Below are 57,671 nucleotides of genomic sequence, written 5' to 3'. Positions count from 1 at the left end.
ATCGAATCGTGCGGTTAAGAATTAACCCCTTTTACCGTTACGCCCATTTCTTTCTGTTGCTTTTGGAGCTCTTCGTTCAAAGCCGCATCCAGCTGTTCGATTTTCAATTTCTTCATTTGGGCGACATACTCGTCATATTGCTTGTTGAACGCCGCTTCATCCTTCGCCAGGACCATCTTCGAAATCTGCACTTGCAGGTATTGCTGGACGTCATTATTAATCTGTTGATTAGCAGTTCCCGGCGCATAGAAGTCGCCTGGCACCGTTAATACGGAAGCGTCGTATCTGACAACGCCCGGCGTTCTCGCGAACGCGGTTTTCACTTCGGCGTCTAACAATCCGCCGGCGCCGATCTTATTGGTAGGAGCCGGATCCATATGATTGAAGAAGTCCACATTGGCGAATGGCCAGAAGATATCCACTGCCGTTTTGCTGGCGTCTTTCCGATTTTGGATTCCCGTATCCGTTTCGATAAGAAGGCCTTGGTCATTTTTGTTGTAATCGACGCCTTCCATGCCGTAATGATTGAGGATCAAGCCTTCGGGACTCGTCATATAATCAAGCCATTTCGCCAACTGCTCCGGGTGCTTGGTCGATTTGGAAATAAACGTTTGCATCCAGCCCGTACTCGGGATGGAATAATAATCATAAACGGGTTTTGCGCCTGTATTCGACAGAATCGCGCCGGGAGAAGCGAAGTAATCGTTGTCATAGTAGTGAACATTGGCCATATTGCCGATGAAAGCGAACACCCGTCCGGACACGAGCTGCGCGTCCAGCGCCGAAGTATCCAAGGTCAATTGGCTGGCATCGAGGGCGCCGTTTTGTTTGGCCTTGAACAGGAATTCAAACGCATGCTTCGTTTCCGGAGCCATGAGAACATTCCTGAATTTGCCGTCTTTGTCGATATTCATGGCGCCAAACGTTTTCTGCAGAAATTGGAGCGTGGAGCCGGCATAGTTCTTGCCGTCCACCGAAAGCGGAATGACAGCCTGCCCGTCCACTTTCAGGTTCATGTCCTTCACTTTCTTGAGCGCCGCAAGCAATCCGTCCTCGGTCTTCAGATCGTCCAACGTAAGACCTGCTTGCTTCAAAATCTTCGTATTGACCACAATGCCCTTGTTGTCGCCGTATTTTGCATTGTCTGCGAAATAATCGCTGGAAGGCGGGAATTGCTTCTTCAGCTCGTCACTGGCCATATGACTCGGAATGGCGTACCAACCGCCGTCGCGTTTGATCAGTTCCTTCTTGATATCCTGAGGAAAATCTTTAAGCAAATGCGAATCCGGAGCGTATTTCTTCAGAAATTCTTCCAAGTCCCAGAATTTACCTGATTTCGCCAATTTGACGGACTCTCCATCATAGGGCAAGTCCGTAACGATATCCGGGAAGTCCCCCGACGAAACCATCAGCAGGCTCAATTTCGTTTGGCCGTCCTGCGCCGGGATGTTATAGGTGAACGTGAGCCCCGTCTTCTTCGTGATTTCGCCCATCACCGTTCCCGGCTTCGCATCCCACTGAGGAGGGTTCCAGAATCCGATCGTACTGAACCATGTCACATCCACCGGCGCTGCCGACGCGTCCGACGAAGCCGATGCCGCCGGCGAGCTTGATTGCGTCTCCTTCGAAGGCTCCGCGCTGCTTCCGGATTTGTTGGCGCCGCAGCCCGTTAACGCAACGGTTCCGGCCAAGGCGAGAATAGAAAGCACTTTCAGTTTCATACTTACCGATCACCCCTGTAGTGATATTGTGTCGTTGCTTCTTCAGCATACCCCGATCGGTAGGTCCGCCATATGTTCGGATTTTCGTATTTTGGTGTTCCTTTCAGATCGTGCTTACATTTTTCTATATTTGCTTGGCGTGATGCCGTAATGCTTCTTGAAGAGCTTGTTGAAATGAAAATAATCTTTATACCCCACGCGCTCCACGATCTCCTGGATGGACAGCGATGGATCGTTCAACAATTCTTTGGAAAGCTGAAGACGCTTGCCGGTCACATAGTCCGTATACGTTTTTCCCGTTTCCTTCTTGATCAGGGTGCTTAAATAACCGAGACTGAGGTTGAATTTTCGGGATAGATCGCTCAGCATCATATCCTCCGTAAAGCTGGAATCGATATACCCGACGATCTTCTTCGCCGTTTCATTGGAAATCTGCGGCTCCCTCCCGGCCTGTTGCTCGAAGAACGCCTTGATCCCGTCGAACAACTGATCGATGGAGCCGTAATGACGGACGATTTGATCATAGCTTAAGTAGTCGATATCGGGATTGGCATCGCGGTCGCCGAAGTACTTATAGACAAGCGAAACGACTTGATTGTAAATGGTGGAGATTTGGTCGATGAGCATTCGGCGGGACTTGCATACCTCGCAAAGCTCGTCCAATCCTTGATGAATCATCGCAGGCTTCGTTTCCTTAATCGCCAATTCGATTTGCAGGATCGTTCTGGCAACCATCGCGGCATGATCCGCCGTTTTATATTCGACGATCTGCTCACCCTGCTGAAAAAGAGCGCTGGACAGGGCAATATCCGATTCTTGATAAAGCTTGGCAAGAGGAGCAGAATAAATACCCGTGCTGCTGATGCCGATATGACGGGCATTGGAGAGATTCCCCGATATGAAATTCAATAAACCGACCGGATTCTTGTACTCGTCGTAATTGACCAGAATGGAGATTTTATGTTGTCCGGTTCGAAACCTCATATACCGGATTCCGAATTCCGTTGTATATGGTTCGCCGCTATCCGATACGGTGGAGTGCAAGTAGGAACAGCTGATGAAGCGGTAGTGGGGATACTCGAATTCAATCCCTTTGTTGGCCAGAAAATTGTTGATTTTGATTTTGTTGTCCGGCTCGAACAACTCGAACAGATCGTCCAGAAATAAATCCAATCCTCTGTAAACGTGCTGTTTGTCCATCAACGCGATTTTTAAACGCAGCAACGTTTCGGTCAGCTTGTCCTTCTCGACTTGCTTGAGCAAATAATCGAAGGCGCCGAGACGGACCGCTTTCTGCGCGTATTCGAACTCGGCATAGCCGCTGATCAGAATGACTTTGGTGTCCAGCTGCCTCTCCCTGATCGCTTCCAGCAGCTCGATTCCGTTTAATCCCGGCATGCGAATATCCGAAATGACGACCTTCGGCTGTTTCTCTTCGATCTTCTCCAACGCCGTTATGCCATTGTGAGCCTCGCCAATCACGGTATAGCCGAGACTCTCCCAATCGACCAATTGTTTCAAGCCGTAAGCAACCCAAGGCTCGTCATCAACGATCAATACCGTATTCATGCTGTCTCATCCTCTTTATTTTGCGAATGATGGTGCATGGGGAAGGAAACGATCACCGTCGTGCCTTCGTGCAAAACGCTTTGTATCGTCATGGAAGCCGCGTCGCCGTAAACCAGCTTGAGTCTGCGGAAAATATTGAACAAGCCGATTCCTTGATCGCCTTCGTTGGCGGATCCTTCCGACGAATCCCATTGTCTGAGGCGATGGACGAGTGAATTGTACCGCTCTTCTTCCATCCCATACCCGTTATCCTGAATGATGTATTGAATTTGGTCCCTCTCGTCCTTACGAACCGTGATCCTTACGAGGCCGTTGTCGATTTTTTTCTCCAAGCCGTGAAACACGGCATTTTCGACGATCGGCTGCAGCAGCATTTTAAGCGTTTTCAGCTCCATCCATTCTTCTTCGCCTTTCATCTCGATCTTGATTCTTCCCATAAAACGAAACCCGACGATTTTGGCGTATTCGCCGACATGGGCGATCTCGTCCCGAATGGTGACGAAATCGTTTCCTTTCACCGAATACCGGAACATTTTGGACAAGGATTCCGAGATCGCGGCAATGTCCTCGACCTTGTAATAGAAAGCCATGGCGCGTATGCATTCCAGCGTGTTGTATAGAAAATGGGGATTGATCTGATTGCGAAACGCCGATATTTCCATTTGCTTCTTCGCGATTTCGATTTCGTACTTTTGCTTTTGCGTTTGCTGAATCTCAATGCCGAGGGAATCGATCTCATCCAGCATCCGGTTCAGATTGGCGCCGAGAACGCCGATTTCATTATGATAGACCACGTTGAACCGGCGATCGCGCTCCATCTTCGGATAAGACCTCATAAAATCCATAATCTCCTTTACCGGTTTCAAAATCCGGGTGGAGAAAATAAACAAGAATAAGATCAGCATGCCGAACATGATCACATACGTCGCGATATTCAGTCTTTTGACGGTATCCAAATCCTGCAGCAGTTCGCTCTTCGGAATGATGCTGACCAGCTTCCATCCCGTTCGGGGTAGCGTGGCCGTCTGGACAATATAATGAGTATCTTTCTTCCAATCCTCAAGACGGGAGGCGTCAATATTGAGCGCCGTGCCTTCGTTGACGATGATATGATTCTGCTGATCGAGCAGCATAAGCGTGGAATTTTTCGTTATTTTCCCGCCTTCGAGAATTTTGCCGAAATTCCGGACATCCATGACAAAAACGGCGGTGCCTCTGTAATCTTTGAATATGGAGCTCTTCAGATTATAAATGGGAACGGTTATGGTGTAGTTGGTGGTGGCGGTCTTTGCTTCCGGATCCCTCAACAATCCCGAATACACCGTCGATTCGACCGGAAGCTGAACCGATCGGCCTGTCCCTATTCCGATGCTTTCGACCATCTTGCCTTCCCGGTCGAACAATTGGATGCCTCTTATATTATCTTTTAACGTAACTGTGTTGTTGAACACGGATATGATTTCATTGTCCATCAGAATTTTTTCCAATGGATCCTGCAAACTCATGAAGGTTTGAACCGTCGGGCTGTAGAGCAGCGAATTCGAAATCCCCTCCATATCCGAATAGAAGCTCGCCGTTTTCTCCTGAACCTGCAGGAATACTTTACTGACGGACTCCGTGACCTTCTTCTCGATAATCCTCCCGGCAATCCGGTTCGAAATGACGAAGGAAATCAGAAGGACGATAAGCATAATCAGGATCAAAGCAATTATTTGCTTATTCAGGCCCAGCCTGCGAAATTGGTTCATACGTTTCATTCCCCATCCTGAAATGATGTCCTAATGATAGCTCGCTTCCTTCGCAAGAATCAATGCGTGGATACAATTGGAGCCGAAGCGGACTTATTCTTTCCGTATGAGCAAAAGAAAGACTGTCGGCAAATGCCGACAGTCTTGGCGACTGCTGGAGAACTTGGCGCCGCTCGGCGCCGGATCGGTTAGCCTGGCCCGGTAAAGGCCTCTACAGCTGTATCCGCTGCATCAGCCCATCCTCTCCGAAGGTGAGCGGGTCTATGCAGACTTCGCGATGATAGCCTTTTCCCTCCGTAAACCGGGTCAGCGGCGTGACAAACCGGTGATAAGCCATCCAATACTGATCGGTTCCGGGCTCCTGGAGAATCGAATGATGGCCGGTGCCCAGCATCTCTTTATCCTTATTTTTGACAAGAACCGGGTAACGATAGGTGACCGGCCCGTATAGATGCTCCGCCGTTCCGTAGTTCACGTGGTAATCTTCGCTGCCGGTGTCGTCGCAGGACCACGTGAAGTGATAAATCCCGCCGCGCTTCAGAACGGTAACCGCCTCACGGAAGTCGTGCAGGCCGACAAGATTCTTCATCGTATCCTCCATGACGGACACCATATCTTCGCCGAGCTGTACGATTGCGGCGTGCGCATTGCCGAACAGCAGGTAAGCCGTGCCGTCATCTTCATAATAGACAGACGGGTCGATCGTTTGGCCCATGGCGATGCCAAGACGCTTCATCTGTTCCATCGTAAGAAGCGGCTGCGGCTGCGCGCGGAACGGGCCTGCCGGAGTCTCGGCGACCGCGACCCCTATGGCGCTGACCCCGCTTTCCATTTTGCCGCAGAAATAGAAGAAGTATTTGCCGTTTTTGCTCGCAATGGCCGGAGCCCATGCGCTGCCGACGGCCCAGGGTACATCTTCCGTCGCAAGATCCAGGATCACGCCTTCGTCTTTCCAAATGCGCATGTCATCGGATGAAAACACATGAAATTGCGTGCCCGACCAGCCCGTGAAACCATCCGTCGTCGGATAAAGGTAATAGCGATCGCCGAATTTCGCTAGGTCCGGGTCCGCGAATTGCCCGGGCAGCGCCTGATGGCCGTCGCCGAACGCCGCCAGAAGGCGGCCGCATTCTGCAGCGGTAATGGGGAGAACTCCGCCGTGGCGTTTCTTCGTTTTCCCCAAATCAAACGATCCTTCCGGCAATACCCGGAACTCGCCGCTTTCAAGGTCGGAGGTCACCAAGGGGAGGTAGCCCTTTCCTTCCGCAAAGCGGTCCACAATCAGGCACCACTCCTCGCGGTCGTTGAACTTATACATTTGCGGGCCTTCCACGCCTAACAATTGCTCCAGAACCGGAGCGTGCAGGTTGGTGAAGGCGTCCTTTTCCAGCGATGTGCCTTTTTCGACCCGGATATTCTTCGTCGTTTCATCCTTGGAGTAACGGAAGTAGGTATCGCCCCGGGCAATGATCGTCGTGTCAATGATGTGGTTTTCTCGTTCGATATACTTTTCAGCTGCCGTAAAGCTGCGGAAATCTTTGGTACGGGCGCTGTAAATTTTATGTTTCCGCTCGGTTTCTTGAGGCTCTTGCGTCGCGGAAGCCCAGAACACCAGAAACTCGTCCGCGGCTTCGTCATAAACGGCCTCCGGCGCCCAGACGCAGCCGGCGCCCGGCACGCCGAGCGTGACCGCCCACGGTTCAGACCAATGCACAAGATCGGCGGATTCCCATAGGATCACGTCGCGGCTTCCGGCATGTACCGCATTGTCCCAGCCCTTCCCGTTTGCGATGCGGAGATCCGTAGCGATGAGGTAAAACTTGTCCTCCTTGGGCGATCGCACGAGAAACGGATCCCGTACGCCCTTCTCCCCCAGTTCGGAACGCAGGACAGGCAATCCCCCGTTCAGATCCTTCCAATGCAGGCCGTCCTCGCTGTAGGAGAAATAGACCTGCTCGCCGTCAGGCTGTTCCCCGATAAAATGCGCCAATAGATACCCGGAGTATTCGTCATTCCGTACCGGCAAAACAATGCCCTCCTTGCTCCTGCTGCGATCAAGAGCGTAACGAAAGTATTTTGGACCATTTTCCCATTGTATCATATATCGTAACGAGCGATTCGCTATCAACAAAGCAAGAGATTGCGCATCGCAATCTCTTGGCTTTGACTCGCCGCTGCGGCGGCGGCTGCCATCCATGACGTCCATTCACGCAGAAGCGATTGGCAGCTTTACGCCATCTCTCAAAAATACAGGAATCCTTTCCAGAGGGGCTTCGACCATTATGGAAGCTCCGCCATCAAACCGTTCTCCCGTATAAGCGTCTTTCCAAAATGCTCCGGACGGCAAGTATACGGTTCGGCTTCTGGCGCCTTGCTGCAAAACGGGGGCTACTAACAGATCCGGCCCAAACATGAACTGGTCTTCTACATCCCACGCCTTGGAATCCTGCGGAAAATCATAAAACAGTGGCCGCATCGGCGGCGTGCCCTTCTCATGGGCTTCCTTCATCCGTTCCGCAATATAAGGACGAAGCCGTTCTCTCAGATGCAGGTGGCTAACCATAATCTCATACGCCTCATCGCCGTAGCTCCAGACTTCGTTGGCGGCGCCGCTGCCGCATATGCCTCCTCCGGCAGGCCCGATGCCGGGAGTATGCGGCACACGATCTCCATGCAAACGGAATACCGGGCAGAAGACGCCGTATTGGAACCAGCGGATGATGAGTTCCCTGAAGGAGGGATCATCCGGGTTGCCCCCGTGAAAACCGCCAATATCTGTCGTCCACCAAGGAATTCCGGCAATCGCCATATTCAGTCCGGCGCGCACCTGGTAACCGAATACTTCAAAGGTCGAAGCAATATCCCCAGACCAGACAAGTGCTCCATAACGCTGACTGCCCGCCCAGGCGCAGCGGACCAGATTGATGATATTGGACTGGCCTTCCGCGGCCATGCCGTCATAGAACGTCTGGCTGTACTTGGACGGGTAAATGTTCCCGACTTGCAGGCTTGAGCCGATATGATAACGGTAAATATCATGATCGTAGACCGAGAGCTCCGGTTCGGCCTCATCCAGCCAGAACACCTTAATGCCGTAATCGTAGTAATTCTTTTTGATAATATTCCACAAATATTTCCTGGCATTCGGGTTGGTGGCATCGAAGATGGCGTTTTGGCCGAGAAACTGAAACTGGGTTCGAACCCCTCGATCGTTGCGGAGGAGGTACCCCTTCTCCAGCATTTCGCCGAAGTTTTCGCTTTCCGTCTGAACCGTAGGCCACACGGACACCATAAGCTCAATGCCCATTTCCTTGAGTTCCTCAACCATCCCCTTCGGATCCGGCCAATATTCAGGGTCAAACTTCCAATCCCCTTGGTTCGTCCAATGGAAGAAATCGATGACAATGACGGAGATCGGCAGGTTCCTTCTCTTATACTCCCGCGCAACTTCGAGAAGCTCTTCCTGCGTACGGTAACGTAATTTGCACTGCCAGAAGCCCATGGCATAATCCGGCATCATCGGAACCTTGCCGGTTGCTGCAGCATACGATTCTTCGATCTCTGCCGGCGTATCGCCCGCGGTTATCCAGTAATCCAATTGCTTGGTGGAAGGAGCACTCCACTCCGTTACGTTCAAGTTGAAGTTAGCACGGCCTACGGCCGGATTATGCCATAAGAAGCCATAGCCGAGATTGGACAGCACAAACGGAACACTCGCCTGGGAGTTTCGATGCGTCAATTCGAGTTGACAGCCCTTCAGGTTCAGAAAGGGTTGTTGATATTGCCCCATCCCATAAAGCTTCTCCGTGGGATTGGACTCTAGACGGAGTGTGAGATGAAAATCACTTCCTCCTTGATGCCCCCTGAGTTCCCGCCCCCCATATTTGAGCTGATAGGTATTTTTGCTTTCACGCAACAATACTTCATCCTTCTGATTGTAAAACGTCATTTGGCCATCGCGAGTAATCTCGGCCTTGATCTTGCCATTCGTAATCGTGGCACGATCCGCCTCAATCACGATTTCCGGTTCCGTCCGAACGGCGGGTAGAAGCGCCCATTCGTCATCCGTTATCGAGGCATAGGAAGCACGTACACGCAAGGAATTTTCTCCCCAGGGTTCGATCCAGACCTTCTCATGGTCATATTCCCGAATGAGTCGATTTTCATCAATACGAAACATTTTGTCCCCCCATAGCCCCTAATCTGTACCCTGAAAATCTTGCATACGTTTCATAAAACGCGCTTTACAAGTCAATTATAATTATGTTATTGAACGAGTATCTACCTCGAAAAATAGGATGTTTTCGTTCAATATTACGATTCTAGGGGGATCATCGGTAATGGAGGCTTCGACTCATTGGTTACCCAGCAAGGAACATACGGATATTCCCGATCTGACCTTTCCAATCAATATGTTCCACCTATGCGGATCCCATTCCAGGATTATTCCCCCGCACTGGCACGATCATCTGGAATGGATTGCGATTGTGAACGGGAGTTTCCGTGTCCAAGTGGATACCCGCTTCGAGGATTTGTACGAGGGTGATGTCGCTTTCATCAATACCCGACAGATGCATTCCGCGTTTCCGATCGGCGAAGACAGCCAATTGTACGCTGTCGTTTTTAATGAGGCCTTGCTGCGGAATAGCTCTCTGGACAATACGGAAATGAAATATATCAAGCCGTTGCTTAACCAAGAGATTCAACCGCCATGCTTCTATCGGGCTGAACAAACCGTTACGGCTCGAATTCACGCCATTATCGAAAGGATGATCAATTATCACAGAGAGAAAAAATTCGGCTATGAACTTCTAGTCAAGGCTTCTCTATTTGAATCGCTGGGACATGCCCTTCAGTGTACTCCGATTTCCCAGCATCCTTCTAAAAACAACAGGCGCGAAGGGGTCATTCAACCCTTGCTCCTGCATCTTAGCCAACATTTCAATGAACCCATGAGTGTTGAGCATGCCGCGCAGATTTGTTGCATCAGTCCGAATTATTTCTGTTATTTGTTCAAAAAAACCACTGGAAAAACCTTGGTCGAATACATGAATATGCTACGAGTGAACGAGGCCGAACAACTCCTTCGGACCCGGCGTTACCAAATCCAGCAGATCGCACAAATGATTGGATACTCCAATATGACCTACTTCGGGAAGATGTTTAAGAAGTTCAAAAATCAAACTCCCAGGGAATACATGAATTCTCTGGATGGATTCGGAATTCAATCAGCGGACGAATGAACGCGCAAGTGAATCTGGCCACAGGGACACGGAATTCTTTGGATAGGCCTAGATCGGCGGCGGTATAGCGAAAAGGAAAACTTGATTTACGCTGTGACACGGAAACCGGTACCTGAGTGTCTGCAGGTACCGGTTTCGTTATTTTCTAATAGGCCTGCGTAACGCACTCCCGACCTCTCGCGCTCAACGAAATGACTGCCTGTCCCTATCTTGCGCGTGGCGGCATTGTCGGGAGAGTCGGAAGCGTTATGGGGGCGGTAGCATTCGTACCCTCTCCGGTAAGATCCTGACCTGCTCCCTCGGTGGTCCGCGACGTTTCGGAAGGGGAAATGTTTCTGACGTTTCCAATAATGACCGTTCCTTCGTTTCTTACAATGATGATTCGTCCAATATAACAAGACATGAAACGATCAGCATCCTTTATCATCTCTGGTTGTCGGTACATGCTTTATTATACGTGGACTTGTTCGAGGTGGTCTTGGCTTTTCCAATGGTTCTCGGAGCCCTTTTGCTTCCTATCCGCTTCTCACACGAATCCTTGAAGCATCGAGCGGTATTGGTTTGGAGTCATTCCGGTTTTCCTGCGGAACAGCCTGCAGAAGTAATTCACATCCGGAATCCCGGAATATTCGGCTACCTCCCGGATGGACAAGCGGTCCTGGGCTAGAAGCTGCCGGGCTTTCTCCACTTTCAGATGATGGAAGTATTGCAGAGGACTCATGCCCGTGAATCGTTTCATGCAACGGGCCAGGTAATCGAACCGGAAATGCAACTCCTTCTCCATCCCGGCAGCGTCGAACGGCAGCGTAAGCCGTTCTTTCAAATAGCCGATCACCATTTCACTGACCGCATAGGCTCGCGAACGGACATATTGCCGGGTCGTATTCTGCAGCCGGATCAATAGTTCGCCCAGCAGAACTTGCAGCCGCAGCGCATTATGAATCGACAACTCCCGGTGAACCTGTACCATCTCATCCAAGATCGGGAGAAGCGGGCGCAAATCCAGATGAGCGAATTTGGGCAGATACATGAACTGTTCCGTGGGTGACAGATCAGCGTCCGTACCGCGAAGCAGCGGTTGAGGCCAGTTGATTTTATCGTGGGGAAGACGTCTCTCCGGTGCGGCATGGACGAAATGCACCCAATAAAGCTCAGTGTCGACGGCGGTTTCCCTATGGCCGACATGGGTCAGTCCGGGTTCGAGCAGCAACACCCCTCCGTCGCCAAGATCGTATGCCGCATCCTCTTCCGTCATATGGAGGCTTCCGCGGGCGACGAACTGGAGATCGAACACTTGAAACCGCCGCTCAAAATGGATCGTCCCCGGCCTCCACCATGAATGGCCGACAGTGACCAACTGCGGCAGCGGAGGTATTTTCAGCTCCACACATTCCATCTCCTATTTCCTTCCTCTTTACCGAATCCTTCTGAAGATGACATTAGTCGATATTGTACTATAGATGGTCGTCTTCTTCAGTATTTATCCGGATTTTGTTGCGGTAGAGTGGAAGAAAACGAATGGTTGATGGGAGGAGCTTCGCATGCGTTTTCGCCAAGTACATCTCGATTTTCATACATCCGAGGCGATCGAAGGTATCGGCAAACATTTCTCCAAAGCGCAATTTCAGGAGATGCTGCTCCGCGGGTGCGTCGATTCCATTACGGTGTTTTCCAAATGCCATCATGGGTGGGCCTATCACCCGTCGGAAGCGAATGAACGACATCCGGAGCTTGATTTCGATCTGCTAGGCGCTATGATCGAAGCGGCACACGAAATCGGGGTCAAGACGCCGGTATACCTCTCCGCCGGTTTGGATGAGAAGATGGCCCGCCGCCATCCCGAATGGTTGATTCGCGGCAAGTCCGAGCGAACGCAATGGGCCGTTGACTTCATGCAGCCCGGCTATCACGAATTTTGCATGAATACGCCCTACCTCGATTATTTGCTGGAGCAAATCCGGGAGGTCGTGACGAGGTATGACGCCGACGGAATATTCCTCGACATCGTCGGCGTGCGCGAATGCTATTGCCAGCACTGTGTTTCGGCGATTCGCGCCGAAGGTGCCGACCCGCGCGATCGGGAGGCGATGAAGCGGATGTGGGAGCGAACGTACCGGAATTACGCGGATCGCGCCAATCAAACGGTTCATGAAGTCAAGGCAGGACTTCCCGTCTTCCATAACGGAGGCCACATTCGGCGGGGCCGGCGCGATTTGGCGGCGTTGAACACGCATTTTGAACTGGAATCTCTGCCGACGGGAGGCTGGGGTTACGATCACTTTCCGCTATCCGTACGTTATGCTCAAGCTCTGGGTTTGGCATATTTGGGGATGACGGGGAAATTCCATACATCATGGGGGGAATTCGGCGGTTACAAGCATCCGAATGCGCTTCGGTACGAGACGGCGCTTTGCCTCGCGAACGGAGCGCGGTGCTCGATCGGCGACCAGCTGCATCCGGAGGGGCTGATGGATGAAGCCACCTACGATTTGATCGGGAAAGCCTATCAGGAAGTGAAAGGAAAGGAAAAGTGGTGCACGGATACGCGCAACATAGCCGATGTTGCCTTGTTGTCCTTGGAAGCGGCAGGTGTGCATCCGTCAGGTGAATCTCACGAAGATCGAACCGCGGATCCGGATGCCGGAGCGGTGCGGTTTCTGCTGGAAGGCAAGTTTTTATTTGACGTCATTGATTGCGAAGCGGACTTCGATGCGTATCGGGTGATCCTATTGCCGGATCGGGTGTTCGTAGATGATGGGTTGAAGCGGAAGCTATCGGAATTCCTGCAACGCGGAGGCAAAGTGCTTGCAACCGGCAGCTCCGGCATGACGGCGGATCGAAAGACGTTTGCGCTGGACCTCGGTGTCCGCCCACTTGGCCCCAACCCTTACCGCCCTTCGTACATACGGCCGAATTTCCCGCTGCAAGCACTTGGATCCGCTTCATTCATCATGTACGGCGAAGGGCAGATGGTCGAACTGACGGACAGCGGATCGGAGCTTGCGTCACAGGAAAATCCTTATTTCAACCGCGATATCTTCACCTTCTGCTCCCACCAGCATGCGCCCAGCACCAATGTCCGATCGGCGGTCGGCATGGCGGAAGGACCGGACGGGATCTATATCGCATGGAACGTATTCGAGGATTACGCGGACAAGGGCAGCTTGATCTTGAAAGAAATGGTCGTATGGGCGCTGAACCGGCTTCTTCCCGGCAAAACGCTCGATACCGATTTGCCTGCGCAGGGTGTTACGACGATCCAATCGCAGGAAGAGCAGAACCGCTGGATCCACCATCTCCTGTATGCATCGCCGATCAGGCGCGGGAAAGGCGTCGAAGTCATCGAGGATATATTGCCGATTCGCGGCACGAAAGCCGCCATCCGTGTTCCCCGGCCGGTACGGCGAGTGTATATGGCTCCGCAGTTAATCGAAATTCCGTTTGTGCAAGAAGGCGGTATCGTGCGGTACGAGCTGCCGGAATGGGAATGTCATCAGATGGCGGTCATCCAATTTTGATTGACACGATAAACGTGAGGCGGGCGGCAAAGAAGACTCCACACACCACTGACAAGTGGAGTTGGAGTCTTCGACTTTTTACTTCTATTCCTCACTTTCGGGGCACTGCTGTTCAATCCACGATCTCTAATACGATCTTGTAAACATAGATGCCCTTTCCGATTTTATATTCATCGTGAATGTTTTTGATCCAACCGTTGTCTCCGCCAAGACCCGCATGTTTATAATCGATATGAAGGAAAACGGAATCGGATGAGCCAAGCTCGTCTTCATAGGCAGCCTTGTCATACTGTCCGATGCTGTGGTGATGGATATCAAAATGGAAGTGACCCGCCGAGGTAACTTTTACCTTGCGATCATCCGCGGACACAACTAAATAGCGGACATCCTCCTTGCCCCCGCATTCACACGGCACGATGTAGGGAACATGTTGAGCCTGAACGGAGCTTTCGTAGATCCCGACGAAGGCAGACATTTTACGGTCCGCATAGTTTTCCCATGGCCCGCGGCCATACCATTGGATATGGTTCCAGGCAGCAGGGAAGGTAAAACTTAGACCGATTCTCGGAAGGGTATCGACATGGGCATTATTCACGACCGCGTTGGTAATTTCAATGCCTTTACCGCCAATCTTATATTCGGTTCGCGTTTCGATGCACCCATGATACAAAGCATGAACCTGAATGAAAACAGAAGCAGTCGCTGCATAAACCCGGATATGCTTGATCTCTTTCCGATTGGAGTCCAGCCCGAGGCTTCTCCAATCATCCGCATAGTTCAGCGTCTCGCCGGGAATACCGGCGTCTATTCCCGTTGGCGGGCGATAGAAGTTGTTAGTCCCGCCTGTAAAGTAGTCCCGGTTATTGTAACGCACGGAAATGAATTCTGCCGTTTCTTTCGAGAAGACCACGTTCGTATTTTCATGATAAATAAGAATTCGATCTGCGGTTTCTTCATAGGTTAGGCTTCCACTTTCAATTTCTCCGGTATGGATTGCGTGAAGGGAATCATTCAATTCGATCTGGCAGGCATAAATACTGGTTCCCTTGTTTGCATAATACGTATCCTCGTCCAGATAAGCATAGAAATTCAAGTACGCTTCTCCCGAGACCCTGGATGGATCGTAGGGTGGCTGAACATGGTCCATAGATCCAGCCGGCGTGTTCAATTTGGGTAATGTACCCTTTTGGACAACCTTCCCGTCGCAAACAAGCTCCCAACCGATTTCCAGGTGGCTCAAGTCTCGATGCGTATAGTGATTATATATTCGATAACTCTTGTTACTCGGAATATCATAGGGTCGTTCAAAGTAATCGATCTGAACGGGAGATTGAACATGTTTGATTTCATAGGCAGCCGGTTTCGGCGTTAAATCCGGAAATACAACGCCGTTCAGGCACATATCGGGCGCGGAATCCACGATCTCTTCTTGGAACGCGCCGCCATAAACATATTTTTTGTTCCCGGATTCATCGTACCTCACAAGCGCTTTATCCTGGAAGTCCCAAATGAAACCGCCCTGAAACCGCGGGAATTGATGAATAAGGTCCCAGAACTCCTTGAAATTCCCGTTGCTGTTGCTTTTCGAATACGCATATTCGCACATAATAAACGGCCGCAGGTCTTCGGAGTTGGCCATGCATTCCAGGATCCAATCCTTCCCAGGATACATGGGTGCCAGGATATCGGAAATGTGGGCCGGAGGATTCAAGGACTCGTACTGGACAAATCTTGTTCGATCATACTCCTTCATCCAACCGTACATGGCGGCATGGTTCGCTCCGTACCCGGATTCATTGCCCAGGGACCACAGAATGATCGAGGGATGATTCTTATCTCTGAGCACCATCCGAGCCGCACGTTCCATATAAGCATGCGTCCATTCCGGAGATGCGCTGAGCTGACCGCCGATGCCATGGGTCTCAATATTGGCCTCGTCCACGACATAAATGCCCAGCTCATCGCAGAGGTCGTACCATTCGACTGCATGCGGATAGTGACTCGTTCTTACCGCATTGATATTCAGCGATTTCATGATTTTGATCTGCTCGCGCATATACTCCGTCGACACCACGCGCCCCGTTTCGGGACAAAACGCATGAAGATTCGTTCCGCGGACGATGAGACGTTTTCCGTTTATTTTCAATATGCCATTCTTATCCATACTGACTTCGCGGAAGCCCACATGTGCGCTCTCGATGTCAACGACATTGCCGTCAGGGTCGATCATTTCCAATACCAACCGATAAAGGTAAGGAATTTCGTCGCTCCACAATTTGGGATTGTGAATGGTTTGTTTGACCTTCGCCACATAGTTCTCTTGCAGGTAGGATCTGCAATCCGCAAATTTCGGCGTTTCAAATTGCGTAACCAATTTGTGTTCATGATCGTAAAGAGACAGCCGCACGTGAGCTTCCCCGTAGCCGCTCGTTCGATTATTAGGATGGACCGTCACGGCCAATTCGGCATTGTCGTATTGACCCGCAAAGAGCGTTTCGATTTTATAATCATGAATGCGCATTCGCGGCTTGGCATAAATCAGAACGTCTCTGTAGATCCCCGAGAGATGCCAGTAGTCCTGATCCTCCAGATAAGTGCCGGCTCCGAATCGCATCACCTGGACGGCTAAACGGTTCTGCCCCTTTTGGATGTAATCCGTTATCTCGAAAGAAGCGTTAAGCTTGCTGTCCGACGAATAACCGACGAACTTCCCGTTCAGCCACAAATAAAAGCAAGATTCCACGCCGGCAAAATCGATCAATAGATCCCGGCCGGTAAAGTGTTCGGGGATTTCGAACAAGTGGACATAACATCCGGTGAGGTTATCTTCCGGCACATGAGGCGGATTCCATACAAATTCATCTTTCTTCAATTGAATTTCATGACGGGAGTCCGCCCACTTCCGCACAAAGGGATACTTGATATTGGTGTATATGGGTTTTCCGTATCCGTGCAGCTCCCAGTTGGAAGGAACCGGGATATCCTCCCACTGGGACGTGTCAAATTCCGGATGATAGAACCCATCGGTTACCACATCCGGAGACGGAAACAATTGAAATTTCCACAAGCCGTTTAAGCATTTTACGTATTTCGACTTTCTGCGATCTCCGCTTAGCGCCTGTTCCACGGTTTCGTATACGCCATACGGCTCATGCATGGGGTAACGGTTCTTCTGCGCCACATGCGGATTTTCCCAGTCTCTGTTCAGCTTCATACGTTTGCATTCATCCTCTCGCCAATTGTTCTAATTGGTTGTACCCTATAATCGATACCCCTATAATATAAGGACAAGTCTTCATTTGAAATGTTAAGGCTGGGATTTCATTTATCCATTTTGGTAGGTGCGCAACAGAATGAATTACGACGGGATAAAGGAAAACGATGTCGTATACCGGTGTATCGGCGACGATTTCAACCAAGGCATCATGTCATGCGGCTTTATGAGAAAAAGAACGGCGGATCGTTCCCAATATGACTTTATGATCGGATATTACAGCTGTTTTGTGATCCTGCAAGGCAGTGGACGATTTATCTCGAAGGACGGCACCGTGATTCCGATGCAAGCGGGGGATCTGGTTCAGCGTTTGCCCGAACGTATGCACTCCACCGAAATCGAGCCCGATGGGGAATGGATCGAGTTTTATATTAGCGTAGGCTATCCTGTCTATCATTACCTCAAAACGCTTGGAATGATCAACTCTGATCAAGAGGTGCGGGCGACGCGGCTTACGAGCGATTTGGTACTTGATTTTGCTGCCTTGCTAAACACGCTTAAAGGCGCTGCGGATGATAGGCTCCCCTACGTGCTGATGAGAGCGCAAGAGCTCATGATCCGATTACACGGCAGCGTTCCTTATACGCAGAAAGAGGACAATGAACATAAAATAGCGAAGGCTTGCCAACTCATCGGCGGCTCCAACGATATCCATTATGATAGGAAGGAAGCTGCAGCAGCCATCAATATGGGCTATGAGAATTTCAGGAAGCTGTTTAAAGCCTCGACCGGGGTTTCCCCTCAGCGGTACCACATTGAACAATTGATGAAACAGGCCAAAATGATGCTCCTCTCCGGACTTCCTATCAAACAAGTAGCCCTTAGTCTTGGTTATGGGGATATTTATTCCTTTACGAAACAATTTTCGAAATCGGAAGGAATGCCTCCAGGGCGTTATATCCGTTGCCGTTGAGGGCAGATTAGAGTTCCAAATGCAAACAACCGACCCTGATGAGGATCGGTTGTTTGCATTCGGAGACGAAGGGGATCGAACCCATACCTCATCGTTGCAAGCCATGCGTTTCTGCAGCCAATGCGCGTTTGCCTGCTTCCAACGTCCGGATGATGCGATCCGTATCATACACGCAGCCTTTCCAGATTCCGCCGCTGGCCGATTGAAGCGCTGCCCACAGCCGCGTGTCGTCCGGAAGCTCGGGATCTTCCGCGAGACCGGGATGCAGGGATCGGGCGGCAAGAATGGCTGTTCCGGATTCAGGGGAATCCGGCCGTTCGCCGCAACCGACCATATGAACCGATCCTTCCAACTTCCGCGTGTCGATCCGGATCTCGATCCAGTCGCCATCGCGAAGCCGTCCGATGGGACCGTCCGCCAGCGCCTCCGGACCTATGTGCCCGATGCATGCGCCGGTAGAAACGCCGGAGAACCGTGCATCGGTCAGCAACGATACCTCCTTCCCGAAGGAGAGGTACCTTAGCGCCGAGGTGAGTTGGTACGTCTCCTCCATGCCGGCGCCGGAAGGCCCGCGGCCGATCAACACCAACACATCGCCGGCAGAGATGCCTCCGGTCTTGATCGCTCGTATCGCCGCGCGTTCGGTCGTGAACACCTTCGCTCGGCCGACGTGCCGGAAGATGCCGTCCGGACCGATCACCGACGGATCGATGGCCGTCGATTTGATGACCGAGCCTTCCGGCGCGATATTGCCGGACGGGAACGTAAGGGTAGGTGCAAGGCCTGCGGCGCGTGCACGTTCCGGACGATAGATGACGGAGTCCGGATCGATGCCTTCCTGCTCTCTGAGGCGTGTCCTCATGCGCTGGCGTCTCTCCGACGTCTCCCACCAATCCAGCGTTTCGTCCAGCTTCAAACCGACGACCGTAAGCGCCCGCACATCCAGCAACCCTAATCGCCTCAAGTGCAACATGACTTCCGGAACGCCGCCTGCGAGAAACACGCGGACGGTCGTATGCGGAATCGGTCCATTCGGTAATACGCTAACGAGTCGCGGCACCTCACGATTGATCGTTGACCAATCGGATACGTCGGGAACGGCGAGTCCTGCGGAGTGGGCAAGGGCCGGGATATGCAGGAGCAGATTCGTCGAACCGCCGAAAGCGGCGTGTACCGCCATCGCATTGCGGATGGATGCATCCGTCAGCAGATCGCCCATCGTCAGGCCAAGTTCGGCGAGCGACATGGCGGCACGGGCGGACTGCCGCGCCATATTCGTCCAGACCGGCTGGCCCGACGGCGCAAGCGCGGCGTGCGGGACGGTCAGGCCGAGCGCCTCCGCCACGACCTGGGAAGTTCCCGCGGTGCCGAGGAATTGGCACCCGCCTCCCGGCGACGCGCAGGCGCGGCAGCCCAGATCGGCAGCCTCCTCCAGTGAAAGCTCGCCGTTCGCGTAGCGGGCGCCGATCGTCTGGATCTTGCCGGCATCCTCGCCATTCGTCGGAGGCAGCGTCACCCCGCCCGGCACGATGACGCCCGGCAGCTTCGTCATGCCCGCTAGCGCAAGCATCATGGCCGGCAGTCCTTTGTCGCAAGTCGCAACGCCCAGAACGACCGAGCGTGTCGGCAGCGAGCGGATCAGCCGTCGCATGACCATCGCCGCGTCGTTACGATAAGGAAGCGAATCGAACATACCCGTCGTTCCCTGCGAACGTCCATCGCATGGGTCGCTGACGTATCCCGCGAACGGAATATGGCCTGCCGTGTTGATTTCATCCGCCGCCGCTTTCATCAACAGACCGACTTCCCAATGACCGGTATGATAACCGAGCGCCGCCGGCGTGCCGTCTTCATTCCGGATACCGCCAAGCGTTCCCAGAATGAGCACCTGCCTTCCCGTCAGCCGGTCCGCCCGCCAGCCCATTCCGACGTTTTGCGACCAGCCGAACAGATCCCCGCTCGGCGCATTCAGCAGCAGCTCCGGCGTGAGCGGCAGCGTGCCCGTCGGACCGGGTGCATGCGTCACCACATGGAAATACGCATCGTCATGGTTCCCCATGATGTGATGGATTCTATCGCTCACCCGCGTTCCTCCCCCTCCGGATTAAGGCTTCACGAAAACCGTCTTCACCGACGTGTAGAATTCGATCGCCGCCGTGCCCTGCTCCCGCGAATGCGAGCTGGACTGTTTCATGCCCCCGAACGGCGCTTGAAGCTCCACGCCGGCCGTCTCCGCATTAACCCGAACGAGACCTGCTTCGGACTCCTTGATGAATGTCAGGGCGTTTCCGATATTGCGCGTATACAATGAGGCGCTGAGTCCGAATTCCGTATCGTTCGCCGCGGCGATCGCTTCCTTGAGATCGCGCACTTCGATAAGCGCTAGCACGGGGCCGAAAATTTCTTCCCTTGCAATCGACATTTCCGGCGTTACTCCTTCGAACACGGCCGGCGTTACATAGAAGCCTTCCCTAAGCGCCGGATCGTCGGGACGTTCGCCGCCGACCAACAGGACGGCGCCCTCTTCTTTGCCTTTGCGTATAAAATTCATTACCGTATCATATTGGTTCTCGTTCGCGCACGGTCCCAACCATGTCTTGGCATCCAGACCGTCGCCGACGACGAGGTTGCTCACTTTGGCCAGCAGCTTCTCTTTGAACGCGTCATAGACCTCGCTGACGACGATGGCCCGGCTCGTCGCCGTACATTTCTGGCCCGTGGAACGAAGTCCGCCGCTCACCGCCGCCTCCGCGGCCAACTCCAAGTCGGCATCCGCCGCCACGATGATCGGATTTTTCCCGCCCATTTCCAGCTGATATTTGGCGCCTCGCGCCAGAGCGGCCTGACCGACCCGCTTGCCGACGCCGTTGGAACCGGTGAACGTTATGCCATGGATGCCCGGATGCTCGGCGATGCCCTGTCCGACGACCGCTCCGCTGCCGACCACCATATTGACGGTTCCGGCCGGGAAGCCGGCATCATGGAAACATTGCATGACGAGAGAAGCCGTGACGGCCGTTTCGGTTGCCGGCTTCCAGACGACGGCATTGCCATAGATAAGCGCGGGCGCCATCTTCCAGACCGGAATGGCTACCGGGAAATTCCACGGCGAGATGACGCCTACGACCCCGAGCGGCACGCGAGTGGTGAACATCAGCGCATCCGCATCCGTTGACGGAATGACGTCGCCTGTCTTCCTCATTCCTTCACCCGCGTAATAGCGCAGAATGGCAGCGCCTCTCGCCGTCTCTCCCTTCGCTTCCCCGATCGTCTTTCCCATTTCCCGGGTCATCGTCCGGCCGATCTCCTCGATCCGGTTCTCCAGCAGGTCGGCCGCCTTGAAAAGGAACGCACCGCGCTGCGCTCCCGTCAGCATGTTCCATGCGCGTCTTGCTTCATCGGCCGCAGCAACGGCTCGGTTCAAATCGTCGATCCCGGAGACGGGAACCTCTCCGACCGTCTCGCCATGCCTTGCCGGATTCAGACTCGGCACCCGTTTGCCCGAAGCCGGAGGCGTCCAGCTTCCTCCGATATAATTGTCAACGATGAAGACGGATTGCGTGTCCATGAATGTATCCTCCTTCTTTCTTATAGCGCAACCGAGGCCGTGTCCAATTCGTGCACGTTTACCGCCGTATTCACGAGCGTTCCGATCGTTTCGACCTCGATCTCGATCCGATCGCCGGACTTGAGCGTGAACTGATTCGGCGGCACCAGACACGTGCCCGTCAGCAGAACGGTTCCGTCGAACAGCTCGTTGTCGCGTTTCAGAAAAACGATCAGCTCATCCAATTTTCGCTTCAACATCCCCGTGTTCGCCGTCTCATCGAACATCTTGACGCCGCCGCGGTATATCCGGCATGAAACGGCAAGCGCATAGGGGTCCGCTACCGTATCCGCCAGCCGTATGAACGGTCCGATCGCGCACGAACGCTTCCAAATTTTCGCTTGCGGCAAATAGAGCGGATTTTCGCCCTCGATATCCCGGCAGCTCATATCGTTTCCGGCCGTGTAGCCGATGATCGTTCCGTCGCGATCCAGAACGAGGCCGAGCTCCGCTTCGGGCACTTGCCAGGCAGAGTCGCTTCGCAGGCACACCTGCTCGCCCGGACCGACCGTACGTGCAGCGGTCGATTTCAGGAACAGCTCCGGCCGCTCCGCCTCATACACCTTATCGTAGAATGTATCCGCGTTCAGCCGCCCACTCGTGGCCTCGTAATTTCTCGCCTGCCGGCTCCGCTCATAGGTTACGCCTGCCGCCCATACTTCAGGTGCATCAACCGGCATCGCCAGATCCAGCGATTCCGCTTGCCTCGATAAAGGCACAGATTCGGCGATCCGTTCCGCTACAAATTCCGAGAGCATGACGCCTTGTGCGCGGGCTGCTTTCCATAACGTAATGAGGTCCGGCTCATCCAGTTTGAAAGCAGATCCATCGTCCGCCATGACCCCTAAGATTAGCCCCCCGCTATCCCGATACCTGAATATGCGCATACTGCTTCGCCTCCACTGTAGTTTTATATTATAAAACCGCGTTCTCGTTTTGTGCCGAGAATAAACACATGACACGAGGTCATGCGTCCGGTTTTATCGACATTACCCCCGATAGCCAAGCCCCCGGGAAATACGGTCTGCAACGTCGCGAATGAGCCTCACGAAACGCTCCTGCTCTTCTTCGCTCACGGTGAACGCCATCGTCGAAATGCTGACGGCCGCGGCGATCTGCCCGCCGTGATCGTAAACCGGCGCCGCCGCACATCGCACGCCCGGCTCATTCTCTTCCTTATCGTAGGCGACGCCCGACTCCCGCACGCGTTCCAATTCCTCCCGGAACGCTTTCTCGTTCGTAATCGTATTCGGCGTATGGAGGGTATAGACGTAGTTCTTCAAGGTTTTTGCCAGATCCTCGGGCGGAGCCATTGCCGCCAGCACCTTGCCTACTGCGCTGCTGTGCAGGGGCACGCGTTTTCCGATCCTCGAGTACCGGATCGCCGCCCTGCTCCCCTCCACCTTATCGATGTATACTCCCTCCCCTCCGTCCCGGATCACCAGATGCACCGTCTGCCCCGTCTGATCGGACAATTGCTGCAAATACGGCTTGGCGACTTCCCGAATATCGAAGCCTTGAAGGATCGACTGGCCCTTCTCCAACAAACGCATGCCGAGCCGGTAAAGTCCATTCTCGTCCTGTTCGATGTACCTGTGCATTTGAAGCGTCTTCAAAAGAGAGTGGACCGTGCTCTTATGCAAGCCGATTCGGCTGCTGATCTCGGTGATTTTCAACTCCCGGTTATGCTCGTCGAACAGATCCAAAATCCGGAGCGCCCGGTCCAAGGCTTGAATGATCGGCATGTGAAGCTGCAATCCCCTTAGTTCTATAATGTAAAACTATGTTCTGTAATATAATTTTACCAATACGATCCTTTTTCGTCCACCGAATCGGGAAGAAAACAAATGCATCTTCATGAAAAGACCCTCCTAATCCGCGAAACTGCTGGAAAATGCCAGTCGACTAAAGTTGTAGGCGCCGTGATTCCACACCCCGAAATCGTGTACGCCGCCCGGCACGAGAACCCGGTAAAAGTGGCCAAGCTTGTCTCCCGCTGCATCCGCGAGCCCTTCGATCGACTTGGTATACGGGCCGATGGAGACCTCGTCCCGATCGCCGCAGGTCATATACAGCAAATGGAGCTTGTGCCCGGCAGACGCCAGGCTTGCGCCCAGAACCGGACCTTCGCTCGACGTTGGGGCATTGGAGAAAACGCCAACATAGGCAAACAAATCGAGCATGCCCGGCGCGAGCACGGTCGTATCCAACCCGTTCCTCCAGCCGTGCTTGTTTTCCGTGTAAGCGACCGAATCGCATCGGTAGCCGCCGAGAATCAAGTTCAGGCACTGCATGCCTCCCATGGACAAACCGGCGATCGCCCGGTGCAAGCGGTTGTAAGCGATCCCCTCGGCCGAAGTGTCCGTAATGTCCGCGTACGTACGGTATGTCGATTCGATGAAGGGGATCAGATCGTATCTGAGCTCATAATCGAAATAATAGAAGCCGAGCATGTTGGTTCCTTCGGAATTGAAAGATCTGTCCATATGATCAGGCGCGGATCGCCCGTTGGGGAAAACGGCGATGAGCGGATCGATCTCGCCCTCGGCGATCAAGTTGTCCAGAATATTGCAAAGGACAAAATTCCCGCCGATTTGCCCGTTGCCCCGCAACCACTCGGCCGGGTCTCCGCCCACTCCGTGAAGCAGATACAGTACGTTATATCGATTGCCCTCCGCGTTTTCTTCATAGCCGGAGGGAAGATAGATGTTGCACTTCTTGGCGATCGGGTCTCCGCTGACCGTTTGTCTTCCCGCCTCTGCAGATTCAATATGCCGATCCGTCACGAGCAGCCGTGACACGTTAATGTAGTTCCGGACCGGGTACTCGATTTCGGTTAACGTCCCCTGAAGCTCCTTCTTGACCGCCCTCATGTACTCGGCAGGAACGGCCGTCGCGTGCAGGTTCTCCATATTCCATCCTCGCTTTCCCTAATTGGATTCCAATGCGAACGACGCCAGACATAGCCCCGTGCATAGAGATAATACCAAGAGGGAAGATACGGATTCAAACCTTGCTTTTTCATTTTCGCAATTCCTCCTTGTACGGTTGACGCCTTTCAATCTTCCACCGGCGACTTGCTCTCCCGATACTCGCTGGGCGTGACTCCCGTATATTTCTTGAACACTTTCGTAAAGTAATGCTTATTCTCGTAGCCAACCTGCTGCCCGATGGCGCTGACGAGGAGATGGCGCTGCGCCCGGAGCAGCTTCCGCGCCTCCCGGATCCGCAGCGCGTTCAGGTAATGGACGAAGGTATCGCCGGTTTCCTTCTTAAATAGACTGCTGATGTAATTCGGATGAAGATCCATCTTGTCGGCGAGATGATCCAGGGAAAGCACGCTGTTGTAATTGGCCTCCATGTAGGCGAGAATCCGCTTGGCGTGTTTCGAGTAATCCGTATCGCCTTCGGAAGGGAGTTCCGCGCTCACCCGTTCGAGCAGCCGCGCGATTTCCTCCTTATCGATCGGCTTCAGAAGGTAGTCCACGACTCCCGCACGCAACGCCCTTCGCGCGTATTCGAAATCGTCGTAGCCGGTCAATATGATAAAGCGGTCGCATAACCCGTCCTGTCTCGCTTCTTCGATCAAATCGAACCCGTTTTTCTCCGGCATGTTGAGGTCCGTAATCATCACGTCGGGCCAATATTCCTTCATGATTTCCAGGGCCTCATAGGCGTTGCCCGCATCGCGGAACCGGGCTCCGACGGGAGCGACTTCGCTCACCACCTTGACCAGCCCGCTCAGGATGAGCGGCTCATCGTCCACGATCAATATTTTCATCGCCGGGTTCCCCTCCTTTCGCAATAATGACGCACAGAGCCGTCCCTTGGCCGGGGTTGCTTGCGATTTCCAGCCGCGATGCTCCGCCGTAGAACGAACGGATGCGCTCGTTCACGTTAACCAGCCCGACTCCGCCCTCCTGCTCCTCTTCGCCCGCCTCGTCTCGTCTCGCTAGCCGGGCTTGAATGGCCTGCAGCTTCTCCGGAGGGATTCCGCTTCCATTATCGGAGACGGTAACCCTGATTTCCTCCGCCGTCTCTGTCGCCGAGAGACGGATATGGACGGTCCGCAGAACGGTGGACGCACCATGAGCGATGCAGTTCTCAAGCAGCGGCTGCAACAGGAAACGCGGGCATCGCACGTTCCCGGCATCCAAGGCGACGTCGATTTCATAGGTCAACCGGCTCTGCAGCCTCATCTTGTGGATGTTGAGGAAGAAGGTGACCATTTCGATTTCCTTGGCCAGAACCGTCTCGTCCTTCTGAGGCGATAGACTGTAGCGCATCAGTTTCCCGAACCAGAAGGAAATATCGGCGACTTCCTTATCGTCATGAGATTCCGCGAGCATTCGGATCGTTTCGAGCGTGTTATAGAGAAAGTGCGGTTTAATCTGGGCTTGCAGCACTTTGTAAGCGGCTTCTTTATGGCGCAGCTCGGCGCGGTGGACGTTGTTGATCAGTTCGTCCATGCGCCGGATCATCGAATTGTACGTTTGGGTAAGGAACCCGATTTCGTCCCTGCCATCCAACTTGTCTTGCTTGATGACGAGCGGTTTCAAATTATCGTCGCGCAAGGTGCGCATATGCCGGGCAAGCCGGAGGATGCGTTTCGAAATCGTGGACACCAATGCGTAATAAGCGAACGATAAACCGGCCAACAGCAAGACGATTGTCGTGACCATTACGATTTCTCTCCGCTTGATCGCGTGGAAGACGTCGCCGACCTGCCCGGTGACGATCACGCGAACGCCGAGCTCCTCCAGATTCTGTTGGTTCACGATCGTTTTGCGGTTAATGAAGAACGTGTTGTTCTTCGATTGCAGCATGCGCAGCGTCCCATCATCCAGATGAGCAGCCGTCTTGCCGCCAAACAAAGGCTTCCCTTGCTCGGACAACAGAAAGGCTTCCCAGTTCTCTTCCACGCCTGCGGCCTCGTAAAAATGGCGGATCAGACTGCTGCGGACCCGGATTTCGAGCAAGCCGATTTTTTCCGTGATCTGGGTATTGTAGAGGTATTGGTAATAGATCAGGTCCGGATCCGAAACCTCCGGATCGGCGCGTACCCACACGCCTCGGCCCGGCTTGATGGATCGGACCGCTTCTACCCTTCGCGAATCCAGCTTGGACAGGTCCAGGATATGATCCGAGATCGGCAGAACGCGGTCCTTCATCTTGTAGATGACGACGGATTCGATCTCCGGACTGGCGAACAACGATTGCGAAAATAGCGGACTGATGTAACGAATGAACGCATAGACGCTGTCCGCATCGGACTGGTAGACGCCGTCCAGATAATCGGTTAAGTACGGATTATATTGCAGCATCCGGTGCACCGATTGGATGCGGGCGAGCTCCGTTTTCATATTCGCGTAAGCCTGTTCGAGGATTTTCTGCCGGCTTTCCACGAACTGCTGGGTGAGGTTGCCGTAAGTTTGCGTATAGTAGTGATAACCGAATGCGATGACCGGGATAAAGATGAGGACCGCGTATCCCAGAATCATTTTGCGCATGATGCTCATGGCAGCCCTTCCCTTCGAGTTCCGTATCCCGTTACCGTTCCATGAGCAAGCAAAGTCCGGTAAGGACCGCGCAGCGCCCCTACCGGATTTTCGACTTTATTGAAATAAATCCTTCTTCTTCTGGTACGTTTCGTTCGCCCAGTCGACCAGTTTCTGCAAGCCCAACTTCTCGGCGTTCTTGAGCATGTTGTTATAATTCGCGACGGCTTCCTCTTCGGATTTCGCCAAGTAGATTTTGACCTTCTCGTTTTTCACCATTTCGTCGATCTTCGTCTTGAGCGTCTTTTCCGGGGAATCCGGCTGGGTCTGGATCAAGCCGAGCGCCGGCTTGTAGACCGTGAAGGCTTTCCGCTCCATCAAAGCCTGCGTTTTCTGCGTGCCGGGAACGTAGGACAGCATGCCTTCCGTTACGCCGTCATTGTACAGGTACCACCACTTGATGCCGTTGCCGTTCACGAAATCGGAATCGCTCGGATCGTATTTCAAGTTCGGATACCCCTCGTCGTTCCACGTCCAATGCACCCCCTCGACGCCGAACATGGTCAGTTTCTTGCCTTCTTCGCTCGCCAGGTACTGGATGAATTTGATCGACGCTTCCGGATCTTTATTGTTTTTCGTGATGAACGTGCCGGCAAAGCCGAGCCCCGAGCTGACGGATACCGTTTTGTCCGACAGGGCGCTGGGCAGCAATTTGAACGTGAACGATCCGCCGTTGTTTTTGACTTTGATGTTGTCCGAGTCCGCTACGCTTACCGTATGGCTGTGCGCGAACGCTTTGCCGCTCGTCGCGTACTGGTCGTCGATCTGATCGTTCGTGTATGCGAAATTTTCCGCCAGAATGAAGCCGCTGCGGTAAAGGCTGTTCATGAATTTGAAGTACTCGAGCGTCTCCGGCTGCCGGAGGACGTAATCCACTTTGCCGTCCCGTTCGTACCAGCCGTCCAAGAGGCCTTCAACGCCGGATTGCTGCAGGAAATATTGCTCCATCCAGTCCTTGTCCATCGTAAGCGGGATCATGTCGGGATACTTCTCCTTGACCCTGCCCAGAACCTTCACGAAATCGTCCAGCGTCCGGAGCGGCGGGTTGCCGAGTTCCTTCAGGATATCCTCCCGCACCGCGATGCCGGGATTTCCGTCGTTGCCTAAAGAGTATTTATTTTGGGCCATTTCCTCCTGCGTCGCGAAGGCATTCCGAACCGTGTAGAAGTTGCCGTCGTCCATCGTGTGGATGGCGATTCTCGTCTTGTCGATTTTAAAATCCGGAGCATAATTGGCGATCAGTTCGTTCCAGGGGTAGGAAAGCTTCGAATCCGACAGACGGTCGACGTTGGCATACGTGAACACGAGGTCCGGGAGGTCTCCGGAAGCGATCATGAGCGGAAGCTGCTTATCGTCCGTCGCGATGGTCACTTTCAGCTTGACGCCCGTTTTCTCGGTGATCTTGTCCGCAACCGGGCCTTTCCACTCCTTAACCGGATACCATGGCGCGTCGATAAACAAGGACAGTTCTACCGGATCTTTGCCGTGGGAAGCCGGTTCGCTGCCGGCAGCCGATGGCGATGCTTCGGGTGTCCCTTGGTTGCCGCCGCCATTGCTCTTGCTGCATGCGGATAACAACGCCAATACGAGCACGACAACCAGCGATGAATACAGCCTTTTGAGGACTAATCGGTTCAATCTAACCCCTCCGTCGATTGATTTGTATATTAAAGCAACTTGCGCTTTAATATCATGATGATTTTTCAACCCTTGATGGAGCCCAGCATGATTCCTTGGATGAAGTACTTCTGCAGGAACGGGTAAACGCAAACGATCGGCGCGACGGAAATCACCATCGCCGCAACTTGCAGCGAATAGCTCGTGACGCCCGCCGACGCGCTGTTCGCGACGGCGACGGCATCGAGCGGCATGTTGCTCTTGTTGATGACCTCCATCATTCGGAACGCGAGCGTCCGCAAGCCGTCCGATTGCACGAAGTAAGCGGAGTCCAGCCAGGAGTTCCATTGGCCGACGCCCATGAACAGCGCCATGGTGGCGAGCAGCGGCATCGAGACGGGAAGGATGATCCGGCAGAAAATGACGAATTCGTTCGCCCCGTCGAGATGCGCCGACTCCTTCAGTTCTCCGGGGATTTCGCGGAAGAACGAAAGGGCGATCAGCAGAAAAAACGTGCTGAGCATGGAAGGGATAATATAGACGCCGAACGTATTGAGCAGACCGAGCGCACGCAGCACCACGTAGTAAGGAATGAGCCCTCCCGAGAAGTACATCGCGAAAATGATGATCGTGAAATACAATTTGCGAAGCAACAGATCCCGATGCGAGAGTCCGTAAGCCACGAGACAAGTAAGCAGGACGCCCAGCACGGTTCCCGTTACCGTTCGGAGCACCGTCACCAGGAACGCTTGATACCAGTTCGGATCGTTCAGGAACTGGGCGTAGTTCTCGAACGTGACATGGCGCGGCCATACATAGATGCCGCCAAGAAGCGAATCGGTCCCCTTGTTGAGCGAGAGGATCAGAACGTAATAGAACGGATAAAGCATCGACAGCATGATGACGAACAATACGAGGTGAACCGCGGTATCCATGATCCGGTCTTTCCGTCTTTGGCTGAACGGCAACGCCGAACCCTCCTTTTTCTAGAATAAGCTGGAACCCGACGCCCTCTTGGCGATGAAATTGCTGGAGAAGATCAAGATGACGGAGATGACGGATTGAATCAAGTCGATGGCCGCCGCATAGGAGAACCGCCCGTCCTTCAAGCCGACCTTGAACGCGTAAGTCTGCACGATCTCCGAGGTCGGATTGTTAATGGTGTTGCCGAACAGGAAAGCTTGTTCGAAATTCGAGCCGACGAGCCCTCCGCCGAGAATGCTCCCGATCGTCAGAATAAGGACCACGACGATCGTTCCTTTCATCCCGGGGAACGTGATATGGCGAATGCGCGCCAGTCTTCCTGCCCCGTCCATTTCCGCCGCTTCATAAAGGGAAGGGTTGATGCCCGCGATGGCGGCCAGGAAAATAATCGTCCACCAGCCCATTTCCTTCCATACGGCGCTTCCGACGGACAGCCCCCAGAAATAGTTCGGACTCGTCAGGATGGCCAGCGGTTTGTCGATGATTCCGAGCCCCATCAGCGCCTTGTTCACGACTCCGATGTCAACGGAGAAGAAGGAGAAGGAGATTCCGACCACGACGACCCACGAGATGAAGTGCGGCAAGTAGCTGACCGTCTGGACGAACCGTTTGAACCGCAAGTTTTTCGCTTCGTTCAGCAAGATCGCCAGCAGAATCGGAGCCGGAAACGTAAACAACACTTTAAGAAAGCTCAACATGAGCGTGTTTCGGACGATGGTTCCGAACTGGTAGTCGTTCACGAATTCCTTGAAATGATCCAATCCGACCCATTCGCTGGTGAAAATCCCTTGAATACCGGTGGAAATCGAATAATCCTTGAACGCCATCAAAATCCCGAACATCGGCGAATAGGAGAAGATGAGCAAAAAAACGATGCCGAGCCCGACGAAGAGGTGGAGCAGCTTCTGCTTTTTGAACCGCTTCCAAAAGAGTGCTTGGCGTCCGTTTGTTGACCTGACATTCGCGGGTGCCGTATTCCATTCCATGCGCGTGCCTCCCTTATTTCCAGTCTACATGGTGAGGCCCTTTGCCCATAAGCCAACAATCCTTAGAAAGCGTTGTCATTTTTTAAGGTCGCGAAAAGCAAGAGCCTGCAACCGGGTAACGGAGGCAGGCCCTTTGCGAGTGATCGATGTTGAGTATCGGTTTTATTTGCTCGCCATCGCCTCGGCGCGCATTTTCACGATTTTTTGGGCTTTGGCCGTATCCGCGGCAACGACATCGTTCCAGCCGAGTCCGACCACGTCGGTCTTCATCTTGGCCCACAGCGAATCGAATTCCGCTTGGTCTTTGGCGAATACCATCTTCCAGGACGCGTTCTTCACATAGTCCGAGATTTGGCTGCGCTCGTTTTTAATGTCGGACGAATCGCTTCCGAGGCTGGTATTGATATTCGGCACGATATCGATCATGTTGTTCTTCAAGTAGTAGTCCGTGGCGTTCTTTGCGCCGAATGTATTCTGCCAATCCATAGTCAGGGCGGTCTTGTTCGCTTCTATTGTCGAGCTCCAGTAATTGCTGTTGTAGAATTCTCCCGTATCCGGGTCGACGACGAAATCGCTCATGATCATGCTGTTGATTTTGCTCTGTCCGTCCTGGTATCCTCCTCCTCCGTACTGATCCGGAACCGGCGTATTTTTCTGGAAGGCAGTCTGTCCGACTTCGGTCAGCTTAAACTTGCCTTCGGGCGTCCTTTCGTAGTTAAAACCTTCGAATCCGTTCGTATAGTAACGAAGGCCTTCCGGAGATACGTACCAATCCAGGAATTCCATGATCCGATCCGGATCTTTGGCTTTCGAACCGATGGCGAACACCCTTCCGTTCCCGTAATAAGCGTCGCTGGTCTGAATGAGATGCGTGTCCGCGATCGGAACCGCGACATTGCCGTCGCCATTCTTCCCTCTCTCGATGGTATTGTAAAAACCTCTCTGCCAGGAATACCACAAGAGAAGAACTTGCTTGTTGGTCAGCTTCTCGGCCACCTTGTTCCAATCCTGCGAAGCGGAGTCGGGGTCGACCAGCCCCATCTGATTGGCGGTAAACAGGAATTGCAGTATCTTCTTGTACATGCTGTTGTCGTCAATGATCGGAACGATATCGCCCTTCGCGTTCAACTGAATCGTCGTTGTGCCGTCAGGCTTCTCGTAGCCGTACCAGTTGCTGAGCCAGCGAACGTTTTCCATGGCGCCGGTGCCGCCGTCCCAATCCTTCCATAAGGTGATCGGAACGATTGTTTTGCCGTCCGGCGTCTTGGGATACTTCTGCTGCATTTGCTTCAATACGTTCAGAAGATCGTTCAGATTGTTCAGCTTGGGAGCTCCGACTCCCTTGTAATAATCCCATGGCATAAGCGGGCTGGAGTAAGGCGTATCCTCGGAGTAAGTCGTTGGCGAAGTATCCGCCTCGAAGGTCGGCATCGCATAGATCTTGCCATCCGGATTCACCTTGTCAAATCCCGCATTGAAAGGCTTGAAATGATTGTCTACGTATTGGGACAAGTATTTCGTATTTTTGACCTTATCCGTGATATCCATGATCAGTCCGGCCGGAATCAATTCCTCCAATTGGCTGTTATCGATGATCAAGAGGTCTCCCAGATCCCCGGCTGCCGTCCTTGTCTTGTATAGCTGGTCGCCGGCCACCTGCGGCGCAAGAATGTTGAGCGTAATGTTGAACTTGTCCTTAAGAAGCTTTCCATACCACCCTGTCTGCTCTCCCTGGTAATTGGCCGCGTTGTCGTAAACGGTAATGGTCAGCGGTTTGCTGTGGTCGATCGCCGAATCGCCTTGGGATGCCGCTGGGCTGGATCCTGATGGAGCCGACGAAGCTTCCTTGTTTGGAGATGAGCTTTGACATCCGGTCAGCGCCGCCGACACCAGAAAGAGGCAGGCAAACAACAGACATGTCGCTCTCTTTACCGCAAGATTACGCTTACTCATTCGCAATCCCCCATAGAATGTTTTTTATTATAATGGTGCAGATCAACCTTTTACCGCACCGATCATAATCCCTTTTACAAAGAATCTTTGGAAAATCGGATAAACCAACAGGATGGGAGCCACCACGATGATCGTAACCGTCATGCGGATGGATGTGGTGGTTTGCTTGGTTGCCAAACTGGCCATGGCGGTTGAACCGGCATTTTGCAGATTTACCATCGTGGATAACGAACTTGCCTGATTCATGTAGTTGTACAGAATGAACTGTAAGCTGAACAGCTTGCTGTCCGTCACCAGAAGCAACGTATCCTGAAAGGAGTTCCATTGATCCACTGCCGCGAATATGGCAACCGTGGCCAATATGGGCTTGCTTATGGGCAAGATGATCCGGAAAAACAGGGTCAAGAGCCCGGCCCCATCGATGCTTGCCGCCTGCTGCAATTCCTTCGGCGTCGATTCCACGAAAGTTTTTACCAAAATGATAAAAAACGGGGCCACGATGGCCGGCAGAACATAGGCTAGAAAATTGTTGGTCAGGTGCAGCGTTCTCATGGTGAGATACCAGGGAATGATCCCGGCATTGAAAAACATCGTGAGGATCGTAAAGCGATACCAAAATCTTCTGCCCCACATGTCTTCCTGGGTAAACATGAATCCAAGGAATGCGGAAGCCCCTACCGTCAGCAACGTTCCCAACAAAGTTCTTTCCAGCGAAATCAGGGTGGCGTTCCACAGCCCCGGTATTTTGAACACATCCAAGTAATTCTGGAAATGGATGTGCCGCGGGTAGAAGATAATCTCTCCTCGCGCGCTGATGTCGTTGGCGCTTATCGTGTTGATGATGATGTAGTAAAACGGATATACGCACATCAGTGCGAACAAGGCAAACAGGGTATAGGTCAGAACGGAAATGGTTTTGTCGGTCGTGCCGAACGTCATACGATGCTCTCTCCTCGTATTAATTTAGACAGCCCGTTTACGGAAAAGAGAAGCACGACGCTGATCAAGCTCTTCAGCATGCTGATCGCCACGGAGACCGAGTAGCTGCCGCCCCCCATGGCCAAGTTGTAGACGTACAGGTCCAGAACCTGGATGGAATCTTTGTTAAACGCATTTTGGAACACGAAATATTGCTCCATGCCGTTATTCAGGAAGCTCGCGATCTGCAGCATCACCAGAACGAAATAGGTCGGCAGCAAGCTGGGCAAGGTGACATGCCGAATCGCCTGCATTCTAGTCGCACCGTCTACGCGGGCCGCCTCATAGAGAGATTCGTCGATTCCCGTAATCGCGGCGATATACAAGATGGCCGCCCACCCCAGCGTCTTCCAGGTCTGCCACATCCACATCGTGATCCAGACATGTTCGGAGTTTTGAAGGAACAACACCGGAGAATCGATCAGCCCCAACTGCTTGAGAAGGCCGTTCACCATGCCTTCGCTGGAGAACATGGAGAAGGCCAGCGAATAGACCAATACCCAACTGATAAAGTTCGGCAAGGTGGTGACCGTCTGCACGATCCTCCGGAAACGCATGGCTTTGATCTCGCTCAGAAAGACCGCGAAAATCATGGGAAGCCAAGAGAATAACAGATACAAGCCGCTGATCCCGAACGTGTTCTTGATCACCTGAAGCAGTTGATTGACCTTGACCGGGTTCTCGACCAAGGAACGAAACCACTTGAGACCGACAAACGGCGAATGGGACAAAGGCGTCGGCGGCATGTAGTCGAAAAAGGCATAAACCCATCCGTAAAGCGGGTAATAAGCGAAGGTCGCGAGCAACACCATGAATGGAAGGATGTAGAGAAATTTCCTGATTGACACTCTTCTTCTGCCGTATGCTTGAGTATGCACCCAGACACCTGCCTTCCGATCATTCAACGAATTGAAGCGCTTCCATAAATCGACTGTCGTATTCCAGTCTACTTGTTATGACCTCACGCCCATAAGCCAACATTTTTAAGAAACCGTTGTCATTTTTAAAGATCCGGCGTTCATGGCCTGCACCCGGTTTATTCTGATCACAAAAACGGCAGCCTTGGCGGAATGCGCCCCGGACTGCCGCTTTCGTGATTATTATGGCCGATTTTCGGTCAACCTTTGACGCATCGTATGATTTAATAAGGCTGCCGATCCATTGACCGGCAGCCTCGTTATTTGAGCCATTGCATAATAACTAACGGGCCCTCAATCATTTGCCGCATACTTTGCACGATACGTTATCCATTCCACCAGACCACGGAGTAAGCCGACAGAAATCAAAACCGGGAAAAAAAACTGCTCAAATTTTAGATCCAAATCGGGAATCTTCGAGTATTCCAAAATGATATTTCCTACAAAAATGACAATCAAAAATAACGGTGTAGTGAAGAAAACGATCATTTTGATTTGATCTGTGACGGCTTGTTCAATCTGGGAATCTGTTTGCCATCTATATTGTAAGTGATTGCTCTTGATACTTTCTTTCGCTTTGACTATATACCATGGGCAGTAGAGAACTGTGAAAAAAGAAGGCAGTAAGTAAATGGCGTAGATGATCTCATCCGGAAGTCCAGTATTCTCCCACAGCATACCGCCCATAATGACCCCAATCATCAATGTTGCAATTGGAGAAACAAAGCCTAATAAAATTCCGGTTAGCCACACATGGCCGATAGCAATCCGGATGAAGAAATAAAGGAAAATATAGAGCAGAAGCATCAGGACAAAATTTTCGATTCGAGCTTCGAACAATGATGTATTCGGAAGGATAAGGAGTAGAAGAATAATGAGGAAGGTTGACGCTGCAAATACAATATTTTTCTTCAATTGCATAATACCTTTCTGAATGAAGGAATATTTAACAATAAGGAACGCAGCGCTTGAAAGTAATGTAAATTTCAGTTAAGTTTTCTTTTAAACGTCACGACCAGCCCATTCACCTTCGACAATAGCTCGCCCTTCGAGCTTCAAGCCAATCTCCTGGAAGAAAGAGATTGCGTCGTCAAGGGATTCTACAACGATGCCAACATTGTCCATTCTTAGTAATTTGTTTTTTGCCATTGTGTTATCTCCTCGCGTACAAATTTATTACCTGACCATCGTCATATTTATTCTATCAAGAACTACGAATTACTTCCATGCACCACGAATCAATGCAAAGCACGTTTGAGTCATAAGCTTCCCTGAACCCCCAGTCGAACGTCGAACTGCGGGTTTTCTAATACGAATAATAAAATTCCGTGAGCCAATTGCGCTCACGGAATTTGGATGTTCACGAAGCTCATTTCTTGTTAAAATTACTTCTTCAAAGCCGCACCGACCGTTTTTTCGTAATTCTCGACTTGCCACTTCAGCACATCGTCGTAACCCAGGCCTTTGGCTTTCGAAATCATTTGCTCTTTTAATTTGGCAAACTCATCATCCGTCTTCGCGAACATCATCTTCCAGGAGAATTCCTTGATGACTTTGCCCATTTCAGCTTTCTTCTGCTTGATATCGGCCGGTTCCGCCACCGGAGCTTCTTCGCTAAAGTACGCAGGCTGTACGGCCACTATGTTGTTTTTGACAACGTAGTCTTTCATCGTCATTGCTCCCATAGCTTCCCGCCAGCTCTTCGTGACCGGGTCCGGATCGTGGTTCAGATAGGAGGACCACATGCTGTAATCGTATGGTTCACCGGTTTCCGGATTGATCATTGACTTGTTGATCGTTGCGTTGTTGGCTTGGAAACCTCCGTCCGTGAACTTCCCGCCGCCGTATTCGGCAGGCATATCGACGGAGTTGGTAACTGCTTTGTATCCGAATTCGGTCAAGGCAGGCTTGCCATCCACGATATCCCAGATCACACCCTTCGGACCTGCGGCGGCGATCTGAGCGCCCTCCGGCGAGTACAGCCAGTTCAAGAATTGCATCACGCGCTCCGGATATTTGGTCTTCGACCCAATGGACCATAAATATTGGCTGCCATAAGGGTTATATCCGCTGGAAGTCATTTTCTCTTCGGTGAACGGTACGAACGCGAAGCCTTTGCCTTGGCTCGTATTCTCTGTGGTGTTGTAGCTATCGGTAAGCCAAGGGAATTGGGCGAAGAGAACTTGTCCGTCCTTGTACTTATTGATCACATCGGGAAACTTCTGCGTCAAGGAGTCCGGATCCAGCAGCCCCATCTTATTCGCTTCGAAGAAGAATTTCAAGCCTCTCAGGTAGTAGCCGTCGTCGTCGAGCAGGCCGATCCATTTCGCTTCATCGGCCTTCGTCATCATGATATCGGCAGTATTGAAGCCGTCCCCTTCGTTATACCCATAAAACTGAGCCGTGACCTTCGCGTTCACAGACATAACGCCATCCCAGTCCGACCACAGCGAGAACCCGTAAGTAGGCTTGCCGGAATCACTCTTCGGACTAAGCTCCTGCATTTTTTTGACGATGGGAAGATAGTCTTCAAACGTCTTGATTTCCGGACTTCCCAGCTTCTGGTACAGGTCCCAGCGAAGCATCGGACCGAACGTCGTTCTGGCGCCATCGCTCGGGCCGTCGCCGCTGCCTACACTATTACCGACGCCGTAAATCGCCGTGCCGCCGCCGAACTGCTTGCTGTTGGCTTCGAGCGACTTGCCGGCATTCTCCAGAAGGTCCTTGCCGTATTTGTCAAGCAGACCGTCCTTCTTCCAATCCAGCAACAAGCCGGCTTTGATGGCATCCTTATAATCATCTCCGCCGATAGCGACCGCGATGTCGCCCAAATCGCCAGAGGCCAGCAGCGTAGAAGCTTTTTGCTGTCCGCCGGAGATAATGTTCAATTTGATATTAAATTTATCTTTAACCACTTTCGCGAACCAACCGGTTTGCTCACCGGTATAGTTGGCCAGGTTCGAGAAAACATCCAGCGTGATTTCCGGTTGCTTCGAAGGATCGTCCGTTCCTTCCGACGCCGCGCTGCTCGCCGTGCTGCTCGGTGAATTACTCGCCGTGCTGCCTCCCTTGGAGCTGCTGCATGCGGACATAAATACAAGCAAGGCGATCATCGCGACAGCAGAAGCTGTCCATTTTTTTCTTCTTGTCATGTTTTTGTTACCCTCCTTGTCATCATCCAACAAAAAAACCTTCATATCCTCTGCCGCCAAGAAAAGTATGCTGACGCCCACTTGGCAATTTTAAGCGTACAGCGGCCCGCCTCACCTCCTTAGAGAGCTCCGGGGTCAACCCTTCACGGCCCCGATCATCATACCTTTGACATAGTATCGTTGGAAGAAAGGGTAGACGAGCAAGATCGGGATGACGACAACCATCGAGACCGTCGTCCGAATCGAAGTGGCCGTCTGTATAGTGGCCAAGTTCACACTTCCTCCCCCGGCTTGTAACAGGGATGCCAGCGATGTCGCAGTTTGAAAATAGCGGTACAGAATAAATTGCAGCGTAAACAACTTCGAATCCGTGATCAGGAACACGGTGTCCTGAATCGAGTTCCATTGACCGATGGCAGAGAAGATGGCAATCGTGGCCAGAACCGGCGTGATCAAAGGCATCACAATTTTCCAGAAGATGGTCATATGGCCAGCTCCGTCGATTTGCGCCGATTCCTGCAGGGAGATCGGCGTCGACTCGATGAACGTCTTGACCAAGATGATGAAGAACGGCGAAACGATTCCGGGTACGATATAAGCCAGGAAATTGTTAACCATGCCGAGCTTAAGCATGATCAGGAACCAAGGAATCAAGCCGGCATTAAAATACATCGTGGCGATCAGGAATCGGTACCAGAATTTGCGTCCCCACATGGTGGGCTTCGAGAACAGGTACCCTAGAAAACCCGATGCGGCCACAGTCAACACCGTGCCGATCACAGTGCGTCCTATGGAAACGATCGTGGCATCGGCCAGTCCTGGGATTTTGAACACCTGTATATAGTTGGTCAAATGAAAGCCCTTCGGGAAGTACATGACAAGTCCTCTGCTGCTCAAGTCGTTATTGCTGATGGTATTGATGAACAAATAATAGAACGGAAAGAAACAGGCCAAAGTAAACAAAGCAAATATCGTATAGTTACATACGTCAAACATCGAAATCTTACTATTCTTCCCCATGTCGGCTCCTCTTCCTACTAAGACTTAAATGACGCCTTCGCCGCGAACCAACTTCGACATGCTGTTAGCTGCAAACAGCAAGATCAAACTGACAATCGATTTCAGAATGCTGACCGCTGTCGCGAACCCGAAGTTGTTGTTTTCTATTCCGATGTTGTATACGTATAGATCAAGCACTTCGATATGCTCCATGTTGATCGCGTTCTTGAACACAAAATATTGCTCAAATCCGCTATTGATGAAATTCGCGATCCCCAATACAAGCAGCACGAAGAATGTCGGTATAATCCCGGGAACCGTCACGTGCCACATCAGTCGGTAGCGGTTTGCTCCGTCCACTCTTGCCGCCTCATACAATTCCGGGTCGATCCCGGTAATCGCGGCAATGTACAAGATCGCCCCCCAACCGAGTCCCTTCCATACGCCCCACAAAGTCATGGACAACCATGTATGGTTGTCCGATCCCAGCACATTCAGCGGCTGATCAATTACATTCATGTTTATCAGCAAATTGTTCAGAAAACCGTTGTCAACAGAAAACAACATGAAGGCGAAGGAGTACACCAGCACCCAACTGATAAAGTTCGGCAGCGTTGTAAGCGTCTGTACGATTTTCTTGAACGGCGCGTTCTTTATTTCCGTAAGGAAAATCGCGAAGATGACCGGAAGAACCGAAGTCAGAAGGCCAAGCGTGCTGATCGCGAACGTGTTTCGCATGACCCTGAAGACTTCCTCCCTCTGGAACTCGTTTGACACCAACGAAGTAAACCAGCGAAAGCCTACAAACTCGTTCTGGGACAGCGGAAGAGCCGGCCTGTAATCGTAAAAAGCATAAATCCAGCCGTACAACGGCAAATAAGAAAACACAAAGACGAGCAGCAGAAAAGGTAATGCCATAAGGAATAATTGATACTTGTCTCCGAGATGAAACCGCTTCTTCGACACTGGGGTGTAAACGTGATGGTGTGGATTCGCTTTCATCTTACTCCCCCACCCTGCAATATCGACATCTCTATAACCACTCCTACGGGTATTTTGTATTGATTATAACGAAATCGTTTTCATGGAAATACCGCTTAAATGTTACTCATAAACTACTTAAAATGATACATTGGTCATCACTTAGCAGACGTTTCTTCCCGCCGCGCGGCGACGAAATGGCTCAAATACAAACGACCCTTCTCGGATGACGTCGCTGCTTACGCAGCTTCACATCCGGGAAGGGTCGTCTTTTGGGTTAACAATTATTGAAAAATAAAGCCTGGAAAAATGATACAAGTCGTTTTCCAAACCGGGTAGTTCGATTCAATAAAGGGAATCAGATCGTCCAGCAAATCGGATTCGAACGTCTCGAACGCTTTGACTTTGTTTTATCATGGATTTCCGATCAACCACAGCCCAGAAAGCCGGCTTTGGCTGCAATTGCCGGTCGAACAAGAGCGGCGCGTCCGTGCGATTCGGCACAGGGAAATGATTCAGCCATGTATGGTCGTCCGCGATGCCCCAGAACACGACGCCGCCGAGGAGGTTCTTGTTCGCCTTGAAGGCGCCGAACAGCTCGCGGTACCGGTCGGCTTGCGTCTGCAGGATGCTCGCCGGGATGTTGTCTCCGTAATCGCTGCGGTCATTCCAGGCGTAGATGCTCATATCCAGCTCGGTCACCAGATTGTCCAGACCGAGCTGGCTGAACTTCTTCATCGAATCTATGATATTGACAACGGAGGGTCCGTAGATGCCGATATGCGTCTGATGCCCGACGCCGTCGATCGGCACGCCCTTGTCCAGCATCGCCTTCACCAGTGCGTATAGACGGTCGCGTTTTCTCGGATCGTCCGTGCTATAGTCGTTGATGTACAGCTTGACGTCCGGCCCTCCCGCTTCGCGCGCGGCGCGGAATGCGGTCTCGATATAATCGGTCCCGGCAATCTTGTACCAATCGCTGGCCCGCATGCCGTCCGGATCGCCGGGTTCGACGACCTCGTTCACGACGTCCCACGACCGGATATCGTCCTTGTACCTGCCGACGATCGTGCGAACATGCGTTTCGAGCCGCTCCAATAGCAGCTTCTTATTGGCCTCCCGCTTCTTCGGATCGGTCTCTTCCGCCATCGGCCGGCCCTCGGGGTCCTTGAAGAACCAAGCCCCTACCTGACTATGCCAGACAAGGGTGTGGAAGCGCACCTTCATGCCGTTCGCTTTGGCGAATTGGACAATCTTGTCGGCGTTCCTCCATTCGTACCGGTCTTCGGCCGGATGAACCGCATCCGGCTTCATGGCGTTCTCCGCGACCAGCCAGTTCACATGCTTCTTCAGCAGCTCGGCCGTCAAGCCGCTTGCCTGGTACGGCTCGATGGCCGCCCCGATCGGAAAGTCATCCTTATAGGTTTCCGCCAAAGACGGAATATCCGTCTGCACCGATGGCTGCGGCGCTTTTTCCGTTGCCTCGGCCGCACGATCCGGAGAAGATTGCCCGGTCGATTGCCCGGTCGATTGCCCGGTTGGTTGCCCGCTCGGTTCCGGTCCGCTCGGCAGCGAACACGCTGCGCACGCCAAGAAGATCCCGCACAAGACGACAGTCGGCCTTATCCTCCGCATCACCCGACAATCCCCGTCCGTTCAATGCTTTCCACGAAGTAACGCTGAACGAAGATATAGATAATGATAAGCGGCAGAATCGCCAGCAGAATGCCCGTATCCTGCACCATGCTCATATAGAACGGATCCGCCCTGGAGTTCACGCCGTCCGTCAGCAGAATGGCCAGATTGTACGGCAGGGACGACAATTGAATCGACATCACTTTGCTGGAGGTCAGGTAAGTCGTCGTGTAGAAGCTGTCGTTCCACTGCCAAACGAAGGAGAAGAGCAGCACGGTAATGATCGCGGGCAGCGCGTTAGGCAGCATGATCCGCGTAAACGTCTTGCCGACGCCGGCGCCGTCGATATAAGCGGCTTCCTCCACCTCCTTCGGAATTCCCCTGAAAAATTGCCGGAAGATAAAAATATACAGTCCCGCCTTCAGCGAGATGGCCGTCATGGACGTCAGAATAAATGGCCAATACGAGTTCAGCAAATTGACCGACTTCCCCGTAAGCAGCGGCACTAGGCCCATTAAGGTGAAGTCCTTCAAATTCAAATACACGGGAATGAGAATCGTCGTGGGAGGAACCAGAATGGTCAGCACCACGCCTCCGAACAGCAGGCCGCTTCCCCTGAATTTCAACCGGGCGAATCCGTACCCCGCCAAAGCGCATGACATCGCGGTCAGGATCGTCGTCATCGCGGACAAGGCAAACGTGTTGCCCAGCGTCTCCCAATAGCTCATGATTTCGATAGCCTTCCGGAAATTATCCAGCGAAAAATGCTCGGGTATCCAAACGACGATCGGCGAGTACAGATCGGTTCTGTCTTTGATCGCGGTCGCGATTTTCCGGAGAATCGGGTACAGGATCACGAAGGACAATCCCGCAATCAGAACGAGCCGCGCGAACGACCACAACCGCCTCTTCCAGACTTCGATCGATAGCCATCGGGATATCAGCAATCCATCCGCCTCCCTTTAATCATGGTAGAAGACCTTCCTCGAAATCACGAAGGTACTGATCAGCAGGATCACGGAAACCGCCAGGAAATAAATCCAGGCCATCGCCGAGCTCAGCCCGAAGTTGAACGATTTGAATCCCGTATCCCGGATCAGCTCCGTCATGGCATTCGTCGAGAACGCGTCGATGATCGAGTAGACGACGTTGACCAGAATGAGCGGGCTGACCATCGGAAAGGTGATCTTCCAGAACGCTTCGTATCCGGTTGCCCCCTCCATCTTCGAAGCCTCGTACAGCTGCGGAGATATCGTCTGGATACCAGCCAGGAAAATCAGAATCTGCACGCCCGATTGGCTGACGATCTGGTAGATCCGGTCGACGGCGCCCGTAAGATAATCGACGACCGTTTCGCTGACGCCGGCTTCCATCATCATCCCGGCCAATTCGTAGCTGGTGAACGTATTCATGATATTGGCGCCTGCGTTCGCCTCGTTGATCGCCTGCACCAGGCTGGTGCTGTCCAGTCTCATGATGATGCCGGATGCCAGAATGACCGGCAGGAAGAAGATCGCCCGCGCGGCGGTTCTTCCGATGAATTTCTGATTCAGCAGTACGGCCAGAAACAAGCTGAAAATGACGATAAGCGGCACGTTGACGACCATGTTCGCGATCGATTCGAACAACGTGCGGTTGAAGCTGGTGTTGATCGTGAGCGCTTCCGCGTAATGACTCCACCCGACGAATCGGACGGTCACGCCTTGCGCGCTGGCATCCACCGAGCTGAAGCTGTACCGCAAGGATGTCAGCAAGGGCACGAAGAAAAAGAAAAGGAAACCGAGCAGCCACGGCAATACGCATACAAAGCCCCATAAAGCTTTCTTCTCCGCATAAGTCCGCGGTCTCAGGCCGAATTGGAGATGCGATTTCATGAAGCTTCACCGCCCGTTGCATAACTTTCGGCTTCAATCCGCTTACCGTCAACCTGTATCGGAAAACGGTTATAATTCACGATGATATACGCTCCGTTCCCGTAGACCGTTCTGAACGCGCCTTCTCTCAGCTTCTCATGCGCCACGATCGGCTCGTTCCGAACGTTGCGCAGCACTCCGTTCACTTCCCGGTAAACGTCCGCGGCCTGGTCCAGCCATTGCGCGTAATGGACGGCATACAGGTCGTTGAAATCGGAATCTTTCACCCTATGGTTCGGCTCATAGATCCACGCGAAGTACACGCCCGATCCGTACTCCAGACATTTCAACACATATTGCCTGACATCGGTGTAGGCGGATAGATTGTACGGCGCTCCCGTGTAGTCGATGAACCCGCGCACGACCATCTGATAGAAAGGAATTTCTTCATCCTCGAGCTTGAACCTGCTGCCCGACATCGGCGCATTCGTAATGTCCGTCAGATAAGGAAGCGCATAAGCATTGCCCCCGTTTCCCATGATCTTCAAGCCTTCGTCCTGCATCTTCCGGAGCGCTTCGATGGAAATCCTCTCCGACTCCGTCCGGTCGATCTGCTTGCGCTTCCGGAAATCGCTGTTTAATTGATCGGCGAGATCACGAAGCGATATGGCTTCGGACCGGTAACGCCCAAGCCCCTTCAACAAGGCGTCCGCATAGCCGCTCACGAGCCTGGGCGATGCGACGTAGGAAGGCGACCGGCTTCTGTCGCGCCGATTCAAGGCCAGGTCTAGCGGGTACAGCTCGGCCGGTACGCTTCTGAGGGTGCGGGAAGCGTCTTTCGACTCCTTGAAGCCCTTCCCGGTATGGACCGTCAGAATGGAAGCGTCCGGATAAAAACCGATTCCTTTGTCCCGCGCGAACGAGACGAAATCGATCAGCCCTCTGCTGCCGCCGATCGCCTCGTCGACCGAGACGCGGTTGGGAACCCGGTGGTTAAGACCGCCGTTGAACCAGCCGGCATATTGAAGCCTGATGTTGCGGATATCGCGCTGCAGCGCTTGCGTGACGATCGTTTGCGCCTGGTCGAACGTCGTAAGGGGCTCGAGCGCCCGATAGGGGATGCCGATCGCGCGTTTCTTTTTATCGATGCTTCCGATCAGCTGCAGATAGAACGGGACGTCCTGCTCCCGGCCTCGATCCGCATTCGGCCCGGGAAGGCCGCCGCGGTCGATCAAATATTGCCGGTAAAACTTCGCCATTCCCGCATGCGAAGCGTCCGTACCGGTCAGAAAGGCGTAACGGACCGTAAAGTCCGTCTTCATCGGATCTTCCTGGAACTTCGGCACGGACCTCTGCTGTCCGTTCGCATCCAAGGTGACCTGATCTTTCCGGATCACATAGAAGCTGGGGTAGACGTAGTTATAGCTGTTCAGTCTGCCGCCGACATCCGCATGAATGACCGCGGCCGGCGCGCCCTCTTCAATGATGCCGAGAAAGGCCGCGCCTTCCCGTATGCTTCCGAATACCGGAAGCCTGACCGTCTCTTCCCTCGCGGCGTCTTCGGTTCGCTCGATCGTCAGATCCGATCCGTAGACGGGCTGCTGGTAAGCCGGGTACTCGGTTTTGCCGTTATGATAGTGAATCAGCGCCCCGGATCCGTCCGGAACGAACAAGGAGCCCTTCGTCCCCTTCCCTTCCGCGCCGAAGTAGCTCAGGAGCGAGATGCTGTACACGGGATAGTCCGACGGATAATGGATACCGGACGCCGGAACCGTGGCGACGAGACTGCCGGCATCCAAGGTGTATTCGATCGATGCCAGGAAGATGCGGGGCTCGGGTTTCGTCTGGTCCAGGTGAAGTTCGGCCATATCCTTCTTCCGATCTTCTTCCGTATAGCCGGCATCCTCCAGCGCTTTGATCGCCCGCTCGAGCTGAAGTCCTTGCAGCGCGCTGTCGTTTCGCTCGTATACCGATTGTTCCGCATCCTCCTTATAAGCGATCGTTAACGCGCGTTTTCCTGTGTTATCGAGTTTGCCCGATAGTTCTTCGAAACGGGCTTTGCTCAGCTTCACGGGCAGATCGTCCGCCGATTTCTCTGCTTTGCCGAATTGATAGGTCACCCTGACGCCGCTTGGAATGGGCTCCGCCTTGATCTGCTTGTGTACGACGCTGTCCGTATAAGAATCGATCGAATTGAGCTGTCCGAAATGGTTGTAGAAATCGATCTTGAGCTGCGCCGACAATAAGTCTTTGTTCACCCCTGCGGCGAGCGGATCCGAATCGCGGTCGGGCGGGTTGCTGTACCATATTTCCCCGCTTTGTTTGTGCAGCACGGCAATCGCGCCTGTCTGATCGTCCGCGAACAGGCGCAGCCGTTCGTTCTCGGCGACCCCTTTCATGCCTTCCACGCGCGGGTCGGAGAAGGAAGCGCGGATCGGCTTTCCCGGCGTGAAAGCGACGGCGGCCTCCGCAGCCCCTTGCGATGGATTGCCCGAACGGGAATCCGAGCAACCTGCGGCCGCGATCCCGGCCAGAAGGATCGCCGCGAGCAGGACGTGACGGGCCTTCCTCATTTCGATGCCTCCTTCCTTAGCGCCTCAAGTCGATTTCTTGGTATAGGGTCGCGACGAAGGCGACGATTTGCTGGACAAGACTGAAGAACAACAAGCCCAGGAAGGCGAGAAAACCCATTGCGACGACAGTCAGCAGCATCGTCCAGACCGTCTTGAGCGGCGTAAATTGGTGCACCGTCATATTGCCGACGAAGAGCAGATACAAGCTCCATAGGACGGCGGCATGGCTGGAAAACCGATAAAATGCAGCCTCCTGCATCGAAATGACGTTGCTCAGCCATATCCACGGGAAATTCACGAGGACGAGCGGGATCATCGCAAAACAGGTGGACGCGAAAATCTCGGCGAATTTTCCTTCCCCGTCCATCAGCGTCGTGAGCGACCAATTCGCGACGCACCAGAACAGCACCGGGACGAATACATACACGATTTCCATGATGCTGTTGATAGAGTCCGGATTTACGATCCGGACGGCAAACCCGCTGTACTCGTTCTGCAAGATGTTGGTGACGGCCAGGAAGAACAGAATGACGAAGGAGAGGGCCAAGCTGCTCCTCCGGCTTCGGTCGTATTTCAACTCCCAATAGCCGTTATAGGGATGCACGATGAGATAGAATGGAAACTTAAACTGCTCTCTGCTGAGTGGCGGCAACCTTCTTTCCCCTCCTCATTCTCCGGTATTTTCTCCACAGGAAAGCGCAGGCGGCCAGCACGACAATCCCGGTCAAGATCGCGGGAAAACGTTCCCGCAGCACTTGCTTGCGGTAGAGCAGGAATGCCTTCGAATAATTCCGCTGGTCCATGCTGAGCTTGAAATATTTCATCGCCTCGGCATATTCGCCTTTCCGAAGCAGCGCTTTCCCGATCCCCGCATAGGCGAATTCCATATTCGCGTTGTCGTTGACCGTCTTCCGGAACAGCCGATCGGCCTTTTCATCATCGCCTCGATCATAGCTTCTGACCGCTTCGTTGATCGTCCGGCCGTAATCCGTCGTTCGGAATACCGTCACTTCCCCCAATGCCTTATCCAAGACCAGGAAATCGTCACCCAGCCGCTCAATCGCTGCCGGCGTATCGAACTTGCCTAATTGATGGCCGAGACCGCCGAACACGTACAGGAGATAGCCATCGCCGTTGTACGTGAAGACCCGGCCCTTGCTTGCGTCCAGGATGGAATACATCTCGCTGTCCCCGACGTCGATGTCGACCAGCCGGGTTGGACCGCCAGTGATGGTGAAGCGAATATCGCCTTCCGGAGGAAAATATCCGTTTCTCCTCAGAATATCGTTGCCTCGCGCGTTGAGCTTTTTCACGCTGTCCCGCGATTCGCCGTTGGTGGCGTAAATAAATCCCTCGGCATCGATATCCAGGTTCGTGAACTCCGTCGGCGTGAACATGACCATCTGGCTTCGCTGAGCCCGAGTCGACAGCATCTTCCAGAAATAATCGATCGGATGGAAGGAAACGCGGTTGGCGCCGATGAAAGACGTGAACGCCCCGTCCGCGCTGAATTCCATGAAGCCGTCGAACACGCCGGCGGCCATGACGTAAATCCGCCGTGCCTTGTCTACGACAACCCGGACCGGCTGGAACTGGAAGTTCGCTTGCAGCAGCTCGGACTGCGGCGAATCGACGACCTGGACCAGCTTGCCGTCCGGATCCAGATGGACGACCCGCAGGTTCCCCGTATCGGCAACATACAGATGCTTGTCATCCGTGACGAACAGCCCTTGCGGATTGTTGAAGGTTTCGGGCTGCCCATCCCGGTCGAAGGAATCGATGATCCGGACGGGCTTGAACTCCTGATCCAGAACGACGACGCGATGATGGCCGGTATCCAGCACGTAGATCTGTCGATCCGCCGTTACGTGCATGTCGCTCGGCGCCTTGAACGCCCCGACGCCGAGACGTTCGCCGTTCCATATCGTCTCCGCGAGATACGCCGCGGGCGAAGCGACCGTCTCCCCCCAGTAAGAATACTGGTAGGACGTATCCCCCGCATCCGCCCGGACAGCCGAACCTCCTGCACCCATGCCCAGCAAGCAGACGGCCGCCGTGATGACGTACATCCCCGCTCTTCGTAACCTGTTCAGCATCGCGCACGCATCCCTTCTAATCTTTCATCCCGGAAGTCGCCATCGTCTGGATGACGCTGCTCTGGGAGATGATGAAGAGCGTGATGGGAACGACCATCAGGATGAGCGCCACCGCCGCTCCGACGCCGGCGCGGGCGATCCCCCCCAGCGTGATCTGGCCGAGCGCGTAGTGAAGCGTCTTTAAATTCTCGCTGTAAATGAAGCTGCCCCCGTCGCTCCCCCACAGGAACGGAAATTGCAAGATCATGAGCGTCAGCCAGGCCGGCTTCACGTTAGGCATGACGATCGTCCAGTATATCCGGTATTCGCTGGCTCCGTCGATTTTGGCGGCCTCCAGCAAGGCGTCCGGAATTTGCTCCATGAACTGCTTCATGAGGAAAAGTCCCAACGGGAAAGCGAGAGACGGCACGATGATGGAAGTCAGCGTGTTGATCCAACCGAGCCAGGACATCACCATGTAATTCGGGATCGCCGTGACGTGCCCGGAGAACATGAGAGACAGGACGACGATGGAGAAGAGCGTTCTGGAGCCCGGGAATCGGTATTTCGCCAGCGGGTAAGCCGCGGCGGACGCCAGCAGGATATGTCCCGCCGTCCCGACGATCGTAATGAGCAGCGTATTCGCGATATACCGGGACAGCGGTACCCACGAATTTCCCATCAAGGATACGAGATCGTAGAAATTGTCCCACGTCGGGTTGTTGACGAAAAAGCGGGGCGGGAAAACGAATAATTCGTCCAGCGGCTTGAACGCGTTGTTCACCGCATAGAGGAGCGGCAGCGCGCTGAAAGCGCCGAATACGGCAAGCAGGACGAACAGAAAAAGACTGGTCGCGAAGGAACGGTTAAGCTTCCTGGACAGGCGAAACACCGCGATCGTTCTCATGCGCCGTCACTCGCCTACCTTTCTCAGCAGTTTCTGCGTCAGCAAGTTGGTTCCGATCATGATGAGGAACAGCACCGTTGCGATGGAGGACGCATAGCCCATTTCGAATCGAATCGTACCGTAGTCCATCAGATGGGTTACGATCGTGTGCGCCGCGTAGTTGACGCTGGGAAATCCCGCGAGCGCGATCGATACGTCCGCCACCGCGAACGAAGCGGTAATTTGCATGACGGCGCCGAACAGAAGCTGCGGTCTCATGGAGGGGAGCGTGATGAACCAGAGCTCCTGCCACCTGTTCTTGATCCCGTCCACCGCGCCGGCTTCGACGAGCGACCTGTCGATCGTCTGAAGACCCGCGATGAAGGCCAGGAAGCTCGTTCCGAGGCTGAGCCACAGCTGAACGATGATGACGATGGTCAGAATGTATTTCTCGTTCGTAAGCCATTGAACCGGTTCGAGCAGAAACCCGAATTGGATCAGAAACCCGTTCAAATAACCATACCGGTCCCCGGAGAAGATGATCAGCCAAATAAAATACACGTTCCCGGAAATGGAAGGCGCATAGAACACCAGCGTCATGAAGGCGCGGACTTTCGGCGGCAGCTCGTTGATGATCCAGGCGAACAGAAAACAGGCGAAATAGCTGATCGGCCCGGTAATGACCGCGAACAGGAACGTATTCTTCAGAGCGATCATGAAGACGTCGTCGTTCAGAAACAGACGGGTGTAGTTCTGCCATCCTACGAAACGCGGAAACTCCAGCATGTTGAAATAAGTGAAGCTCAGAAAAAGCGAGAAGACGACCGGAATGACGGTAAACAGAAAAAATATAACCATGAAGGGACCCATCAGCACGTAGTAGTGCTTGCTTTTTTGGACCGCTTGGAACGCAAGCGCCCACCGCGATGCCCGGTTCGCGCGGAGAAGGGGCGCCGCGGCCGGACGGGTCGTATCGGCTTGCATCGGTTTCCACCCCCGAACTAGTACGGCAAATTGAATTCTCTCCGCTTGATGGAGATTTCGTCGTTGATGTACAAGATAGAGTCCGACAAGGCTTCGCGAGGATTTTCGGACCCGTTGACGACTTTGCGGAAGGCGTTGTCCAGGTGCCTGCCGGTAAAGTATCCGCCCGGCACTTGCGGGATCCCCTTGACCCATTGCCACTGGCTCTCCAGGTTGCGATAATCTTTGATCGGCCAAGGCAATTCCCGGAGCGCTTCGGTATTGGCCGTCGGATAACGCGCCGCCTCGCCCAACAGCCCTTCCATCTCGCGTCCGTACGCCATTTGGGTTTCCTTGTCCGTCCACCATTTCATGAATGCCCACGCCGACGCTTTGTCCTTCGCATGCCGGAGCATCATGACCGCGGTCGTATGGCTGGCGACTTCATGATTGACGCTGCCGTTTGTCGTCTCCGTGCCGGGCACGAGGGTAAAGTCCCACAAGCCTTTGATTTCCGGCGCCAGCACCGTCAGCATGTTATAAGTCGTGTAATCCGCGATGCCGACCGGCATCTCTCCCGTACGGAACCGGTTGGGGAAATCCGCGATTAACGGAAACTTGTAGTTGGTGTAGAATTGCGTCCATTTCTTGAACGATTCCATCGAGATATCCGAGTTGAGGGCGCTTCTCGTGCCGCCGTCCCGATAGAAGCCGCCGCCGTTCTGGTAGAGCAGCATCGAGAACGTCGCGTTCGGAACGAGCGTCGCGTTGTTCGTCGGATTCTCGATCGGCAGCCAGAACTCCATGTTGTGCTTCTGAAGCACGGAAATCATCTTGTACACGTCCTGCCACGTTCGGGGCGGCGTCAATCCGAGCTCCTCGAGAATATCTTTGCGATAGAACAGCATCGGGAACGTTTGCTGCTCCGGCAGGGCATACAAGCCTCCGTTGTATCGATAGGGCACCAAAGCACTGTCCCGGAATCGCGATGCGACGTCCCGATAATCGGGAAAGACCGACAAATCGGCCGCGGCATTCCTCATCGCATAGTTGACGGGGACATCTTCGCCGATCTGCAAGGCGACGTCCGGCCCCTCTCCGGCCAGCGTTGCCGGGAGCAGGATGTTGCCGGGCACGAGCCGGAGCCGGACCGAAATATTCGTCTCCGGCGTAAAGGAGTCGTCGATCAAGTTTTTCAACACTTGCGCCTGATCCCGTCCGGTCGTAATCCAGACGGTAATCGAACGGCTGCCTTTCCCCGTATTGCCGATGCTGTCGTAATCTTCCGTATAAGAAGCGGCCAGCGCGCCAAGCTCGTGCTTGACTTTGTCCAGTACGGTCGCGTTGGCCTTGGGGAGCTCCGTGCCCGGCGAGGATACGACGAGATAATCCAGCGTGAGCGGCTGTTCCCGAACGGTGAGCATCCATGTCCCGAGTCCGCCGACATTGATCTTGAAAGAACCGAGGCGCCTGGCGACGGTTTCCGGTTTATCCGCCATTTCTTCGAGCTGCTCGACCATCGTATACAGAACGGAGACTTTATCGCTGCGTTCGCCCGTCGATCGTTCCAAGTAATCGGCAACGCTTTGAATCGTCTGCGCCTGCGTCCGGAACGCCTCGACCATGCCCGGGATCCGTTTCTCCAGCTGGTAATCCCGGTACGGATCCGGCGTATTCGACGTGATCATCAGGATTTTTCTGTACATTTCGTTGAGCTCCAGCACGCTGGACTCGATCGTCCGAAGGAGCGGCGCGATCTCTCCGAGCGTAACCGTCAGGCGAATTCGGTGCTTGCCCTGGGTCAGATGGAACAAGTAAGGCTCCTCGCCGCCCAATACGTCCATCTGCCAATCCGCGTTGTATGGGAACCGGATCCGCTTCATTTCCTCGAACGGATATTCTCCGTCGATCATGAGACTCCGGGTGGCGTAAATGCCCCGAAGCTGGTCCTGCTTCCGTTTCAACGCGATCCGATACAGTCCTTCCTCCGCCACGTCGATTTCCCATTCGATCCACTGGCCGGGCAGCTTCCAGTTCAAACCTCCGATCGCGTTCATGCGGATCTTCGAGACATCGTACGGAACGACCGAAGGACTGGAACGGTCGGACAGCGGGTACAGCATCGGCGAAGACTTCAGCGCCGCATCCTCCGCTTGGACGAGCAGATATTGATTTCGGGCGGGACCGATTCCTTCAGCCCTGTATTCCTTGCTTGCTTCTTCATAGGTCTTCACCGGTTTTTCCTGATACAGCTCGATATAATCGATGGCCATCGGTTCCCGCAGCGACGTCATGGTGAGTTCCTGGGTGCCTTTGCCGAAATGGAACCAATACGGCTCTTCGTAATAACCGTCGCTGTTCTTGAACGGAGAGAGCTGCCAGGCCGGTTTCTCCTCCTGCCTCGGGCGGAGATCGTTTCCTCTGTCGTCCCTTCGAATCTCCGGATCCCGGTTGCCCCACAGCCGGTTGAACAGGAGGATGTCCGCTCCCTTGAAGGGCACGTTCCGGTTGACGGCGATTTGCCTCTCGATCGCCGAGCTTTTGCCTTCTATCGGATAATAATGGATTCGGATATTGTACAGGCCCGGACGATCGACATTCACGTTCCAGCTGATCGAACCGGTTTCCGGCGTCATGACGGCTTTTCCATCCAATCCTTCGAATCGGTCCGCGATTTCGAATCCGTCCCCGGCGGTGACGGAATAGTTTTCGCCCTCGATGCGGATGACCTCGTCGGGCCGTTCCGCTGCCGCATACCTTTTCAAATAGCGGTCATACCCGTCTTCGGCAGCCGAATCCGCAATCGCGTCAAAATCGCCCATGGCGTTAACATGTCCTTGCCCGGATCGATTCGAAGGAGAGAAGGCCCAAATGGACAAAAAAAATAACACGAGTACGAGTATGGCGATAAAAGAGGTCCTTTTTCTGCTGTGCAATTCTTCTCCCCTCCTCTCTATTCGTCTTGTCTATCCGATCTCTTGGTCCTCTCCGGCGCGGGAGAGGACCACGAGACTTTCGGATATTTTACTTTTTGTACACTTCGTCGATCGCCGCTTGGACCGGCGCTTTATACTTCTCGACCACGGTGGAGACCGAGTTGCCCGCCGTAATTTCGCCTAAGATATCGTAAAACGGCAATTTCGGGAAAGTATCGTGGTCGAGAACGAGCATGCCTTCTCCCGTCGTGCGCGCATTTTGAATGTCATCCTCATTCGAGAAGTTGCTCTCGAGCGTCGCTTGATCCGGATAATCGTAAATGGAGTCGATATCGTTCATCTTTTCCCAGATATACACCAGCTTCTCCGGATCCTTGACCGCCTTCGGAATCGTGAGAGCCTGGAAAGCCGGTTCGACGGAATGGTACGCCATCGCGCTGGGACCTTTGGGGAACGGAAGGAACCCGATGTCGAAATCCTTCATGTCGTTCTTAAGGCCGCCGATTTCATACATGGCGCCTGCATACATCAGCGTGTTGCCTTGACGGAAAAATTGACCCGGTTCCGTCCAATCTCCGCCTTCCGTGGGTCTGGCCACTTTCTCGGTGGCCAAGCGGGAAAGGAAATTGAACACTTCGGCGGTTTTGGGATCGTCCAGATTCTGTTTATCCTCTTTGGTCAGGCTGGTTTCGTTGGAAACCAAGGCGGCGGCCATGAAACCGTTCTGCGCGAGCCCCCAAGTATCCAGCTTGCCGTCGTTGTTCGTATCCTTGTTCGCTTCTTTGGCGGCTTGAATGAACGTCTCCCAATTCCAATTGTCTTCTTTCACGTAATCCTGCAGCGGCTTCAAGCCGAGCTTGTTCAGAAGCGTGCGATTGTAGAAGATACCGGTGACCAGGTTGGACTGTTCCGTGAAGGCGTAGGTTCTGCCATTGTAGCTCATGAACTCGTTCGCCTTCGCATTGAATACTTTCGCGTTCTTCGTGTACTCGTCCACCGGCCAGAGCAGATCCTGTTTGACCAGCGCCGGAATCGTATAATTCTTGCCCAAGCGCACGATATCTCCGAGCGGTTCTCCGGCCAGCAGAGACGCCACCACTTTCTGCTGATACTCGCCGAAGTCGATGGGGACGAATTCCATTTTGAAATTATGCTTCTTCATTAAGGCTTCGAGATTCTTCTTGCGCTGAATATTGTCCGGATTGTCCTCCTGGATCGTCATATCCCACCACGATACGACCTTGATCGTTCTGCCGCCCATATCGAAATCCATTTCAGGCGTTCCTTGCTCCGCTCCCTCGCTGGGCGAGGTGCTTGCGGTCTCCGCGGACGCAGCGGATCCTGACGGCTCGGTCTCTTGGGTCGCAGGACTGCCGCTCCCTTCCGGCTTGGAGCCTCCGCCGCATGCGGCTAATGCGAGTAACAACATCAAACTGATCAACATGGCGATAACCTTCTTGCTTCGCATCTTAAACCCCCCTGAGAGTGGATTACACCGAGAAGTGTAGCGCTTTCAAAAACCGCCGCCAACCTGACGGGCGGCAGGTGTTTGACCCGATGATCCATACGTTCCGAGGTCGCCGGCAACCTCTTAGTTTGAGAGGTAAACAAATGTACCCGGTATAAAAAGTTGCACATTGTTTCGGTACTCGGCTTTGAACATAATGAAAGCGAGGTCGATGTTCGCACGTTCTTCAACTCTACCATGGCCATTCTCATGAAAAGCGAGGTGCTGAATTTGCACAAGGTATTGCTCGTCGATCCGGACAGACAGTCGAGAGAAACCACCTGGCAAATGGTGAATGGGAGTCAATGGGGCTACGCGATTCAAGGTTGGGCCGGGAAGTCCGAAGATGCATTGTCCTTGCTGGAGAAACAGCCGTACTCTCTTGTCCTGATAAATATTAAGCGCTTTCAAATCGAGGGATTGAATCTTTGCAGTCAAATCCGCCAAAGAAGCCGAATCCCGATTATCCTCATCGGCGGAGATCATGATTTCAACCTTGCGAGGAAAGCCATGGCCTGTCAGGTAAGCGATTACTTGGCCGATCCCGTTCATACCGCCGATTTGGCGGCGAGCCTTCAGGCAGTCAAACGGGAGCTTGAAACCGGGTCCGCGTTGGACTCCTATTGGATATCCGCCATGGTCAGGAAGCGCTCCAAGCAATCCTCGATTGTCGATGTGGTCAAACAATACGTGCAACAGGAGATGCATCGGAACGTAACGTTGAAAAAAATCTCGGACGCCTTGCACTTTAACTGTGCCTATCTGGGCAGAAAATTTAAAGAAGAGGTCAAAATGACTTTCAACGAATATTTGCTCCGGGAGCGAATGGAAAGAGCCAAACGGCTGCTCGAACAAACGGACATGAGAATCTATGAAATCGCGAACGAAGTCGGCTATACCGAAATCGATTGGTTCTATAAGAAGTTTAAGGAATATACCGGAACCAGCGCGAACGAGTACCGCAAACAGATTACTTTTACGGCTTAATGCTGGCCGGGAATCGGCATATGAAAAGCGGCAGCCTGAGGTGGATTGCGCCTCGGACTGCCGCTTCTTGAAATGGAGTTAAACGGTAATTACCGCATTTTCGAAAGGTTGGAAGGACAATTCCTTCGGTTGGAGAATTATATAACAACTAGATGAAGGGACTGGGCATCGAATGGAACTGTACGCCGTTAAATTCGGAGAATCTTCGTTCCGTTTAAAATATGTATACCGGGACATGGAACATTCGGATGAAATCGTCAAGATTGCGTGGTCTTATTATATTGCAAAGCATGATCATAAAACGATTTTCATTGATACGGGATTTCGCGATGAGAATACGGCAAATCAATGGGGCATTACGTTTACCGGCGTTGAAAAGGAGTTAGGGCGCATCGTTGATCACTTAAACTCCGTTGATACGGTAATCATGACTCACAGTCACTTTGACCACATTGAAAATCTTGACTTGTTTGATAGGCCTGAAATCATCATTTCTAAAATCGGCTATGAAAATGCGCTAAAAGAATGTTCGCAATCCATTCAACAGAAGCTGCTTCAATGCCGTGTGCTGACCGTAGAAGATGACTATATTTGGGGCGGCCTGTTCCGATTCCAAGTGATCGGCGGTCATAGCGATGATTCATCTGTCGTCTATTTTGAAGCGAATGATAACCGCTATGTCTTAACGGGCGATGAATGTTATTGGCGCGACAATATGATCAGCAACCGGCCGATTGGAGTTTATTCGAGTACGGAAAATAACGAAAGGTTTCTGAACGACGCTCATCATCATGGATTCATCCCGCTTCCGTGCCATGATATGCAAATCTTCGAACAACACCCTGCCATTTCAAAAAATATCGTCAGAATCCTTTAAGACCGAATATGGAACCGGGAGCGCTCGACGTGTCGGTTATTTATCCTTCTCCGTGAATTGCCAGGATCCCAGCTTAAGAAGCTTGTCGCCGTTTCCGCGGAATACGATGTATAAATCGTGGATGCCTTCGGCGCCTGAAACTTCCGCCCTGCGCTCCGTCCACTCCTGTCCGGCAGTCGGGGGAACGGAGAGCGTCCCGACCAGCTTGCCGTCCGGGGCATCCAGACGGAGCTCCACGGCGGCGGGTTCGCTTGATCCGGATACGGTTGCCGTGAAGGCAGATGCCCCCTTGCCGCCGAAGTCGACCTTCGACAAAGCGATCCAATCCCCGTTTTCGATGTCCGTGACCGCCATTCCGGTCTCGCTGTCGCTGCCTGCGTCGGATTCCGCCGCAACCCCCGCGCTCCAAGCCATCGTCGCGCCCGCGACTCGGGTATACGGATTCAGAGGCTGAATTTGCGAAACGCCTTTTACATCCGCCGAAATTTCCTCGATCGAACCGTCGTCCCGAAAGGAAACCCGATTCAGGTGCGTCGATCGATAACCTTTCGGTACGCCCATGGCCTTGGACAACGTCTGCGCATGGTAAGCGATGTACCAATCGTCGCGAAACCTGAAGATGGCATGGTGATTGTTGCCTCCGACGCCGAAGAAGTGACCCGGATTTTTTAAAATCGTTCCCCGATAGGTCCACGGCCCCATCGGACGGTCGCTGGTCATATAAGCGATTTCCCCTGCCGACGGGCTCCCCTCCGGACGGGTCCCGTTGTAGAAATTGGAGCAATAGGTATAGTAATAGGTGCCTCTGTACTTATGGATGCCCGAGTCCTCGAACATATACGGCGCCCGGATCGTCACCGCTTCACCCACGACGCTGACCATATCCGGACCCAATTCCATCACGCGGGCGGTATCCGGCCATTCGTCTTTCCCGTTCGGCACTCCGCCTCCGAAATAGAGATAAGCTTTGCCGTCGTCGTCCGTCAGAACGGCAGGGTCGAACAGCCAGGTCACGTCTTGAACGCCTGGCGTCGCTCTGGTTACGAGAGCTTGGCCGATCGGATCCGTCCATGGCCCCGTTGGACTGTCGCTCGTCAACACTCCGATCCCGCTCGCGTTGTTGGCGAAGTAGAGGAAGAACCGGTCTTTGCCGTCGATCACCTTATGCGCGGCAGACGGCGCCCAGGATTGCGTCGCCCATTTGGCCGCGCCTTGCGGTCCGGCCGCCCGGATTTCTCCGTGATCCGTCCAGTTCGCCAGATCAGCCGACGAAATGACCGTAATTTTACGGATATTCCCGTAGGTATTGTCTTTCACGTTGCCGTCGGCATCATATTCCAGGACATCGTTCGTCATGTATAAATAGACGCGATCCCGGAATACCAGCGCATACGGATCGGCTCCGAACTTATGGGAGATCAGGGGATTGCCGTTCGGCGGAACCTTGCCGATCGCCCGAGCCGTCGGCGTTTCATTCTTTTTGCTCATGGGATTCTCCTTCTGCATCGCTTCCGTCCCGTTTCCTGACGGAAGCGGTTGCGGATTTGCCGCGCGGTCTCGACTGCAGGCCGACAGAATGACAAGAAACGTTATCGCGCTCACGAACAGCTTGACTTGGTTCATGTCCAACCACGCCTTGCGTCGGAGCTTCGGAAACGAAT

40 protein-coding genes and 1 pseudogene are annotated in these 57,671 nt (G+C 53.2%); 5 read left to right on the top strand and 36 right to left on the bottom strand.

The genetic code is table 11. From position 1 onward, the window contains the following. Nucleotides 1-14: 14 nt before the first annotated feature. From GE107_RS04320 to GE107_RS04300, 5 genes are all read right to left on the bottom strand, one after another. Nucleotides 15-1,721 carry an extracellular solute-binding protein gene (locus GE107_RS04320; RefSeq protein WP_219638252.1) on the bottom strand — a complete coding sequence of 569 codons (1,707 nt, stop codon included), beginning with the start codon at nt 1,719-1,721 and terminating at the stop codon, nt 15-17. Nucleotides 1,722-1,835: 114 nt separating this feature from the next. Next, on the bottom strand, nt 1,836-3,290 hold the full coding sequence (locus tag GE107_RS04315) for a response regulator transcription factor (RefSeq protein WP_219638251.1): 1,455 nt from the start codon (nt 3,288-3,290) through the stop codon (nt 1,836-1,838). Then, nucleotides 3,287-5,038 (bottom strand): cache domain-containing sensor histidine kinase, encoded by a 1,752-nt coding sequence (locus tag GE107_RS04310; RefSeq protein WP_219638250.1) that lies wholly within the window; start codon nt 5,036-5,038, stop codon nt 3,287-3,289. Before GE107_RS04310 ends, GE107_RS04315 begins: the two co-directional genes overlap by 4 nt. 211 nt (nt 5,039-5,249) lie before the next feature. Then, nucleotides 5,250-7,064, bottom strand: coding sequence for a glycoside hydrolase family 43 protein (locus GE107_RS04305; RefSeq protein ID WP_255570174.1), 1,815 nt, complete (start codon nt 7,062-7,064; stop codon nt 5,250-5,252). Between the two features lie 180 nt (nt 7,065-7,244). Next, on the bottom strand, nt 7,245-9,218 hold the full coding sequence (locus tag GE107_RS04300) for a glycoside hydrolase family 31 protein (protein WP_219638248.1): 1,974 nt from the start codon (nt 9,216-9,218) through the stop codon (nt 7,245-7,247). Between the two features lie 160 nt (nt 9,219-9,378). On the opposite strand from GE107_RS04300, the gene GE107_RS04295 reads away from it, so the two are divergent. Further along, complete coding sequence (locus tag GE107_RS04295; RefSeq protein ID WP_219638247.1) at nt 9,379-10,281, top strand: AraC family transcriptional regulator; 903 nt, start codon at nt 9,379-9,381, stop codon at nt 10,279-10,281. A gap of 526 nt (nt 10,282-10,807) precedes the next feature. On the opposite strand, the gene GE107_RS04285 is transcribed toward GE107_RS04295, so the two are convergent. Then, a complete protein-coding gene (locus tag GE107_RS04285) occupies nt 10,808-11,677 on the bottom strand; it encodes a helix-turn-helix transcriptional regulator (protein WP_219638245.1) in 870 nt (289 codons plus the stop codon). A 145-nt stretch (nt 11,678-11,822) separates the two neighbouring features. Between GE107_RS04285 and GE107_RS04280 the strand changes: the two genes are divergently transcribed. Continuing rightward, nucleotides 11,823-13,799: a beta-galactosidase trimerization domain-containing protein gene (locus GE107_RS04280; protein WP_219638244.1), complete on the top strand. Its 1,977-nt coding sequence runs from the start codon at nt 11,823-11,825 to the stop codon at nt 13,797-13,799. 112 nt (nt 13,800-13,911) lie between these two features. Here the strand turns inward: GE107_RS04280 and GE107_RS04275 are convergent, their stop codons facing one another. Beyond that, entirely contained in the window at nt 13,912-16,980 is a 3,069-nt protein-coding gene (locus GE107_RS04275) for a glycoside hydrolase family 2 TIM barrel-domain containing protein (protein WP_219638243.1), read from the bottom strand. A 172-nt stretch (nt 16,981-17,152) separates the two neighbouring features. On the opposite strand from GE107_RS04275, the gene GE107_RS04270 reads away from it, so the two are divergent. After that, a complete protein-coding gene (locus GE107_RS04270; protein ID WP_219638242.1) occupies nt 17,153-17,986 on the top strand; it encodes a helix-turn-helix domain-containing protein in 834 nt (277 codons plus the stop codon). A gap of 88 nt (nt 17,987-18,074) precedes the next feature. On the opposite strand, the gene GE107_RS04265 is transcribed toward GE107_RS04270, so the two are convergent. The 28 genes and pseudogenes from GE107_RS04265 to GE107_RS04130 all read right to left on the bottom strand — a co-directional run bounded on the left by GE107_RS04265 (nt 18,075) and on the right by GE107_RS04130 (nt 54,107). Further along, nucleotides 18,075-20,045, bottom strand: a complete 1,971-nt coding sequence (locus tag GE107_RS04265) for a YjhG/YagF family D-xylonate dehydratase (protein ID WP_219638502.1) — start codon at nt 20,043-20,045, stop codon at nt 18,075-18,077. A gap of 45 nt (nt 20,046-20,090) precedes the next feature. Continuing rightward, complete coding sequence (gene gucD / locus GE107_RS04260; protein ID WP_219638241.1) at nt 20,091-21,554, bottom strand: alpha-ketoglutaric semialdehyde dehydrogenase GucD; 1,464 nt, start codon at nt 21,552-21,554, stop codon at nt 20,091-20,093. Between the two features lie 20 nt (nt 21,555-21,574). Then, on the bottom strand, nt 21,575-22,480 hold the full coding sequence (locus tag GE107_RS04255; protein WP_219638240.1) for a fumarylacetoacetate hydrolase family protein: 906 nt from the start codon (nt 22,478-22,480) through the stop codon (nt 21,575-21,577). 102 nt (nt 22,481-22,582) lie between these two features. After that, on the bottom strand, nt 22,583-23,338 hold the full coding sequence (locus tag GE107_RS04250; protein WP_219638239.1) for an IclR family transcriptional regulator: 756 nt from the start codon (nt 23,336-23,338) through the stop codon (nt 22,583-22,585). Between the two features lie 126 nt (nt 23,339-23,464). Continuing rightward, on the bottom strand, nt 23,465-24,505 hold the full coding sequence (locus GE107_RS04245) for an alpha/beta hydrolase (protein WP_219638238.1): 1,041 nt from the start codon (nt 24,503-24,505) through the stop codon (nt 23,465-23,467). Nucleotides 24,506-24,651: 146 nt separating this feature from the next. Next, nucleotides 24,652-25,374 carry a response regulator transcription factor gene (locus GE107_RS04240; protein ID WP_219638237.1) on the bottom strand — a complete coding sequence of 241 codons (723 nt, stop codon included), beginning with the start codon at nt 25,372-25,374 and terminating at the stop codon, nt 24,652-24,654. Beyond that, entirely contained in the window at nt 25,349-27,112 is a 1,764-nt protein-coding gene (locus tag GE107_RS04235; RefSeq protein ID WP_219638236.1) for a sensor histidine kinase, read from the bottom strand. Before GE107_RS04235 ends, GE107_RS04240 begins: the two co-directional genes overlap by 26 nt. A gap of 96 nt (nt 27,113-27,208) precedes the next feature. Further along, the gene (locus GE107_RS04230; protein ID WP_219638235.1) at nt 27,209-28,789 is read right to left on the bottom strand and encodes an extracellular solute-binding protein; all 1,581 of its coding nucleotides are present in this window, start codon (nt 28,787-28,789) and stop codon (nt 27,209-27,211) included. Nucleotides 28,790-28,854: 65 nt separating this feature from the next. Then, nucleotides 28,855-29,736 carry a carbohydrate ABC transporter permease gene (locus tag GE107_RS04225; RefSeq protein WP_255570173.1) on the bottom strand — a complete coding sequence of 294 codons (882 nt, stop codon included), beginning with the start codon at nt 29,734-29,736 and terminating at the stop codon, nt 28,855-28,857. 18 nt (nt 29,737-29,754) lie between these two features. Continuing rightward, nucleotides 29,755-30,738 (bottom strand): ABC transporter permease, encoded by a 984-nt coding sequence (locus GE107_RS04220; RefSeq protein WP_219638234.1) that lies wholly within the window; start codon nt 30,736-30,738, stop codon nt 29,755-29,757. Between the two features lie 162 nt (nt 30,739-30,900). Continuing rightward, the gene (locus tag GE107_RS04215; protein ID WP_219638233.1) at nt 30,901-32,691 is read right to left on the bottom strand and encodes a type 2 periplasmic-binding domain-containing protein; all 1,791 of its coding nucleotides are present in this window, start codon (nt 32,689-32,691) and stop codon (nt 30,901-30,903) included. Nucleotides 32,692-32,733: 42 nt separating this feature from the next. Next, nucleotides 32,734-33,630, bottom strand: coding sequence for a carbohydrate ABC transporter permease (locus GE107_RS04210; RefSeq protein ID WP_219638232.1), 897 nt, complete (start codon nt 33,628-33,630; stop codon nt 32,734-32,736). Further along, nucleotides 33,627-34,517, bottom strand: coding sequence for an ABC transporter permease subunit (locus GE107_RS04205; RefSeq protein WP_370636237.1), 891 nt, complete (start codon nt 34,515-34,517; stop codon nt 33,627-33,629). Before GE107_RS04205 ends, GE107_RS04210 begins: the two co-directional genes overlap by 4 nt. Before the next feature lie 363 nt (nt 34,518-34,880). Continuing rightward, nucleotides 34,881-35,507: a hypothetical protein gene (locus GE107_RS04200; protein WP_219638231.1), complete on the bottom strand. Its 627-nt coding sequence runs from the start codon at nt 35,505-35,507 to the stop codon at nt 34,881-34,883. Between the two features lie 90 nt (nt 35,508-35,597). Then, nucleotides 35,598-35,735, bottom strand: a pseudogene (locus GE107_RS04195) (VOC family protein); the annotation flags it as partial. 236 nt (nt 35,736-35,971) lie between these two features. Continuing rightward, the gene (locus tag GE107_RS04190; protein WP_255570172.1) at nt 35,972-37,738 is read right to left on the bottom strand and encodes a type 2 periplasmic-binding domain-containing protein; all 1,767 of its coding nucleotides are present in this window, start codon (nt 37,736-37,738) and stop codon (nt 35,972-35,974) included. 135 nt (nt 37,739-37,873) lie between these two features. Further along, nucleotides 37,874-38,758: a carbohydrate ABC transporter permease gene (locus GE107_RS04185; RefSeq protein ID WP_219638230.1), complete on the bottom strand. Its 885-nt coding sequence runs from the start codon at nt 38,756-38,758 to the stop codon at nt 37,874-37,876. Between the two features lie 24 nt (nt 38,759-38,782). Beyond that, a complete protein-coding gene (locus GE107_RS04180; RefSeq protein WP_255570171.1) occupies nt 38,783-39,739 on the bottom strand; it encodes an ABC transporter permease in 957 nt (318 codons plus the stop codon). A gap of 324 nt (nt 39,740-40,063) precedes the next feature. After that, on the bottom strand, nt 40,064-41,353 hold the full coding sequence (locus tag GE107_RS04175) for an endo-1,4-beta-xylanase (RefSeq protein WP_219638229.1): 1,290 nt from the start codon (nt 41,351-41,353) through the stop codon (nt 40,064-40,066). After that, nucleotides 41,353-42,300 carry a carbohydrate ABC transporter permease gene (locus tag GE107_RS04170; protein WP_219638228.1) on the bottom strand — a complete coding sequence of 316 codons (948 nt, stop codon included), beginning with the start codon at nt 42,298-42,300 and terminating at the stop codon, nt 41,353-41,355. Before GE107_RS04170 ends, GE107_RS04175 begins: the two co-directional genes overlap by 1 nt. Before the next feature lie 15 nt (nt 42,301-42,315). Continuing rightward, nucleotides 42,316-43,227 carry a carbohydrate ABC transporter permease gene (locus GE107_RS04165; protein WP_219638227.1) on the bottom strand — a complete coding sequence of 304 codons (912 nt, stop codon included), beginning with the start codon at nt 43,225-43,227 and terminating at the stop codon, nt 42,316-42,318. Further along, nucleotides 43,224-45,779, bottom strand: a complete 2,556-nt coding sequence (locus tag GE107_RS04160) for a DUF5696 domain-containing protein (RefSeq protein ID WP_219638226.1) — start codon at nt 45,777-45,779, stop codon at nt 43,224-43,226. The genes GE107_RS04165 and GE107_RS04160 overlap by 4 nt, the downstream gene beginning before the upstream one ends. A 16-nt stretch (nt 45,780-45,795) precedes the next feature. After that, entirely contained in the window at nt 45,796-46,431 is a 636-nt protein-coding gene (locus tag GE107_RS04155) for a Yip1 family protein (RefSeq protein WP_219638225.1), read from the bottom strand. Next, nucleotides 46,403-47,875, bottom strand: coding sequence for an NHL repeat-containing protein (locus GE107_RS04150; protein WP_219638224.1), 1,473 nt, complete (start codon nt 47,873-47,875; stop codon nt 46,403-46,405). The genes GE107_RS04155 and GE107_RS04150 overlap by 29 nt, the downstream gene beginning before the upstream one ends. A gap of 16 nt (nt 47,876-47,891) precedes the next feature. Next, nucleotides 47,892-48,761, bottom strand: a complete 870-nt coding sequence (locus tag GE107_RS04145) for a carbohydrate ABC transporter permease (RefSeq protein ID WP_219638223.1) — start codon at nt 48,759-48,761, stop codon at nt 47,892-47,894. A 6-nt stretch (nt 48,762-48,767) separates the two neighbouring features. Continuing rightward, complete coding sequence (locus tag GE107_RS04140) at nt 48,768-49,724, bottom strand: carbohydrate ABC transporter permease (protein ID WP_219638222.1); 957 nt, start codon at nt 49,722-49,724, stop codon at nt 48,768-48,770. A 17-nt stretch (nt 49,725-49,741) separates the two neighbouring features. Next, the gene (locus tag GE107_RS04135; RefSeq protein WP_370636258.1) at nt 49,742-52,525 is read right to left on the bottom strand and encodes an extracellular solute-binding protein; all 2,784 of its coding nucleotides are present in this window, start codon (nt 52,523-52,525) and stop codon (nt 49,742-49,744) included. 202 nt (nt 52,526-52,727) lie between these two features. Continuing rightward, a complete protein-coding gene (locus GE107_RS04130) occupies nt 52,728-54,107 on the bottom strand; it encodes an ABC transporter substrate-binding protein (protein WP_219638221.1) in 1,380 nt (459 codons plus the stop codon). 237 nt (nt 54,108-54,344) lie between these two features. Between GE107_RS04130 and GE107_RS04125 the strand changes: the two genes are divergently transcribed. Then, complete coding sequence (locus GE107_RS04125; protein WP_370636257.1) at nt 54,345-55,133, top strand: helix-turn-helix domain-containing protein; 789 nt, start codon at nt 54,345-54,347, stop codon at nt 55,131-55,133. 172 nt (nt 55,134-55,305) lie between these two features. Continuing rightward, nucleotides 55,306-56,010: an MBL fold metallo-hydrolase gene (locus GE107_RS04120; protein ID WP_219638219.1), complete on the top strand. Its 705-nt coding sequence runs from the start codon at nt 55,306-55,308 to the stop codon at nt 56,008-56,010. A gap of 36 nt (nt 56,011-56,046) precedes the next feature. On the opposite strand, the gene GE107_RS04115 is transcribed toward GE107_RS04120, so the two are convergent. Then, nucleotides 56,047-57,633: a glycoside hydrolase family 43 protein gene (locus GE107_RS04115; RefSeq protein ID WP_219638218.1), complete on the bottom strand. Its 1,587-nt coding sequence runs from the start codon at nt 57,631-57,633 to the stop codon at nt 56,047-56,049. Nucleotides 57,634-57,671 lie beyond the last annotated feature (38 nt).

Source organism: Cohnella sp. CFH 77786 (genome assembly GCF_019400745.1).
In the GTDB taxonomy this organism is placed as follows: domain Bacteria; phylum Bacillota; class Bacilli; order Paenibacillales; family Paenibacillaceae; genus Cohnella.
Note: the sequence above shows the minus strand (reverse complement) of the source record. Positions and strands in the feature narration are given on the sequence as shown.

Excerpts from the sequence above, each read along its gene's own strand:
- GE107_RS04120 (WP_219638219.1), top strand. The coding sequence starts at position 55,306 with ATGGAACTGTACGCCGTTAAATTCGGAGAATCTTCGTTCCGTTTAAAA.
- GE107_RS04180 (WP_255570171.1), bottom strand. The coding sequence starts at position 39,739 with ATGAAAGCGAATCCACACCATCACGTTTACACCCCAGTGTCGAAGAAG.
- GE107_RS04320 (WP_219638252.1), bottom strand. The coding sequence starts at position 1,721 with ATGAAACTGAAAGTGCTTTCTATTCTCGCCTTGGCCGGAACCGTTGCG.
- GE107_RS04245 (WP_219638238.1), bottom strand. The coding sequence starts at position 24,505 with ATGGAGAACCTGCACGCGACGGCCGTTCCTGCCGAGTACATGAGGGCG.
- GE107_RS04145 (WP_219638223.1), bottom strand. The coding sequence starts at position 48,761 with ATGAGAACGATCGCGGTGTTTCGCCTGTCCAGGAAGCTTAACCGTTCC.
- GE107_RS04190 (WP_255570172.1), bottom strand. The coding sequence starts at position 37,738 with ATGACAAGAAGAAAAAAATGGACAGCTTCTGCTGTCGCGATGATCGCC.
- gucD (WP_219638241.1), bottom strand. The coding sequence starts at position 21,554 with ATGGACACGCAATCCGTCTTCATCGTTGACAATTATATCGGAGGAAGC.
- GE107_RS04215 (WP_219638233.1), bottom strand. The coding sequence starts at position 32,691 with ATGAGTAAGCGTAATCTTGCGGTAAAGAGAGCGACATGTCTGTTGTTT.
- GE107_RS04280 (WP_219638244.1), top strand. The coding sequence starts at position 11,823 with ATGCGTTTTCGCCAAGTACATCTCGATTTTCATACATCCGAGGCGATC.
- GE107_RS04160 (WP_219638226.1), bottom strand. The coding sequence starts at position 45,779 with ATGAGGAAGGCCCGTCACGTCCTGCTCGCGGCGATCCTTCTGGCCGGG.
- GE107_RS04130 (WP_219638221.1), bottom strand. The coding sequence starts at position 54,107 with ATGCGAAGCAAGAAGGTTATCGCCATGTTGATCAGTTTGATGTTGTTA.
- GE107_RS04140 (WP_219638222.1), bottom strand. The coding sequence starts at position 49,724 with ATGCAAGCCGATACGACCCGTCCGGCCGCGGCGCCCCTTCTCCGCGCG.
- GE107_RS04125 (WP_370636257.1), top strand. The coding sequence starts at position 54,345 with ATGGCCATTCTCATGAAAAGCGAGGTGCTGAATTTGCACAAGGTATTG.
- GE107_RS04165 (WP_219638227.1), bottom strand. The coding sequence starts at position 43,227 with ATGAAATCGCATCTCCAATTCGGCCTGAGACCGCGGACTTATGCGGAG.
- GE107_RS04210 (WP_219638232.1), bottom strand. The coding sequence starts at position 33,630 with ATGACGTTCGGCACGACCGACAAAACCATTTCCGTTCTGACCTATACC.
- GE107_RS04310 (WP_219638250.1), bottom strand. The coding sequence starts at position 5,038 with ATGAACCAATTTCGCAGGCTGGGCCTGAATAAGCAAATAATTGCTTTG.
- GE107_RS04240 (WP_219638237.1), bottom strand. The coding sequence starts at position 25,374 with ATGAAAATATTGATCGTGGACGATGAGCCGCTCATCCTGAGCGGGCTG.
- GE107_RS04270 (WP_219638242.1), top strand. The coding sequence starts at position 17,153 with ATGAATTACGACGGGATAAAGGAAAACGATGTCGTATACCGGTGTATC.
- GE107_RS04250 (WP_219638239.1), bottom strand. The coding sequence starts at position 23,338 with ATGCCGATCATTCAAGCCTTGGACCGGGCGCTCCGGATTTTGGATCTG.
- GE107_RS04235 (WP_219638236.1), bottom strand. The coding sequence starts at position 27,112 with ATGAGCATCATGCGCAAAATGATTCTGGGATACGCGGTCCTCATCTTT.
- GE107_RS04185 (WP_219638230.1), bottom strand. The coding sequence starts at position 38,758 with ATGGGGAAGAATAGTAAGATTTCGATGTTTGACGTATGTAACTATACG.
- GE107_RS04175 (WP_219638229.1), bottom strand. The coding sequence starts at position 41,353 with ATGCGGAGGATAAGGCCGACTGTCGTCTTGTGCGGGATCTTCTTGGCG.
- GE107_RS04285 (WP_219638245.1), bottom strand. The coding sequence starts at position 11,677 with ATGGAATGTGTGGAGCTGAAAATACCTCCGCTGCCGCAGTTGGTCACT.
- GE107_RS04135 (WP_370636258.1), bottom strand. The coding sequence starts at position 52,525 with ATGGGCGATTTTGACGCGATTGCGGATTCGGCTGCCGAAGACGGGTAT.
- GE107_RS04295 (WP_219638247.1), top strand. The coding sequence starts at position 9,379 with ATGGAGGCTTCGACTCATTGGTTACCCAGCAAGGAACATACGGATATT.
- GE107_RS04150 (WP_219638224.1), bottom strand. The coding sequence starts at position 47,875 with ATGCTGAACAGGTTACGAAGAGCGGGGATGTACGTCATCACGGCGGCC.
- GE107_RS04255 (WP_219638240.1), bottom strand. The coding sequence starts at position 22,480 with ATGCGCATATTCAGGTATCGGGATAGCGGGGGGCTAATCTTAGGGGTC.
- GE107_RS04115 (WP_219638218.1), bottom strand. The coding sequence starts at position 57,633 with ATGAACCAAGTCAAGCTGTTCGTGAGCGCGATAACGTTTCTTGTCATT.
- GE107_RS04220 (WP_219638234.1), bottom strand. The coding sequence starts at position 30,738 with ATGGAATGGAATACGGCACCCGCGAATGTCAGGTCAACAAACGGACGC.
- GE107_RS04200 (WP_219638231.1), bottom strand. The coding sequence starts at position 35,507 with ATGCAATTGAAGAAAAATATTGTATTTGCAGCGTCAACCTTCCTCATT.
- GE107_RS04315 (WP_219638251.1), bottom strand. The coding sequence starts at position 3,290 with ATGAATACGGTATTGATCGTTGATGACGAGCCTTGGGTTGCTTACGGC.
- GE107_RS04300 (WP_219638248.1), bottom strand. The coding sequence starts at position 9,218 with ATGTTTCGTATTGATGAAAATCGACTCATTCGGGAATATGACCATGAG.
- GE107_RS04265 (WP_219638502.1), bottom strand. The coding sequence starts at position 20,045 with ATGGGGAACCATGACGATGCGTATTTCCATGTGGTGACGCATGCACCC.